The sequence below is a fragment of the Actinophytocola sediminis genome, assembly GCF_054779715.1.
Window position 1 is genome coordinate 1 of sequence record NZ_BAAGXS010000110.1, and the last position, 49,610, is coordinate 49,610.

Here is a 49,610-nt window from a genome sequence, read left to right on the forward strand (position 1 = left end):
GGCCGACACCCTCTCCGCGCTGGCCGGCATGCCGCCGGTCGGGCTCACGCCGCTGCGCCGCGCCGCCGGGGTGGCCGCCGGCCCGGTGCCGGCCGACCCGGACCGGCTGCTGGTCGCCGACGCAGCGGACCGGTTCTACTTCCGCCCGGAGGGCAGCCGGGTCCTGGTCTCCCCGGCCGACGAGACGCCGAGCGAGCCCGGCGACGCCAAGCCGGACGAGCTCGACGTCGCGCTGGCCGTCGACCGGGTCAACGCGGTGACCACGCTGGGTCTGCGCTCGGTGCACACCGCGTGGGCCGGGTTGCGGTCCTTCGTCGCCGACCGGGAACCGGTGGTCGGCGCGTGGCCGGCACACCCCGGGTTCGTGTTCTTCGCCGGCCAGGGCGGCTACGGGATCCAGCTGGCGCCCGCGCTGGCCGTGCTCGGCGCCGAGGTGGTGCTCGGTGCCGCCCCGCCGCCGGCCGTGTCGCCGAGGTGATCGGAACACTATTGTTGGGCGCGTCTTCACGTTGCGGAGGAAGCCAATGGCGGACGGTACGAGCACCGGTACGAGACTCAGTGAGATCGTCGGCGCGGCCAACGTGCTGTCCGGCGAGGCGATCAGCGAGGACTACACCCACGACGAGACCCTGACCGCGACGCCGACCCGGCCCGCGTTCGTGGTGCGCCCGGCCGACACCGAGCAGGTCGCGGCCGTGCTGGCGCTGGCGGCCGAGACCGGCACCCCGGTCACCGCGCGCGGCAGCGGCACCGGCCTGAGCGGCTCGGCCAACCCCAGCGCGGACGGCATCCTGGTCTCCTTCGAGCGGATGAACGCGATCCTGGAGATCGACACCGACAACCACGTCGCGGTCGTCCAGCCAGGCGTGACCCTCACCGAGCTGGAGGAGCGCACCAGCGAGGTCGGCCTGGTCTACCCGGTGTACCCGGGCGAGCTGTCGGCCAGCCTCGGCGGCAACGTCGGCACCAACGCCGGCGGCATGCGCGCGGTCAAGTACGGCGTCACCCGCCACCACGTGCTCGGCTTACAGGCCGTGCTGGCCACCGGTGAGGTCATCCGCACCGGCGGCAAGTACGTCAAGGCCAGCACCGGCTACGACCTCACCCAGCTGATCGTCGGCTCCGAGGGCACGCTCGCGCTGGTCACCGAGGCCGTGCTGAAACTGCAGCCCCGGATGACCAGCCAGGCCACCGTGCTCGCGCCCTTCCCCGACCTGGCGACGGTGATGCGCGCGGTGCCCAGGGTCGTCGGCAGCGGCGTCGGCCCGCTGATCCTGGAGTACATCGACGCGCTGACCATGGGCGCCATCACCCACACCGCCGAGCTGAAGCTCGGCGTCCCCGACGAGGTGCGCGACGTCGCGCAGGCCTATCTCGTGGTGATGCTGGAGGAGAACGCCAAGGAGCGCCTCGACCAGGACGTGGAGGCGGTGGCCACGCTGCTGGGCGACCTGGGCGCGCTGGAGACCTACGTGCTGCCAGGACCGGCCGCGCGCAAGCTGATCGAGGCCAGGGAGCGGGCGTTCTTCACCGCGAAGGGCGCCGGCGCGGACGACATCATCGACACCGTGCTGCCGCGCTCGGCGCTGCCGGACTACTTCGCGAAGGTGCTGGAGATCGCGCAGGGCAACCAGACGCTGGTGGTCGGCTGCGGGCACGCCGGCGATGGCAACGTGCACCTCGCGGTGTTCCAGAAGGACCCCGAGGTGCGGCACCGGGTGCTGCACGAGCTGCTGGCCAGCGGTATGCGCCTCGGCGGTGCGATCTCCGGCGAGCACGGCGTCGGACATGAGAAGAAACGGCACTTCCTCGAGCTGGAGGACCCGAACAAGGTCGCGCTGATGCGCCGGATCAAGCAGGCGTTCGACCCGAGCGGGATCCTCAACCCCGGTGTGCTCCTCGACTGAAGAAAGCGGTGACGATGAACGGCGCCCACGCTCTGCTGCGCACTCTGGTCGACGGCGGGGTTGACGTCTGCTTCGCCAATCCCGGCACGTCCGAGATGCATTTCGTGGCCGCGCTGGACGCGGTGCCCGAGATGCGTGGGGTGCTGAGCCTGTTCGAGGGGGTGGTGACCGGCGCGGCCGACGGCTACGGCCGGATGGCCGACCGCCCGGCGGCGACCCTGCTGCACCTCGGCCCCGGCATGGCCAACGGGCTGGCGAACCTGCACAACGCGCGCCGCGCGCACACCCCGATGGTCAACGTCATCGGTGACCACGCGCGGTACCACAAGGGCTTCGACGCCCCGCTGGAGTCCGACATCGACGCGCTGACCGGCTGGCTGGACGGCTGGTCGCGCACGGTGAAGTCGGCCGACGAGGTCGGCGCGGACGCGGTCGCCGCCATCACCGCCGCGCTGACCGCGCCCGGCCAGGCGGCGAACCTGGTGCTGCCGGCGGACGTGTCGTGGGCCGACGGCGGTCAGCCGGCCGCGCTGGACACGCCGCCGCCCCCGGTGCCGGTGCACAGCGAGCGGGTGGCCGAGATCGCCGCGGTCGTGCGCGGCGACGAGCCGGTGGTGCTGCTGCTCGGCCACGGCACCACCCGTGAGCGCGGGCTGGTCGCCGCGAGCCGGATCGCGGCGGCGACCGGGGTGAAGGTGTTCGCGGAGACGTTCCCGGCGCGGATGGAACGCGGTGCCGGCCTGCCGAACGTGGAGCGCCTCGGCTACCTGGCCGAGCAGGTGCAGTGGCAGCTGACCGACGTCAAGCACCTGGTCCTGGTCGGGTCGAAGGCGCCGGTCTCGTTCTTCGCCTACCCGGGCAAGGCCAGCGAGCTGGTGCCCGACGGCTGCCAGGTGCACGTGCTGTCGGTGCTCGGCGAGGACGGCACCGGGGCGCTGGAGCACCTGGCCGACGAGGTGGCCGCCGGGGTGGCGCCGGTGCTGCAGGAGGCCAGCCGGCCCGCGTTGCCGAGCGGTCCGCTGACCCCGCAGAACTGGACCGAGGTGATCGGCGCGCTGCTGCCGGAGGGTGCGATCGTGTCCGACGAGGCGAACACCTCCGGCCTGATGATCCCGATGACCACCGCGGGCGCCCCCCGCCACGACGTGCTCACCATCACCGGGGGCGCGATCGGGCAGGGCCTGCCGGTGGCGGTCGGGGCGGCGGTGGCCGAGCCGGACCGTCCGGTGGTGGTGCTGCAGTCCGACGGCAGCGCGATGTACACGGTGTCCGCGCTGTGGACGATGGCCAGGGAGAACCTGGACGTGACCACGGTGGTGCTGAACAACCGGGCCTACGCGATCCTGCGGATGGAGCTGTCCAGGGTCGGTGCCGAGGCGACCGGTCCGCGCGCGGCTCAGCTGCTCGACCTGGCCAACCCGGACCTGGACTTCGTGGCGCTGTCGACGGGCATGGGCGTGCCGGCCACGCGGGCACACACCGCCGAGGAGCTGGCCGAGCAGTTCGCCAAGGCCCTCGCCGAGCCCGGCCCGCACCTGATCGAGGCGATGGTGCCGCCATTGCTGTGACCGTTGGCGCGGGGCCGGACGCCGGTCTGTTCGGCCCCGACTCGGTGAGTTGGCAGCTACACGCGCAGCCGGCGATGTGGCTGGCCGGCGTGCGCAGTCTGTACCTGCAGGCGCTGCACCCCAGGACGGTCGCCGGGGTGGTGCAGAACAGCGACTTCCGCCGGGACCCGCTCGGCCGGCTGATCCGTACGGCGAACTTCGTCGGCGCCACCACCTACTGCGCCACCGAGGAGGTCCACCGGCACGCGGCGCGGGTGCGGCAGGTTCACCGGGAGCTGCGGGCGGTGGACCAGGACACCGGCGAGCGGTTCCGGGTGGACGACCCGGAGCTGCTGCTGTGGGTGCACTGCGCGGAGGTGTCGTCGTTCCTCACGGTGGTGCGCCGGGCGGGGTTCCCGCTGACCGCCGCGCACGCCGACCGCTACCTCGACGAGCAGCGCCGCGCCGCCGAACTGGTCGGCCTCGACCGGGACGAGGTCCCCGGCGACGTGGCCGCGATGCGCGCCTACCTGGCCGCCCGGCTGCCGTCGCTGCGGCACACCGACGACGCCGAGGTCATCTACGACTTCCTGCACCGTCCGCCGGTCACCGGCAGGCTGGCTCTTGGCCTGCGGCTGTACGAGCCGCTGGTCGGCCACCTCGCGTACTCCCTGCTGCCTGGCTGGGCGACGCGGATGTACGGCAGGCGGCCCTATCCGGTGCCGGTCGCCACGACGATGCTGCGCACCCTGTCGGGTGCGTTGCGGGGTGCGCAGTGGACGGCGCGGACGCTGGTCCACGAGCCGAGACTCGGCCCGTTGCAGCCACACCCGGTGCTGGCGGTGAACCGCCTCGGCACCTGGGCGCGGCCCTCGGCGAGCCGGCTGCCTGGCTAGGCGTGCGCCTCCTGGAACTTGATCAGCAGTGCCTGGGGCACCCGGCCGCGCTCGGCGACCGTCTCGCCCTGGCTGCGGGCCCACTCGCGCACGGCCTGGGTGTCCGGCTTGCCGTTGGTGGCCGGCGCCGGTGCGACGGCCACGGCCACGGCTGCTGCTGCGGGGGCGGGCGCGGCGGCCTTGGCCCTGGCCGTCCGGCGGCCGCCGGTGCGGCGGCTGTTGCCGACGAACTCGGCGAGCACGTCGCGTAGCCGGGCGGCGTTGTCGGCGGAGAGATCGATCACGAACTCCACTCCGTCGATGGCGAAGGCCACGGTCTCGTCGGCCGGCCCGCCGTCGAGGTCGTCGACCAGTTCGAGGACGGTCTTCTGCGCCACTGGATCCTCCGGGTGGATGCTGAATCGCGAGACAAGCGCGTTGAGAATAACGGCCGGTAAGTCGGCTTACCGGCAGGACTCCCGGTGTGGCGAGGTGTGGGTGGTACTCGTCACTGGTCGGGAGCGGGAATGTCGAGGGCAAGCGTAGCCAGCCGGCTGAGGTCCGCGTCGTCCGGTGTGGACGCCGCACCGATCCAGACGGCCTGTACCAGGGTGAGGGTGTCGCCCTCCAGGCCGCTGGCGTAGGCGGCCGACTCGAAGAACGGTTTGCTGCCACCCGGCCATGGCTCGCCCTCGGTCGACGGGTCGGTGATCGCGCCGGCACCCGGCTGGTCGGCGACCGCGCGCAGGTCAGCGGCCAGCGCGTCCTCCGGGAAGTGCAGCACGGCGACCAGGACCGCCGCCTTCTTGTCGTCCGATGTGGACTCGTAGCGGACCCGGACCAGCTCGCCGCAGCGATTGCGTTCCAGCCAGGCCTGCACGTCGCCGTAGGCGTGCGCGGCGCAGTCGGTGTCGGCGACCGAGCCCTTGGGGACGAAGGCCTGCCCGTCGACCTCGACATCGCTCGCGGCGGCCGTGGTGGTGGTCGAGTTGTTCGGTGGCTGCTCGTCGTCGCCGGCCGACCCGACCGCGTAGACGATCCCGGTGAGCAGCAGCAACGCGACCAGCACCGCCGCGCTGACCGGCAGCCAGCGCAACTGCCCGCCCCGCGCGGCGGCCGGCTTCGCCTGCGCGGCCCTGGCCGGCAGCTTCGGGATGATCGTGGTGGAGGCGGCGCCAAGGTCGCGGGTGACGGTGTCGGCGAAGCCCTCCGCGGCCAGGTCGATCGCGTCGAGCGTGGTGTTGTTGGGCGCGAGGGTCTGCAGGATCGCGCGGGCCTGCGCGACCGTGCACGGCCGGGGGTGGGTCGCGAGCTCGCGCGCGGCGGTGAGCATGGTGCCGGGTTCGGGGTGCAGCACCCGGACGCCGCGCAGCAGGTCGGAGACCGGCTGGTGGACCTGGGAGACGTAGGGGCCGACGGCGATCACCGTGCCGACCGGCACCGGCTCGACCTTGGCCGCTTCCAGGTACTGGGTGAACGCGTCGATGGTGGTGAGCACCTCGGCGGCCGGGTTGATCACGCCGTCTGGCCGGGTGAGTGGCCAGCCGTCGGTCTTCCACTGGCCGGCCAGCGGGGCGTCCAGGCGCATGGCGGGGTCGGGCAGGTCGACCCCGGCGATCACCAGGACGCCGCGGGGGAGCAGCACCACCGCGTCCACCCGGTGCGGGGAGTCGCCTGGCTGGGGGCCGATGAGGGCGACGCCGCCGACCACGCCTTTGCCGCGTCCCCAGGAGGCCAGCGCGGCGCGGACGTCGGCACCGACCTTTGAGGACTCCTCGCCGAGTCGGACCACGCGCACGGATTACACCTCCTTGACTCCGTTCACCGTATCGGGGTGGCTACCCAGTGGTGGGCCCGGTCACGGGAACTGTGACCGGTGTGGCGCAAGTGGCGTGCGCCGTGCAGAATGAGCCCAACAAACAGGAGTGCGTGTTTGCCGCCGTGACGAGGCGTAGGGGAAGACGGTTCCTCGTCGAGCAGCGGAGGTCAGCAGTGAGCACTCGTGGCGTGGTGTACGTCCACTCGTCGCCGTCTGCGGTATGTCCGCACGTCGAGTGGGCTATTTCGGGCACCCTTGGAGTCCGAGCGAGCCTGCAGTGGACCGCGCAGCCGGCGTCGCAGGGCCAGTTGCGGTCGGAATGCTCCTGGACTGGTGAGCCGGGGACCGGCGGGAAGCTGGTGGCCGCGCTGAAGGCGTGGCCGATGACCCGCTTCGAGGTCACCGAGGAGCCGAGCGAGGGCGTTGACGGCGAGCGGTTCTGCTTCGTGCCGACGCTTGGCCTGTGGCGGGCGCGGACGTCGGCCAACGGCGACATCGTGGTCGGCGAGGACCAGTTGCGGGCGATGGCGACGGCGAGCCGGGCCGGTGAGGCGTTCGCCCACAAGATCGACGAGCTGTTGGGGGCGTCCTGGGACGCGGCCTTGGAGCCCTACCGGCGGGCCGGTGACGGGGCCCCAGTGACCTGGTTGCACCGCGTGGGCTAGGTGGTCTGTGGCACCCTTCACGTGTGTCACCTGATCGTGGTCGCCAGCTGTGGCTGGTACCGGTTCTCCTCGTCACGGTGATCGCAACCGCGATCGGTGGTCTGCTCGCGCGCCAGTGGTACGAGGACCCCGGGCCAGGGGCGCCGGACGCGGTGCTCCCGTCGGAGTCGTCGGTGCCGATCGAGGAGCAGCCCGGTTCGCGGCTCGTGCAGGGGACCTCGGACGCGATCGCGCACCCGCTGTACGAGACCCTGCGCGAGGTGCTGCAGGCGCACTTCGACGCGATCAACACCCGCGACTACGAGAGCTGGGCGGGGACTGTCGCCGAGCATCGGGTCACCAGTCAGCCGAAGGACACCTGGCTGGAGAACTACCGCTCCACTCAGGACGGCAACATCGTGGTGTACCGGATCGAACTGGCCGTAGCCGAGGACGAAACCGAAGCCGAGGGCGAGGACACGGTAGCGGCACGAGTGCTGATGAACTTCACCAGCGTCCAGGACCTGGCGGACGCGCCGCCGGAACTGCGGGAGGAATGCATCCACTGGAACGTGGTCCTCCCCATGGTGCGCGAGGACGACACCTGGAAGATCGACAGCGGCATCGCGGCGTCCAGCCCACAACACGAGGCCTGCGCCTAGCCGAGTTGTCCACAGCCCACGCCGTCAGCGCCCTGTTTCGTCGGTGCCCACCGGTAAACTGGTGATCGGGGGCCGGAGGCCGCCCCGGCGCAGCCGCCGGGGCGAACCCGTCAGGCCGCGGTGAACGCGAGCGCCACGTTGTGCCCGCCGAAACCGAAGGAGTCGTTGACCGCCGCGGTGAGCAGCAGCTTGCGCGGCTCACCGGCCACGATGTCCAGGTTGACCCGAGGATCCTGGTTGTCCAGGTTCCGCGTCGCCGGGATGATCCCGTGGTAGATCGACAGCAGCGTCGAGATGCTCTCCACCGCCCCCGCCCCGCCGACCAGGTGGCCGAGCGAGCTCTTCGGCGCGGTCAGCACCACGTGGTCCCCGAGCGCCTTCTCGATCGCCACCGCCTCGCCGAGGTCACCGACCACGGTCGACGTGGCGTGCGCGTTGACGTGCCCGATGTCCACTTGCGACAGTCCGGCGGCCCGGATCGCCTGGGTGATCGCGTTGATCTGGCCGATGCCCTCCGGGTGGTTGCCCGTGATGTGGTACGCGTCGGAGGTGATGCCGGCGCCGGCCAACCGCCCGTAGATGCGCGCGCCGCGCGCCCGGGCGTAGTCCTCGCGCTCCAGCACGAGCACCCCGGCGCCCTCGCCGAGCACGAACCCGTCGCGGTCGACGTCGAACGGCCGCGACGCGCGGTCGGGCGCGTCGTTGCGCATGCTGAGCGTGCGCGACTGGGCGAAGCCGGCCACGGTGATCTGGTGGATGCACGCCTCGGCACCACCGGCGACCACGACATCCGCCCGGCCGGACTTGATCATCTGCCAGCCGGTGGCCAGGCCTTCGGCCCCGGACGCGCAGGCCGACGCCGGGGAGTGCACCCCGGCCCTGGCCATCAGCTCGATGCTCACGTGCGCGGCCGGGCCGTTGGGCATGAGCATCGGCACGGTCAGCGGCGAGACCTTCCGCAGACCGTGGGCCTCCAGCAGGTCATCCTGGTCGAGCAGGGTGACCGGCCCGCCGATGCCGGTGCCGATCGCGACCCCGAGCCGGTCGGGATCGACCGACTGGCTCTCCTCGGTCGGCGCCACGAACCCGGCATCCGCCCAGGCCTCGCGCGCCGCGATGATCGCGATCTGCTCACAGCGGTCCAGCCTGCGCAGTTGTACGCGCGGCAGCACCTCGGACGGTTCGACGGCAAGCGGTGCGGCCAGCTTCGCCGGCAGGTCGAACCGCGACACCCAGTCGGCTTCGTTGAGCCGGATGCCGTTACGTCCAGCGATCAACCCGTCCCAGGTGGACGGGACGTCGCCGCCGAGTGGTGTCGTCGCACCCATACCGGTTACGACCACATCGACAGTGCTCATGTCCCTCTCCGTCCGTGGGGTCGGGTCGATCAGTTGGCGCGTTTGTCAGACATTCTTGGCGACGTAGCTCACCGCGTCGCCGACCGTCTTCAGGTTCGCGAGCTCCGCGTCCGGGATCTTGACCTCGAAGCGGTCCTCCGCCTGGACGGCGATCTCGACCATGGACAGCGAGTCGATGTCCAGATCGTCCACAAAGGACTTGTCGGCGGTGACCTCATCGGCCTCCACGCCGGCGACCTCTTCGACGATCTCGGCGAGCCCGGCGAGAATGTCCTCGTCGGTGGGCTTCTCAGCCATGTGGTTCTCTCTTTCTCGTGTGGTACTGCGTGGTGGTGGAACAGTGGGGAAATCAGGGGGAAATCAGGGGAAGCGCACGACCTGGCCGGCATAGGACAGTCCGGCGCCGAACCCGATCAGCAACGCGATGTCGCCGGAGTGCACCCGGCCGGCCGCGCGCATGTGGTCCATCGCCAACGGGATGGACGCGGAGGAGGTGTTGCCGGAGGTGATGACGTCGTCGGCGACGATCATGTCCTCCCGGGCGCCCTTCTGCCGCAGCTTCTTGGCGATCGCCTCGACGATCCGCAGGTTCGCCTGGTGTGGGATGAGTACGTCCACATCGGACGGCTGCAGGCCGGCGAGCTCCAGCGCGCGCAGCGCGATCGGCGCGATCTTGGTGGTCGCCCAGCGGAAGACCGACTGACCCTCCTGGAAGATGTACTTGCCGTCGGGCATGGTGATGGTCTCGACCAGGTCGCCGGCCGTGCCCCAGGCGACCGGTCCGATGCCGGCCTCGTCGCTCGGACCGACCACGGCCGCCCCCGCGCCGTCGGCGAAGATGATCGCGGTGGAGCGGTCGAGCGGGTCGACGATGTCGGTGAGCTTCTCCGAGCCGATCACCAGCACGCGGGTGGCCGTGCCGGCGCGGACCATGTCCGACGCGGCGGCGAGCGCGTAGCAGAACCCGGCGCACGCGGCGTTGAGGTCGAACCCGCCCGCGCCCTTCATGCCGACCAGCTCGGCGACCTGCGCGGCGGCGTTGGGTATCGGCACGGTGGTGGTGCAGTTGGCCACGATCACCGTGTCCACATCGGACGGACTGAGCCCGGACGCGGCGATGGCCTTCGCGCCGGCCTCGACGGCCATCGAGACGACGGTTTCCTTCGGTCCGGCGAACCGGCGCTCGGCGATGCCGACGCGTTCGCGGATCCACTGGTCGTTGGTGTCCATCCGGGTGGACAGCTCGTCGTTGGTGACCACCCGTTCCGGCTGGGCGCTGCCGATGCCGAGAATCCGGGTGGCGCTGGCGCCCTTGGCGAGGTGGAGCTGGGTCATGCCGACGCCTCTCCGGCGTTGAGGAGGTTGGCTACCTTGTCGAGATCGGCCGGTGTCTTCAACGCGACCGGGGTGTTGCCGGTGAGTTCGCGTTTGGCCAGGCCGGTGAGCGTACCGGCGGGCGGCAGCTCGACCGTGGCGTGTACGCCACGCTCGCTCATCGTGGCCATGCACAGGTCCCAGCGCACCGGTCGGGTGACTTGGGCGACCAGCCGTTCGAGTACGGTCCCGCCGTCGGTTACCGCGGTGCCGTCCGCGTTGGACAGTAGCGTGCGGGTCGGGTCGGCGACGGTGACCTTCTTCGCCCGTTCGCCGAGCGCGTCCTGGGCCGGCGCCATGAACCGGGTGTGGAACGCGCCGGCGACCTTGAGCTTGATGACCTTCTTCACCCATTCGGGTTTGGCGGCGATCAGCTGGTCCACGTTGTCGATGTGCCCGGCGGCGACGATCTGGCCGGCACCGTTGCGGTTGGCCGGGGAGAGGTCGAACTCGGCGAGCCAGTCGACGACCTGCTCCGGCTCGCCGCCCATGACCGCGGCCATGCCGGTCGGCGCCAGCGAGCAGGCCTTGGCCATCTCCCGGCCGCGGACCGCGGCGAGCGCGACGGCGTCGTCGGCGCTGAGCGCGCCGGCCATGGCCGCGGCGGCGAGCTCGCCGACGGAGTGGCCGGCGACCAGGGCGTCGGCCGGCAGCTCGTGCCGGCGCTCGAGCTCCTCGAAGGCCAGCAGCGTGAGCGCGACGACCAGCGGCTGGGTGACCGAGGTGTCCTGGATGGCGGCGGCGTCGGCGACCGTGCCGAGCTCGATGAGGTCGAGCCCGGTCAGCTCGGACCAGCCGGCGACCCGTTCCCGGGTGCCGTCCAGCTCGAGCCACGGCGCGAACATGCCTGGAGTCTGGGAGCCCTGGCCTGGGGCGAGCAGTACGAGCACGGTTCTACTGAACACGGTGGAGGCCCGTGGCAGTGATGCCGCGAGCCACGAAAGTGACGGCACCAGTTTTGTAGAGATCCTACAAAGCTTTCCCGGCGGGGAACGATCCAGCACGGTTTGCGTTGTCTATTCCGCTACCACAGTCCCCGCGACCGCGACAACCTTCCGACCGCGAGTGCGATGCGGAGCACAAGCGCGTCCCGAGGTGACGTGGCGTTGTGCCCGGTGAGCTCGGCGGCCTTGCGCAGCCGGTACCGAACGGTGTTCGGATGCACGAACAACAGCCGAGCACACGTCTCGAGCACCCCCCCGGCCTCGAGAAAGGTCTCGACGGTCTCCAGCAGGGCACCCCCCGCGTCCTCCAGCGGCTTGGCGATCTGGTCGATGAGCTGCCATTCGGCCTCCGGATCCCCAGCCAGCGCCCGCTCGGGCAGCAGATCAGTTGACCGCACCGGCCGAGGCGCCGCCGGCCAGGCGACAACCGCCCGCAACCCCGACAACGCGTCCGCCGAACTGCGATGCGCGTCCGCGATGTTGTCCACCGTCGGCCCCGCCACCACCGGCCCGTCCCCGAACGACGCGGACATCCGCACCAGCACATCACTGGGCACATCAGTCTCCCCAGCAAGCACCACGACCAGCCGCGACCCCTGCACCCCCAGCAACACCGGCCGATTCGCCCGAGCCGCCCGACTACGCACCTCATACAGGACGGTAGGCGGATCATCCGACGGTGAGTTGCCAACCAACACCGTCGCCGGCGCGTCCGGATCCCACCCCAACGCCGCCGCCCGACTCAGCAACGACTCCTCGGCGTCCCCCCGCACAATCCCATCAACAACAGAAGCCTCCAGCCGAGCATCCCAAGCCCCCCGAGTCTCCGCCGCAGAGGCATAGGACATCGCCGAGGTAAAGGCAACCTCCCGCCCATACCGCAGCACCGCCTCGACCAGCACCTGCCGCTCATCCTCGTCAGCCGCGAGATCCGGCACTTCCTGCTCGATCACATGCAACGCGACCCGCACCAACTCCACCGTCTGCCGAAGACTGATCCACCGCGACAGATCCCGAGGCGCCTGCCGAAACGCGTCGGTAGTGAGCCGAATAGCCGCCCCCTGATCCCGCAGATAAGCGGTGAACCCCGCAGCCCCCGTCTGCGCGATCAACTGCACACTGGCCCGCTGATCAGCCGGCATCCGCCCAAACCACGGAAACTGCTCATCCATAGAAGCCAACGCCGCAGAGGCCAACTTCCCCGAAGCCCTCTCCAGGGCCCCCAAAGTAACCTCCGAAACCCGAACCATGCCCCCGACCCTAAGCCCCCCAACCCCCCAACCCCCAGTCACCCAACAACCCCACCCCCCACCCACAGAACGCGCAGCAGACCACACACAAACTCACAACTCCGCAACGCCGAACCCACGCCTCACCAACATCGAACTCGCAGGTCAGAAACGTCGAACTCGCGCGTCAGGAACGTCGAACTCGCAGGTCAGAAACGTCGAACTCGCACGTCAGGAACGTCGAACTCGCGCGTCAGGAACGTTGGACCCGCGATCACAAGGAAGCCCAAAACCAGGCGCTGGTGATGCAGGAACGGTCAACGCCGGGTCTGGAGAAGCTCGCACCGTGGGGTCTGGGGCTCGGCCCCAGGATTGATGAAGGCAAGGGGAAGGCGCACCAGCGCCGAACACTGGGTAGGCAGGGACCGCCCGGCGTGGCGGTGCGCACGCCGCCGGGCGGTCCCTCTCCCCGGTCCCCACCGGTAGTTCCACTATGGACGGTTCGGGGAGAGGCCGCCAGTTCTGTCCCCCTATCGTGCTACCTGTTCATCACCGCAGGTCAGATGGGCTACGGAGAGTCAGGCGACACCGGAGTCGGACGTCTGTGGCCCAGCCGCCGACACATCGTCGATCCGGTATTTGCGGGCCGCCTCCACCACGACGGACTTCTCCACCTCACCGCGCTTGGCCAGCGCCGCCAGCACCCCGACGGTGATCGACTCCGCGTCGACGAGGAAGTGCCGCCGGGCCGCCGGCCGGGTGTCGGAGAAGCCGAACCCATCGGTGCCCAGCGTGAGCATGTCGGTCGGCACCCACGGCCGGATCAGGTCCGGCACGGCCCGCATCCAGTCGGTCGCGGCGACCACCGGCCCGGCGCCCTCCGACAACACCCTGGTCACGTACGGGCGCCTCGGCTCGGCCTCCGGGTGCAGGAAGTTGTGCCGGTCGATCTCCACCGCGTCCCGGCGCAGCTCGGCCCACGACGTGGCCGACCAGACCTCGGCCCGCACGTTCCACTCCTTGGCCAGCAGGTCCCGTGCCCGCAGTGCCCACGGCATGGCCACCCCGGAGGTCAGGATCCGTGCCCTCGGCCCGGTCCCCTCCGGCGCGTCCTGGTAGCGGTAGAGCCCACGCAGCAGGCCCTCGACGTCCAGGTCGGCCGGTTCTGGCGCCTGCACGTACGGGTCGTTGTAGACGGTCAGGTAGTAGTAGATGTCCTCGGCCTGCTCGCCGTACATCCGCCGCAGGCCGTCGCGCACGATGTGGGCGATCTCGTAGGACCACGCCGGGTCGTAGGCCAGCACCGCCGGGTTGGTCGCGGCCAGCAGCAGCGAGTGGCCGTCGTTGTGCTGCAGGCCCTCACCGGTCAGCGTGGTGCGCCCGGCGGTGGCGCCGAGGATGAAGCCGCGGGCCATCTGGTCGGCTGCGGCCCACAGGCCGTCGCCGGTGCGCTGGAAGCCGAACATCGAGTAGAAGATGTAGATCGGGATCATCGGCTCGCCGTGGGTGGCGTAGGAGGTGCCGGCGGCGGTGAACGACGCCGTCGACCCCGCCTCGTTGATCCCCTCGTGCAGGATCTGGCCCTGCTCGCTCTCCTTGTAGCTGAGCATCAGCGAGGCGTCCACCGACGTGTACAGCTGCCCGTGCGGGTTGTAGATCTTCTGCGTCGGGAACATCGAGTCCATGCCGAACGTGCGCGCCTCGTCCGGGATGATCGGGACCAGCCGGGGGCCGATCTCCGGGTCCTTGGCCAGGTCGCGGACCAGCCGGACGAACGCCATCGTGGTGGCGACCTCCTGCTTGCCGGAGCCGCGCCGGACCACGTCGTAGACCTTGTCGCCGGGCAGCACCAGCGCCTTGGCCTTGCCCCGCCGCTCGGGCAGGAAGCCGCCGAGCTGGCGGCGCCGCTCCAGCAGGTACTGGATCTCCGGCGCGTCCGGGCCGGGGTGGAAGTACGGCGGCAGGTACGGGTCGGCCTCCAGCTGCGCGTCGGTGATGGGCACGCGCAGCGAGTCCCGGAACAACTTGAGGTCGTCCAGGGTCATCTTCTTCATCTGGTGGGTCGCGTTGCGGCCCTCGAAGTGCGGGCCGAGCCCGTAGCCCTTGATCGTCTTGGCGAGGATGACCGTCGGCTGGCCGTGGTGCTCGGTGGCCGCCTGGTAGGCCGCGTAGACCTTGCGGTAGTCGTGCCCGCCGCGCTTGAGGTTCCAGATCTCCTGGTCGTTCATCGGCGCGACGAGTTCCTTGGTGCGCGGGTCGCGGCCGAAGAAGTGCTCGCGGACGAAGGCGCCGTCGTTGGCCTTGTAGGTCTGGTAGTCGCCGTCGGGGGTGGTGTTCATCAGGTTGATGAGCGCGCCGTCCCGGTCGGCGTGCAGCAGGGCGTCCCACTCCCGGCCCCAGATGACCTTGATCACGTTCCAGCCCGCGCCCCGGAAGAAGGACTCCAGCTCCTGGACGATCTTGCCGTTGCCCCGGACCGGGCCGTCGAGCCGCTGCAGGTTGCAGTTGATCACGAACGTGAGGTTGTCCAGGCCCTCGTTGGCCGCGACGTGGATCAGCCCGCGCGACTCCGGCTCGTCCATCTCGCCGTCGCCGAGGAAGGCCCACACGTGCTGGTCGTTGGTCTGCTTGATGCCGCGGTCGTGCAGGTAGCGGTTGAACCGCGCCTGGTAGATCGCGTTCATCGGGCCGAGGCCCATGGAGACCGTCGGGTACTCCCAGAAGTCCGGCATCAGGCGCGGGTGGGGGTAGGAGGGCAGCCCGGCGCCCGGGCCGCCGCGGGAGAGCTCCTGGCGGAAGCCGTCGAGCTGCTCGGCCGACAGCCTGCCCTCGAGGAACGCTCGAGCGTACATCCCGGGGGAGGCGTGGCCCTGGAAGAACACCTGGTCGCCGCCGCCGGGGTGGTCCTTGCCGCGGAAGAACCAGTTGAAGCCGACCTCGTAGAGGGTCGCCGAGGACGCGTAGGTCGAGATGTGACCGCCGACGCCGACGCCGGGGCGCTGCGCGCGGTGCACGGTCATCGCCGCGTTCCAGCGGATCCAGGCGCGGTAGCGACGCTCGACCTCCTCGTCGCCGGGGAACCAGGGCTCCCGGTCGGTCGGGATCGAGTTGACGTAGTCGGTGCTGGTCAGCGACGGGACGCCGACGCGGCTCTCCCGCGCGCGCTCCAGCAGGCGCAGCATCAGGTAACGAGCCCGCTGCTGGCCGCCGGAGGAAAGCATCTCGTCGAACGACTCCAGCCACTCGGAGGTCTCGTCCGGGTCGATGTCGGGGAGGTGGGCCGCGAGCCCGTCCCGAATCACCCGTACGCGCTCGGGTGTCCTGCCGTTTCCGCTGTTCTGCGTAGCCAAGGGGTCTCCAGTGCCTGCGCTGGTGGGCCAGACTCAGCCCGGTATCAGCTCCTACTTTGCCATCGTCGTCTCGACGACCGCTCACGTCATCGTTACTGGTGGGTAGGCTGCGGTTTCGGGATCGGTTTCCGCATGGAGCCGAGCGGGAAACCCGGCGTGGGTGGTTGCGCAGGTGGGCACGCTCAGTGTTCGCTATCCCAATACCGTTTCGCGGTGGCTGGTCGTGCCGCCGCGATGGGCGTCGAGGAGGAGTGAAGCCGTGGTCGCCGCGGGAGACGCTGGCAAGGCCGGCGTCGCCGAGAGGCTCGGGATCGAGCCGGGCATGGTCGTCCAGGAGATCGGCTGGGACGAGGACGTTGACGACGGCGTACGCGCCGACATCGAGGAGCGGATCGGAGGCGATCTGCTCGACGAGGATGCCGATGACGTCGTTGACGTGGTCCTGCTGTGGTGGCGCGAGGAGGACGGCGACCTGGTCGACGCCCTGATGGACGCCATCAGTCCACTAGCCGACGAAGGGGTGATCTGGGTGCTCACCCCGAAGACGGGGCGGGACGGTCATGTCGAGCCGAGCGAGATCGCCGAGGCGGTGCCGACCGCTGGGCTGTCCCAGACGTCGAACATCGCCGTCGGACCTGACTGGTCGGCTACCCGGCTGGTGTCGCCGAAGTCGGTGAAGTCCAAGCGCTGAGAGGAGTTCATCCGCGTGGCCTAGGCTTGCCCGGCACGCGGACGACAGATCAGCAGGAGGAAACCCGCATGGCGGTCGAGGTCGGTTCGAAGGCGCCTGAGTTCACGCTCAAGGACTTCAACAGGCAGGACGTGTCGTTGGCGTCCTACCAGGGGTCGAAGAACGTGTTGCTGGTGTTCTACCCCTTCGCGTTCAGCGGCATCTGCAAGGGCGAGCTGTGCCAGCTGCGCGATGAGCTGGCGACGTACTCGTCCGCCGATGTGCAGGTGCTCGGTGTGTCGGTGGACACACCGTTCAGCCTGAAGGTGTGGGCGGAGGAGCAGGGCTACCAGTTCCCGCTGCTCTCGGACTTCTGGCCGCACGGCGCGGTGGCCACCGAGTACGGCGTGTTCAACGAGGGTGGGGGAATGGCCAACCGCGGCACGTTCCTGATCGACAAGACGGGCGTCGTGCGCTTCGTCGAGATCAACCAGCCGGGTGAGGCGCGGGACCAGGACGCGTGGAAGAAGGCGGTAGCCGACCTGTCGGCATGATCTCGCCGGCGTCCCCGGATCTCCGGGACGCCGGACGAGGGCACATAGCTCAGCGGAAGAGCACTCGGTTTACACCCGAGCGGTCGCAGGTTCGATCCCTGCTGTGCCCACCCATTCGTGGACTCGTGGGAACCGCATCATGACAACGCTCTCGCCGCGCCTCGCCGCGATGGTCGACGCCCTGCCCCTCAGGGCGGGAATTCGTGTGCTGGAGATCGGCGGGGCGCCGGGTGCCGCCGCGAAGGCGGTATGCGAGCGGATCGCTCCCGGCGGACACATTCTGGTGATCGATCGCTCCGCCACGGGCATCGCGCGCACCGAGCGCAACGCGTCGGCGGAGATCGCGGGCGGTCTGCTGAGCGTTCGCCAGGTGGCTGTCGAGGACTTCACGCTGCTGCCTGGCGAGGCACCGTTCGACCTCGCGTTCGCCATCCGCGTCGGCGCGTTCGACGGCCGTCATCCGCGAGCGGGCATCCGCGCCAGAGAACGCCTGCGGCAGGCGTTGGCACCGGACGGCCTGTTCGTCATCGATGGTGGTACGCCGTTGCGCGGCATCGATCTGGCTTCGGGATAGCAGCGGGTCGTCGTAGGTCATCGTCCAGGTCGCCGATGCCCTCGCCCGGCCGCTCAACGAGTTGGTATGGCAGGTCCTGTTCCTCGCTCCACTGGACGACATAGGGCGTGTACGGCGCGAATGCGGCCGTTGTTGAGGCGCGTTTCGTGGTTCGCCGCTGCCGCCTCGCCAAGCCGTAGCACGCCACTCATCATCGGCTCTCGTTCGCGGTCCGCGCAATGAAGATCAGCTCGATGCTGTGCTTCTCACCGCCGATGATGACGTTGGCCAGGTCGCTGCTTTCGACGTTGCAGCGCAGCGGGCAGCCGCCGTCGACGCTGGCCCAGGTGCCGGTCGACAGGTTGTTCGTGGTCATGTGATGCCAATCTGTGGTTGGAGTCGGCGAGACAGGAGGTTGAGCCTCCTGACGTGCTGTTCCTTCGTCGCTACCCCGATGGGGTGAATGCTGATCGCTTCCCTTGGCAGGCTTCGGATTGGCACACTTCGGCGGGCCGGATGCCAAGGAGATGTGGATGGTCAACGCGCGTCCGACGGTGGAGCGTCGCCAATTGGGGCTGACGCTGAAACGGTGCCGCGAACAGGCCGGCCGGTCGCAGCTGGACGCTGGCAGGCATCTCGGTCACGACGACTCGAAGATCAGCAAGATGGAGGACGGCTTTGCCACGCTGTCGACGGACAAGCTCGAACGTCTGATCGACTTCTATCAGGTGACTGGTGACGAACGCGAAACGATCTTGGCGCTGGGTGCGGAAGCTCGGAAGCGAGCCCCACGGCAGGCATACACCGACGTCTTGCCGGGTTCTTTCCAACGCTTCGCGGACCTGGAGGCCGACGCCAGCCGGATCTACAGCTACGAGTCGGGAGTCGTGCCGGGGTTGTTGCAGAGTCCGAGCTACATCAACGCGATCTTTGACGCGGCGGAGAGTGTCTGGTGGGGACTGTCCGCCGCGGTTCGTCAGCAGCGCACGTCGTTTCGATTCCAGCGGCAACAGAACACGTGGCAGAGCCACAAATCCAATCAGCTGCACTTCGTGATTGGTGAAGCGGCCGTCACGGAGGTCGCCGGCAGTTCGTCCGTTATGCGTGAGCAGTTGGAGCACCTACTGACCATCATGGATACGCGAGGTGACGCCACGATCCAGTTGCTGCCGTTCTCGGTGCCGAACAATCCTGCCCGTGGGGGCGGGTTGACCGTACTGGAATTTGGCCTGGCGGTACCTCGCGTGGGCTTTGCTTCGGTGGTGCATGGCCCATCGACGTACTACGACGAGGGTGAACGCACATCCGCGATGCTCCGAACCTTTCAGCGTCTCACCGAGTTGGCGCTCGGCCCGGACGAGACGCGCAAGGCAATCGCCCGGAAGAAAGAGGAATGTAAGTGATGCCGGAAAATATCCATGCCACCGGGTGGCGCAAGAGCAGCTTCAGCTCGGCGGATAGCGACAATTGTGTTGAAGTGCGCATCGCCGGCCACAGTGTTGGGGTACGGGACTCAAAGAACGCTGACGGCTTGAACTTCTGGGTGAACACAGCCACGTGGAACAATTTTCTCGTCGCTGTCAGGGACGACGCCGCGTTAACAGCATCTGACAGGCGCTCGGACGCCTGAGGACGTGCACGCCATTGCTGCTGAAGGGCGGAGCCCGCCATGTCCACCCCTGAGCACTACGACGTGTGGACGAAGTCGTCGTACTCCAGCTGCGTCGAGGTGTTCCGCACGCATGGTGCGGGACTGGCGGGCCGGAGCTGACGGGGGACGCACGGGGTTGGTAGCGATGGTCAAGGACTTGCGGCTGAGCGCGTAAAGCTACGCAGTCGGAGGTGAAGTGCGCCCGTCCGATTTCCTCATGTCGAGAGACGTGGTCGTGCCGCGGGCCTGATTGCGGGCATCCGCCCCAACATGCTGGAGACCGAACACTCCTTATCCCTGGGGACGTTCGTGCGACGCCTCGGTGACGCTGTGCTGCGATGCTGGGCAGGCTACGTCGTTGCGGGAGGTGCCGAGTCCGCATGCCGCCGCCGATTGCCCGCGCGAAGCGACCCGCGACGACATCCCCGGCCCCCACGCCTGCGCGGGAGCGGCCGTCCCAGCGCAAAGCGCCGCCGCCGTTGTCGGCGTCGAACGCGGCTGTGTTGGCCGCCGCGCGGGCGGGTGAGCGGAAGCCGGGTGCCGATCCGGCGCCGAGGGAACTACAGGACAAGGTCGGCAACGCCGCGGTGGCCGCTGGTCTGCGACGAGGTCCGGCGAGAGATCCCAAGTTCGCCACGCTGAAGCGGGATGTGCAGCAGAAGAAGCGAGCGGTGGCGTCGTCACATCCCCCGCCGCGCAAGGAGGCCACCTCCGCGCAGGACGCCGCCGTGCCGCCGAGGGACGACGAGGTCGCGCAGGGCAAGACGGCCAACGCCGAGAAGATGCACGAGGCCAAGCCCAAGGAGTTCGACAAAGCCGCGTTCATCCAGGCGGTGGAGAAGGCCATCGCCGACAGAGCCCCGAAGAACCTCAAGGACGCCGAGAAGTTCCCCGACTCCGAGAAGCCCGCCGAGATCAAGACCGAGGTGCAGGGCAGGGTCGGCGAGGGCAGGACTGAGTCCGCGGCGCAGATCGCCACCACCACGGCCGCCCCGCCCGACACCTCCGCCGCCGTGCCGAAGAAGGTCGTGTCCATGGCGGCCGACCGCCCACCCGGCCGGCCCGCCACTCCCGACCCGAAGAAGGCGGTGCCGGACACGCTGCCGCGGTCGGCGACCGACATGTCCGCCGGCCCGGCCGCGATCAACCGGCGGATGGCCGACGCGCAGGTCACCGAGACGCAGCTGAAGAAGTCCAACGAGCCGACGTTCACCAAGGCCCTCTCCAACAAGAAGGCCGCCGAACGGCATTCCGAGACCGCGCCAGGACAGCTCCGCAAACACGAGGCCGCCAAGCTACGACGGACGACCGCACAGGCCAAACAGGTCGGCACCGCGGCGATGTCCACGATGGCCACGCAGCGGGTGCGCACCGGCCAGCAGGTCGGCACCGGCAAGGCCGGCACCAAGACCCGTGACGAGGACAAACGCGCCCAGGTCACGGCACTGCTGCAGAAGGTCTTCGACAAGCTGAAAGCCGACGTCGAGGGCATCCTCAGCGGTCTGGACAAGCTGGTGGACGAGCAGTTCACCCGCGAGGAGAAACAAGCGCGTGACGCGTTCACCGCCGAGCACAGACGCAAGCTGGCGGACTACAAGGAGAAGCGGTACTCCGGCTGGCGCAAACCGCTGTGGGTCAAGGACTGGCTGCTGGGCCTGCCGGACGAGGTCAACGTCTTCCTGGAGGAGGCCCGGGCCAACTACGTCCGCCGGATGCGCGGGGTTGTCTCGAACATCGCGGACATCATCGCCCGAGAGCTGACCCGGGCGAAGCAGCGCATCGCCAAGGGTCGGGAGGAACTGAACGCCGAGGTAACGAAACTCCCGGCGGATCTGCGGGCCATCGGCCGCGAGGCGGTGTCGGAGTTCGCCGACAAGTTCGACGAGCTGACCCAGTCGGTGGACGACAAGGGCACCGAGCTGGTCGACACCCTGGCCACGAAGTACACCGACGCGGTGAAAGCCGTCGACCAGGAGATCGCCGAGCAGAAGGAGAAGAACAAGGGAGCGGTCGACAAGGCCAAGGACGCGATCAAGGGCGCCATCGACGCGATCATGGAGCTCAAGCGGCTGCTGCTCGGCGTGCTCCGCAACGCGGCGACGGCGATCGGCGCGATCCTCAAGGACCCGATCGGGTTCCTGGGCAGGCTGGTCACCGCTGTTGGCGGCGGGTTGAAGCTGTTCATGCGCAACGCCGGCCGGCACCTGCAGCAAGGCGTGTTGGCGTGGTTGCTGGGAACCGCTGGCACCGCCGGTATCCAGCTGCCGACGAAGTTCGACGTGCTCGGCATCCTCGTGATGATCGCCGGGTTGCTGGGGTTGTCCTGGCCGAACATCCGGGTGCGGCTCACCCGGCGGGTGCCCGAGCAGGCGGTCGCGGCCGCCGAGACCGCGGTTCCGTTGGTGGCCGAGACCAGGAAACGCGGCGTGGCGGGGATGTGGGCCGACCTCAAGACCCGTGTCGGGGACCTGAAGAAGACCCTCATCAAGGATCTGGTGTCCTACCTGCTGCCGACGATCATCATCGCCGGTATCACCTGGATCGTCTCCCTGCTCAACCCCGCGTCCGCGTTCATCCGCGCCTGCAAGATGATCATCGACATCATCCGGTTCATCGTGACCCAGGGCCGCCAGATCATCGAGTTCGTCAACGCGGTCCTGGACGCGGTCATCGCGATCGCACGCGGCGGTGCGGGCGGTGTGCCGGCTTTGGTCGAACGCGCACTCGCACGCTCGATCCCGGTCCTGATCGGCGCGCTCGCGGCGATCCTGGGTATCGGCGGCATCGCCGGCAGGGTCAAGGCGATCTTCCAGAAGCTCGCGAAACCGGTCAACCGCGCCGTCGACTGGGTCATCGACAAGATCGTCGGCCTGGTCAAGAAACTCTGGTCGAAGCTGAAGGCCTTGCGGGACAAGCGGCAGCCGAGGGACAGGCGCAGACGCGACAAGCGCGGACCTGAGGACGCCCGGAGACCCACGGCCAGGCGGCGACAGGACAGGCGGCGACCCAGGCCGAACAGGCTCGGCGAGGCCATGGCGGCTGCCAGGCGCGTCATGGCCCGCCACGCCCGCAAGCCCGTCGGTCGAGACGAGGTCACCGGACCGCTGTCGGCCATCCGCAGGAAGTTCCGTGTCCGTCGGGTCGACCTGGTCGACGCCGGCCAGGTGTGGGCGGTCGAAGCCGAGGTCAACCCGAAGAAGAAGGAGAAGACCGACGCGCTCGTCCCCGGGCCGAAGCGTGGTGATCACCTCTTCGCCCTGGCCTTCGGAAAGCAGCTCGGCGAAGCGCACGCGAAGTCCGCCGCCGCTGTCCAGGCGCTTGACCTGAATCGCTCACCGGCGGCACGAACACTGGTCGACGGTCTCGCGATCGCTCGTGCCAAGGCCGCGATCATCCCCGAACTGGTCGTGCGCAAGCCACGGCAGGCGAGTGGGTCGGACGCCCATTCCACGCTCTACGGCAACGCGTCGCGCGACGCGCTGCTGGCCATCAACACCGTGGCCGTCACCGTGGCCCGGTACTACCAGCACCGGGACGAGTCGGACCTGCTGGCACGGCATCTGGCCGTCAGCGCCATGCAGGCAGGTCTTGCCGTCAACCGCTGGATCGACGCGGTGATCGACAGGGAATCGTTGCCGTTCGTCCAGGACAAACGCCGCGAACTGGCGTTGGGGCAACAAGTTCTCGACCAGCTCCGCGCCGAGCTCAGCGCCATGTTCGCCCAGTTGTCGGGCCGCGGCACCGAGAAGGACCGCAGCGCCGGAACGGACCCGGACCTGAAACGCCTCGACGCCGCGCTCCGCGAGGCCAACGCCCTGGTCCGTACCGGTATGCCGGTCGACGAGATCAAGACTCGCCTGCCCGCTGTCCAACGCCGCCACCGGTTGACCGCGCTGTCCCTCGTCGTGGAACGCCTCGCCGGTGACCACTACGTGATCCACTTCGTCGCGACCATCAACCCGTCGAAGACGAGCCGGGCGGAGAACTCACCGCTGAGCAGGAAGAAGGCGCAGGCCGACTACGGGGTTCTCATCAAGAACAGCAGGAAGTTCCAACAGTTCGCCGACGCCAACAACCTGATCATCGAGGTGCGGCCAACCAACCCGGATTCGGTGCGCCACCTCATGCGCGGCGCCTGGTACAAGCCGGTGGACATCAAGGCCAAGACCATCAACAACGCCGACACCTTGCTGAGCATCGAGCCGGAGAAGAAGGGCCTGGTCGGATTCTTCGTCAACTCGGTGCCCCAGCCGAAGCGCGGGAACCTCGGGAAGGAAGACCTCGAAGCGGGTCGGAGGCGGTACCGCATGCGAGTAGATGAGCGCCGCGAATACGGTCAGAAGATGCAGCGGCTCGCGCGCAAACCCCTTGGCCCCGGCCGGTTCGAGGTGATCGGCTACGTCGTCCACGGCTACGACGAGAACAAGGTCCGTCATCCCATCGCGGGCGATCACGACCTGTACGACATCCGGCGGCCGGATGGCACCGAGATCCCACTGGACGAGTACGACCTGCTCATCCAGGATATGCGGGACGGCAAGTTCGGCGTGATGCACGGGGCCGTCGTGCGGTGGGACCCGGACGACTCGCACGAGAAGGAGATGCGCGACAAGCTCGTGAGACAACACCAGCGTGGCGGCGGCGAGGGCCTGGTGCGGTTCACACCCGGTCAACCCATGCGGTTCGTGGTGGCGGAGACACCACTGTGGACAGACCGCCGGCCGTGGGTTCCGCCTGCGGGAAGGCCGGACTAGCGATGCCGGGTGACCCCGCCGCCGAGCGGGCACGGCTGATGGCCGAGAGCTTCCGGCTGCGCGCGCGGGACTCGCCGGACCCCAACCGCGTCCGCGACGTCAACCACCGGTACCGGGCACTGCTGCCCGAGGTCGTCGTGGCGCGTTGTCCGGACAGCGGCGAGCTGGTCCGCTGGCCGATCGACGTGTTCGGTCTCGACGGTCGTTTCTGGGACTACCTGAACTCGATCCGCCGCCCGCCGCGGACGCTGCCTCCGGGCTGGTTGGCGATGACCGGTGCGTTGCGGCCGGCCGACGACCTGGAGCACCCGCCGTTCGCGGTCGTCCCAGGGCCGGACGTGCCGTTCGTGGTGCCCCGGATCCTTGACAACCCGGGCGTACGGGCAGTGATCGCCCAGGTGCGCGTTGGTGGGCACACCGGTTGGACGATCAGCTACTTCGGCCCCAAGCCCGAAGGCGTCACGCTGGTGAACCTCTGGGGTGCCAACACATATCCGGTGTACCGAGATGGGGTCAACCGTGGCTGGGCCTGGGATCGGCCGAGGGTGTCGCAGTACGACTTCGGGCTCGCGCCGTGGATCCGCGCGGGCAAGGTGCTGTGGCTCGAGCCCGGCGACGAGTCGGCGACCTTGCGGGAGGGGCCCGCGGACTGTCCGTTCGTCGGACTGGCTGGTCGCCGACTGATCACGGTCATCGCGAACGGCACGGTTCAGCGTGTGGGGGCCTTCGCCGGGCACGGAGCCGGGTGAGGACCTTCAGTGGGTGAGGAGTTCCGCCGTCGTGGTCGGACAGCTGCTCGGTTAGTTGACCGGCGCGATCTTGCACGGCAGGCCCGGCGCCGTGCTGAGTTTGGCGTCGCCGGTCAGCAACGGCAGCTCGAGACGTGCCGCGAGGGCGACGTACAGACCGTCGTAGAAGGTGATCGTGTGCCGTAGCCGCCATGCGTCGGCAGCCAGCCAGCCGGTGTGCGGATACCGCTCGTCAACCAGATTCGACAGTGCGTACAGTCCGGTCGCCGCGCTCTCCTCGGTGATCTGCCCGAGGCGCTCGATGCGCCTCAGCACGTGCCCCACCTCCGCGTCGATCAGGTGCGGAGCGTGGCAGGTCGACTCGGCGATGCGCCTGGCGAGGGGCGATGCCGACGGCGTCCTTGCGGGTCAGAGCATCGGCCATGGCCGAGGCGTCGACCACGAACTCCTCATTCACCCCGTAGCTCCCGAAGAGCGCCGGCGATGGTGTCCTCGTCAGCCCCTGGCTCGGGGTCGCGCGCGAGGGTTTCGCGGACCGTCGCCATCGTGGCGGCCTTGGGGTGCCGACGGGCCAGCATGATCAACTGCTGTCGCATGTACTCCTGGAGGGACATGCCGGCGGCCGCTGCCCTGCTGCGCAGTACCTCGGCATCCTCGTCAGGGACGTCGCGGATCTGAATAGTCGCCATAGCGCTATTTTTAGCGCTACGGCATGCGGCTGGCTTGGTGACTGGCTGACTACGGAGTGTCGTCGATCGCGGCGAGCAGGTCGCGTGCTTCCGCTGTTTCGGGTAGACCGCGTTCCTCGCAGAGCTCCAGTGCCTGCACGCAGGTGGCGCGGGCTTCCTGGTCATGGGTGGCATGGAGGCATCGGGCGACCTCGAGGCTGGCGATCGCCGTGCCGCGGGCGCTGTTCAGGCTTCGGTAGAGCGACAGCGAGTGCCTGCTGGTGTTGAGGGCGCCGGCCGCGTCGCCTTCCGCTCGTCGTGACCTGGAAAGCTCGAGCAGCGCGTTCGCCTCCCCGCTGCGACTGGACATCTTCCTCGACAACAGCAGCGCCCGATGCAGATGCCTGCGCGACTCGGGAAAGGAGTGCGTCGCCCGGCAGGCGCGTCCCATCACCACCGAGGCGTCTGCTTCGCCGCTGTAGTTCCCGATTTCCCGGAAGATGGCGAGGGCTTCCTCGGCCTGGGTGCGTGCCTCTTCCGGTTCGTTGAGCAGCAGCAGCGAGGAGGCGGTGTTGTTCAGGGCGTGCGCGACGCCTCGGCGGTCGTGGTTTCGTTGGTAGAGCGCCAGCGCCGTGTCGAAACACCTGATGGCGGCCCGGTAGTCACCCGACAACCGATGGAGCATGCCGATCGCCGCGACGCTTCTCCCCTCGCCGATCTCGCTCGGCAGCTGTCGGTACAGCTCGACCGCCTTCTCCTGGTTCGTCATGGCGGAGTCGTACGAGCCGGTGACCCGATCGAGCATGCCGAGGTAGAGGTGTGACTCCGCCTGCCCGTAGCGATCACCGATCTCGGTGAGCGTGTCCAGTGCCTGTTGATGATGGTGTCGCGCCTCGTCGGCGCTGCCCAACGCCCGAAGCGAGCGGCCCATCCGGTTCAGGACATCGCCGGCCGCCACCCGGTCGCCCTGTCCGAGGTGACCCTCGTAGGCCGAGGTGAGTTCGGACAGTGCCTGCTGGTTGTCGCCCTGCGCGTAGTGCACGTCGGCCAGGCCGATGTTCATGTCGGCCAGGCCCGTCGGGTCGCCGGCGGCCCGCGCGGCCTCGAGTCCCAGACCGAAGGCGATGCTCGCGTCCTCGACATTGGCACGGAGTCCGAGGTAGTGACCCATGGCTCGCGGGATTCGCCACCCGTAGCCGGGTAGCGCGTGTTCCCTGGCCAGCTTGGGACAGGCGAGCAGATTGGTGTGTTCCCGCGCGAACCAGGCTCGCGCGGAGTCGGACGTGCCGAGGTCGGGCAGCGTGGTGGCGTGCCGGTCCCCCTCGTCTGCCAATGCGCGGAACGGCAGCAGGGTGGTGTGCGCGACGACCGAACAGCGGAGGTAGTGATCGAGGACGCGTTCGACGGCCTGGTGGCGTTGCTCCGGTGTCTCCGTCGCCATCGCCAACTCGTGTGCGTACTCGCGAACGAGGTCGTGCAGCCGGAATCGGTCCCGGCTCAACTCGGCGAGCAGGCTGTAGTTGACGAGTCGGGCCAGCACCCGGCGACTCACGCGTAGGTCGGTGCCGTCCAGTGCGGCGGCGGCATGCGTGCCGAACTCGGCCGTGGGATGCAGGCTGAGCCTGCGGAACTGGCGCTTCTCCTCGTCGCTGAGCTGACCGTAGGAGAGGTCGAAGGTCGCGCGAACCGAGAGGCCTCCGGCGCGGACGTCGTCACTGTCGTCGGACAGTTCCGCCAAGCGGCTGTGTTCGTTGTCCAAGTCGGTCAGCACGTCGGCCAGTGACCAGGTCGGGTGGCCTCGTAGTCGAGCGGCGACCAGGCGAACCGCCAGCGGCAGTCTCCCGGTCAGCACGACGATCCTGTCCACGGCCGCCGGGGCCTTGGTGATCCGTTCCGCGCCGACGATCCGGGTCAGCATGAGACGGGTGTCCTGGTGTGGCAGGACATCCAGGTAGTGCTCGGTCGCCTGTTCCAGGCCGGCCAGCCGGACTCGGCTTGTGATCAACACCAGGGAACGGTGGGTACCCGGGATCATGGGGCGGACCTGCGCCGCGGACGCGGCGTTGTCCAACAAGACGACGACCCGTCGACGGGAGAGTTCGCCACGCCACAGTTCCGTCCATTCGGCGGTGCTGTGCGGGAGCGGGTTGGGCACCACGCCCAGTGTCCGGAGCAGCCGCGCTATCGCGACGTCGGGCGCGAGTTCCTGACCGGCGGTGGTCGCCTGCAGGTCGATGAACAACTGCGCATCGGGGTAGTGGCCAGTCAGTTCGTGGGCGAACCGCACGGCCAAGGCGGTCTTCCCCGCGCCGCCCATGCCGAAAATATAGGGAACGAGCACTGTCTCGCCGTTGCCGGAGATCGCTCGACGTAGTTTTTCGAGTTCCGTTTCGCGACCGGCGAAGTCAGGTACGGCGGGTGGCAACGTGTTGACCGCTGTTCGTTTTGACGTCGTTTCGGAAACGAGGCGCAGATCGATGGAAGTATCGAAAAAGTATTCCCCTATGCGGGCCAGGGGGACCATCCAGGCGATCTTCGCGGATGCGTCCTTTTCTTCCAGGATCAGTACGCCGATGACCGCGCCGGTGTTCGAGTCGACCACGCCGGCGCCGCTGAAGCCCTGCTGAATTCGGTACCCGGTGGCACGTTCGGCATCCAGTTGAACCCATTCGCCGCCAGGTCCGCCGCTTCCGGAGACGACCGCCTGGGCCTCTATTCCGTGGTCGTGGTGGCGGGGATAACCGAGTACATGCACCGGTGTGCCACGGATTGTCTCGCGCGCCAGCCTTGCCGGGCGAACGCCGTTCGGGCCGGGCTGGGTCAGGGTGAGGACCGCGATATCGCCGCGTCCGTCCTCGTCGATCGGGATCCAGGCGTCGACAGCCACCCGCGCTGTTCTGCGGCTGTCGCCACGGGCAGCGGGGAAGTCCACGTCGATGGGTTCGTTCGGCGGTTCGCGTTCGCCGTCGGGACGACCGAGAGCCTGGTTGACAACGTGGGCGCAGGTCAGGATGTGTCGATCGCCGACCAGGGTGCCCGCACCGTGGATGAAGTCGCCGCTCCGGACGCGAACGTGCCAGCTAGTCATCGGTATTCTGTTTGGGTCGCCGCCACACGAGCTTGATTCGGAGGTGTCCCTCGGCTCCGGTCTTGGCGATCACCACGCCGGCTTCGGCATTCAACCGCATGCCGAACTCAAGCTCCACCTCGTCCAGTTCGACCTTGCGCAACTCGTTGATCGCCGCGCTGACCGTCCTGCTGATCGAGCCCAAGGATTTTTCCAGTGACTCCACGGCCGTGTCGATGATGTCGCCGGCGCGCGATGCCCGGCGCACCCCCGGTTCATCGTCTGCCAGTTCGACGTAGACGTCGGTGCCTCCCTCGAGGGGAATGCGCATCAACTGGTTCATGTTCTTTTACCCCAGTGTGTTATTCGATTATAGTCGGCTACTTCCCGCGGTCGCGTGCAGCGCGCGTAGTGCGCGTACCGTCGATCGGACCTCCAGCAAATACTTCGTCGGGGAGTACTGCTGCTTCGGCGCGCCGGCGACGGTCGGCTCGGTGCCGACGGTGTGCACCTCCACCCCGTAGGGCAGTTGGAGCATGCGCACGGCGCCCGCGTGCTGGGCGGGGACGTAGATCTGGGTCGTGACAACGAGAACGCGCTGGCCAGGTCGCAGATCGGCGAGATAGTCGGCGAACCAGGCATAGGAGTCCGGAGTGTTCGCCCGGCGCTCGCGCGGTGCGCTCGAGGGAGCGGCCGCGACCATGACCGACAGTTCGGTGTCCGTCCGGTAGTGCCGCACTCCCCACGTGCCGCCCACCAGCTCCGATGTCTCGCCCTCGACCTTCTCCGGTTCTGTCAGCCCGAAGGCCAGCCGGGTGCCGGCGTCCATCGCCTCGTACTCTTCGGTGACCTCGGGGATTCCCAACACCTTGGCGAACTCGAACTCGTCGCCGACGAACGGGCGGTGGCCGCCGAGGGCGACAACGGCCCGCGCGGTCACCTGTCGACTGTTGATCAGCTGGGCGGCGTAGGCGGGACGAGCCACGCAGGCACGCACCAAGCCGCCCAGCATGAGGACGTAGTCGTAGGTGTCGTACGGCGGCGGGCTGGTCGCGGAGAAACCGAACGCGTCCGCCGCGTCCAGGACCAGTTGGGCCTGATTGTCGGTCAGATCGAGCTCGCCGGCCTGGTTTCGCTCAAGACCCTTGCGGGTGTCCCACCTGTCGGTGAACTCGTCAAGCTTGGCCAACCTGCTCGCGAGGTCGGTCACCGTCGACGAGACAAGTTCCGCGCCACCACCGAACTCTTCGACCAGGGAACGCAACGGCGACGAGGTGACCCAGGAGGCGATGTCGCCTTCGACATCGTGACCGGTGCCGATGAGTGGCACTCGGTCGAAACGCGAACTCATGGTGGGGTCCCTACGTCGAGCGGGTGACGGACGGCGTGGCGAGCCTACGACACGAACGGTGGCCCGCGCCGGATGCGGGTTCAGCCGTTCAGCTCTGGCATGGCCGTCCGGGCGCGGTCCTGCCAGAGCTTGGCTTCCACTGGATCGCCTCGCTGCTCGAGGAGGATGGCCAACGCGGCCATGCCCTCGCCCTGGCCGGCCTTGGCGGAGGCGCGGCACACGCGTTCGGCTTCCTCCCAGTCGCCTCGGGGGATGAGGAGTTTCACCATGGCGAGCACACCTCCGCCGGAGCCGGCGGTGATTCCTCGGCGGTACCAGTTCTCCGCGGTGGCGGCCTCGCCGGCCTTCTCGTACAGCGTGCCCAACGCGACCATGCCATTGCCGTCACCTTCCTTGGCCGCCTGGTGGAACCAGCGGGCGGCCTCGGTGGCGTCGTCGAGTTCCTTCCCGAGGCGGACCATTCCGCTGGTACTTCCGGCTTCCGCGGCTTCGCGGAACCAGCGGATCGCCTCGGTCCGCTGGTTCTGTTTGAGATACCGGACACCGAAGTTGATCATCGCGTCGGGTTCGCGGGCGGTGATGGCCTTGGCGAGCCAGGCTTCGGCCTCGGCGTGCCGGCCCTGGTCGGCGTACATCCTGCTGAGACAGGTCCAGCCGGCCGCGTCGCCTTCGGCCGCCGCGCGTTGGTACCAGGAGTCGGCGTTGGTCAGGTCTCCGCGTCGCTCCAGCAGCGCGCCGAGTCTGATCATGGAACTCACCTGGCCGGCGTCGATCGCGGCGCGGTACCACCGCTCGGCGTCGTCGGTCTCGCCGCGTCGTTCAACCAGGCCACCGAGGAGTTCGGCTGCCCTCGACTGGCCGGCCTCGGCCGCTTTGCGCCACCACGACTCGGCTTTGTCCATGGCGCCCTGGTTGTGGTGGAACGTGCCCAACATGGCCATTCCGTTGGGTAGTCCGGCTTCGGCCGCCTCGTGGTACCAGCGTTCGGCGCGTTGGGCGTTTCCTCGTTCCATGTGGTGGGTGCCCAGCATGATCATCGCGTCGGTGTTGCCGGCGGACACCGCCAGCTTGTAGAGGAGCTCGGCGGTGGTCAGGTCGCCTCGGGTCTCCAGTTGGCGGCCCAGGTCGTAGACCTCGGCGAAGTTCGTGACGTCGACCGGGACGGTCGCGGTCCGCGTTCGCCAGGACGCGTTGTACACCAACGAAAGCTGGCCGATGGTGTCACTGCCGCTGATTCTCGGCTCCGGCAGGCCGGCGCTGTGCAACCGGTAGCGCAACTGCTCGTGCAGGGTCGTGACGTTGATCAACTGGGGGCCGTCGGTGACGCCGTTGCGGAGGATGTCGACCAACTGGCCGGTGTACGCGGTGAAGACCGCGCCGGTCGGTGCCTTCGCCAGCTGGTTGTTCCTGGTGGCGGTCAGCACGCAGCTGCCCCGGATGTCGAGCTGGCCGGCGACCTGCGCCGCGGCCCCGGCCATCGTCCCGTGGGCCAGTCCGCTGAAACAGCAGTCGAGCACCACCACCTTGTTCCGCGCGTTCGAGGACTGCATGGCCCGCCGCAGGTCGTCGTAGGCAAGCGAGGTGAAGTGGGGCTTGTCCTGCAACGCGTTCGACGTCGCCAGATAGAGGCGACCGTCAACATAGGGATCGATGAGCCCGTGTCCGGCGAAGTAGACCAGGAGCATGTCGGTCGCCCGGGTGGCCACGGCCTCCACCTGGAGTGCCAGTTCCTGCACGTTCGTCGGGTTCTGGATGAGCACGCAGTGGTCGGTCGGTAAGCGCGCGATGAACGGGTCGGTGAGGATCTCGTGGAGTGCGTCGAGGTTGTTCGGCACCGCGGGGAGATCCTCGAGGCCGGCGTCGGCGGGGTAGGTGCTCACCCCGATGAGGCACGCGAAGCTCCGGGCGGGGTCTGGCATGACCATCGCTATTCTCCCGACGCCTCCCGCAGTGCCTCGATCACGGCGACCGGATCCTTGATCCGCTTTCCGTCCAGCTGGACGGTGCCTTTCTTCCCCCGGAAGGTGACCTTCAGGTCCGTGGTGCGGTTGCGCACCCACACGCTCAACGAGTTGGCCAGCACCGCGCCCGTGCCACTCAACGCCACCACCAACACGTCGCTCACCGCCCCCATGTCCTCCTGGCCGGTCGCCCGCGGCGTCAGGCTCGGGTTCGGTAGGTCCTCCTCGCGCTGTAGCCAGCGGAGCAACGACCGGATCTCGGCGTCGGCGTCGGGAATTCCGGAAACACTGATGGCGATGGACACGGATTCCACGTTACCGGGCCGGGATTCCGTGGTGCACGCGCAACGCGTGGTACACGGTGTATCTGGCCGACGGACCGACCAGCAGTGCTCGGCCGAGGAGTTCTTCGGCCCTGGCGAGGCGTTTTCGCAGGCCCTGCGCGGAAATCCCCAGCGCGGCGGCGACGGGGGTGGTCCGCAGGTCGTTGGCGAACCAGGTGTGCACGGTGGTCAGCAGCGTGCGCCGGTTGTCGGGCAGCAGTGGGGACAACTGGGTCTCGGCCCAGTCCCGGATCTCCTGCCGGTCGAACAGGGTGTCGAACTCGATCATCTCGGCCGTCGGGTCGGGGTGTGGTCGCTCGTCGATCAGTTGCAGCGCCAGGTAGAGCTCGGCCTGCGTGGCGAACCGGGTGAGATCGCACCGTAGCTCGGCGCCGATGCGGCGCAGGCGCGCGGACAGCGTGTTGCGGTGGATCTTCAACTGGGATGCCGCGCCGGCACCGAAATCGAGCCACGACAACAGGGTCGCCAGCAGTTCGAAGGCGTCCGGGTCCTGTAGCCTGGCCGGCCGGTAGGCCAGCAGCGGCGCGAGCGTGCTCGCCGCCCACGCCCGCCCGGCCCGGCCAAGCAGCTCACCCAGCTCACCGCGGGGCGAGAACTGGGCATACCGCGCGGACCGGGTCCTGGCCACCGTCAACGCGTGGAACGCCTGCTTGTAGCCGATCGGGATGTCCCGCAGCGCCACCTGCAGCCCGACTCCCATCCGGGTTTCCGGGGCGGTCTCGGTCAGTTGCCTGATCAGGCCGACCGGGTCGGGTGCGGCGGGGGCGATCACGATGACGTGTCCACTGTAGACCGGACACGGCACCACCCAGGCGGTGTCGCCGAACACCTCCTTACACCGCAGGGAAAGCATGCCACGGGAGTCCGGGCCGCCCGCGACGAGGTAGATCCTGGCCAGATCGGGCAGCGCTGGGCGGAGGGTCGCCGCTGTTCGGCGGGCGCCGGACAGCTGGCCGACCATCAGCAGGTGCAGCACCGCCTCGCGCATCGTCGCGTCCGCGGCGTCGAGGCGCTCGGTGCGCTGCTCGGCGACAGTCGAGCGCCAGCACAGCCAGAGCAGGTCCACCGCGGCGGCGAGCAGGCGCCGGTGCGCCGCGGTCAGCCGGCCCCGGCGGGCGACCACGAGCACCGGCCGGGTCGGCGCCGGACCGACGGGCAGTATCGCGATGTCGTGCCCGCCCGCGTGCACCGCGACGGCGTCGACGTGTCCGGAACGCACCCGGGCGAGGTCATCGGCGAGGTCCTCGCCGACCAGCCGGCCAAGATGCCCGGCGGGCGACCCGACCTCGACCGTCGGCGGCCCCGCGAGCACGATCTCCGCGGTGAGCCGCCGGGCGAGCAGCTCGAGCACGCGCCGTAGGCCGTCCTGGCCGGCCGCCGCCTGGCACAACAGCCGCAGTTGACCGTCGTCGGTGTCGCGGCTCGGCATCGCGGGCGGCTCCCTGTAGGTGGCCCTCTCCGCCCGGCTGGCGCAGCCGAGAGCGACTGAATGCCAGGCGCACTGTGCACACCGACACTGGGGGCGATTCGCCTCCGCAGTCTAGCGTTGCTGGTGACCGTGAGTGATCCGTGCGGGTTGCTTCGGGCGTTACGGGGAAGGTTTCCCGGATGCTGGAGGGGAGTGTCCGGGAAACGTCCCGTCACAGCAGCCAGATCAACACCGCGGTCACGACAACCGCGGCGACCGCGGCGATGGCGCTGACGAAGACGACGAGCTGCAGCCAACCCTTGCGGTCGATGTCCTTGGTCATACCCCGTTAACGGACCTTGGTCGCGCGGGGTTGCATGCGGCCGTGGTGACGCGGTCGGTGTGGGTGTAGATGTTCATGCTGCCCCCGCGCACGAACCCGACGAGCGTGAGACCGGTCTCGTCGGCCAGCTCGACCGCGAGCGACGAGGGCGCCGACACCGCGGCCAGCATCGGCACGCCGGCCATCACCGCCTTCTGCACCAGCTCGAAGGACGCCCGCCCGGACACCACCAGCACACACCCGGTGGCCGGGATCCGCCCCGCCAGCAACGCCCAGCCGAGCACCTTGTCCACGGCGTTGTGCCGGCCGACGTCCTCGCGCACCACGAGCGCCTCGCCGTCGGCGGTGAACAGGCCGGCCGCGTGCAGGCCGCCGGTCCGGTCGAACACCCGCTGGTGGCCGCGCAGCACGTCGGGCAACGTGCCGAGCACGGCGGCGGCCACGCGCAGCGGGTCCGCGCTCGGCGAGTGGCGGGTGGCCAGGCGCACCGCGTCCAGCGACGCCTTGCCGCACACGCCGCACGACGACGTGGTGTAGAAGTTGCGCTCCACCCCGGTCGCCGGCGCCGGCACGCCGGGCGAGAGGCTGACGTCCAGCACGTTGTAGGTGTTGGGGGTGTCCTGGTCGCGCGGGCCGCAGAAGCGCGCGGTGCGCACGTCGGCCGCCGACCCGAGCACGCCCTCGGTGAGCAGGAAGCCGTGTGCCAGCTCCACGTCGTGCCCCGGCGTGCGCATGGTCACGGCCAGCGCCCGCCCACCGACCCGCAGCTCCAGCGGCTCCTCGACGGCCAGCGAGTCCGGGCGCCGGACCTGCCCGTCGGGGGTGAGCCGCAGGATCGGCTTCCTGGCGATCAGCCTGCCCATGGCCGCAGGCGTTCCGTTGCCAGCACGGCCAGCTTGTCCAGCCCGTCGCCGCCCGCGTCCACGTGCGCCAGCAGCGCCGCGCGCATCCTCGGGTCCCAGAACGAGCGCAGGTGGGTGGCGATCTCGGTGGCCGCCTGGTCCGGGGCGTGGTGCTGGAACTGGTCGGCGATCTCGTTGGCCAGCCGCACGTGCGGGGGCACCCCGGTCACGGTCGGGCGCTCTCGGCCGCGACCGGGCGCCTGGCCAGATCGTCGCGCACCGCGGCCTGTTCGGCGGTCAGCGCCACCTGCACGGCGGTCACCTTGTACTCCGGGCAGTTGGTCGCCCAGTCCGAGTTCTCGGTGGTGATCACGTTGGCTCCGGTCACCGGGTGGTGGAAGGTCGTGTAGCAGACGCCGACCGGCATCCGGTCGGACAACACCGCCCGCAGCGTGGTCCGGCCGACCCGGCTGGACAGCGCGACCAGGTCGCCGTCGGCGATGCCACGCACCTCGGCGTCGTGCGGGTGCAGCTCCAGCAGGTCCTCCGGGTGCCAGGACACGTTCGCCGTGCGCCGGGTCTGCGCGCCGACGTTGTACTGGCTCAGGATGCGCCCGGTGGTCAGGATCAGCGGGAACTTGCGGGTGCTGCGCTCGCGGGTGGGCACGTAGACCGTCTCGACGAACCGGCCCTTGCCGCGCACGAAACCGTCCTTGTGCATGATCGGCGTGCCGTCCGGGGCCGCCTCGTTGCACGGCCACTGCACGCTGCCGACCCGGTCGAGGTGGGCGAAGGACACCCCGGCGAAGGTCGGCGTGGTGAGCGCGATCTCGTCCATGATCTGGGCGGACGACTCGTAGTGCATCGGGTAGCCCATCGCCTGGGACAGCTCGCAGATGATCTGCCACTCGTGCTTGCCGGTGCGCGGCGCCATCACCGGACGCACCCGATTGATCCGCCGCTCGGCGTTGGTGAACGTGCCGTCCTTCTCCAGGAACGAGGTGCCGGGCAGCAGCACGTGCGCGAACTTCGCCGTCTCGTTGACGAACAGGTCCTGCACCACGAGCAGGTCCAGCGCGGCCAGCGCGGTGTGCACGTGCTGGGTGTTGGGGTCGGACTGGGCGATGTCCTCGCCCTGCACCACCAGCGCCCGGAACGAGCCGTCGACCGCGGCGTCGAACATGTTCGGGATGCGCAGCCCCGGCTCGTCCTGCAGGTCAACGCCCCACAGGTGCTCGTAGATGCCGCGCACGTCGTCGTCGCCGACGTGGCGGTAGCCGGGCAGCTCGTGCGGGAACGAGCCCATGTCACACGAGCCCTGCACGTTGTTCTGGCCGCGCAGCGGGTTCACCCCGACACCGTCGCGGCCGATGTTGCCGGTGACCATCGCGAGGTTGGCCATGCCCATGACCATGGTGGAGCCCTGGCTGTGCTCGGTGACGCCGAGGCCGTAGTAGATGGCGCCGTTGCCGCCGGTCGCGTAGAGCCGGGCGGCCGCGCGCAGCTCCCGCGCCGGGACGCCGGTGATCTCCTCGACCTGCTCCGGGCTGTGCTCGGGGCGGGCGATGAACTCCGCCCACTCCGCGAACCCCTCGCAGCGCTGCGCGACGAACTCCTCGTCCACCAGCCCTTCGGTGACCACCACGTGGGAGAAGGCGTTCACCACCGCGACGTTGGTGCCCGGCGCGAGCTGGAGGTGGTGGGCGGCCTCGACGTGCGGGGAGCGCACCAGGCCGATCCGCCGGGGGTCGATGACGATCAGCTTGGCGCCCTCGCGCAGCCTGCGCTTCATCCGCGAGGCGAACACCGGGTGCGCGTCGGTCGGGTTCGCGCCGATCACCAGGATCACGTCGGCCTTGGCCACCGACTTGAAGTCCTGCGTGCCGGCCGAGGTGCCGAAGGTCTGCTTGAGCCCGTAGCCGGTCGGCGAGTGGCAGACCCTGGCGCAGGTGTCGACGTTGTTGTTGCCGAAGACGGCGCGCACCATCTTCTGGACGACGTAGACCTCCTCGTTCGTGGTGCGCGACGAGGTGATCGCGCCGATCGAGCCGGTGCCGTGCGCGGCCTGGATCTCGCGCAGCCTGCGCGCGGTGAACCCGATCGCCTCCTCCCAGGAGACCTCGCGCCACTCGTCGGCGATCGAGTCCCGGACCATCGGGGCGAGCACCCGGTCGGGGTGGCTGGTGTAGCCGAACGCGAACCGGCCCTTGACGCAGGAGTGGCCCTCGTTGGCGCCGCCGTCCTTGTACGGGACCATCCGGACCAGCTCGGTGCCGCGCAGCTCGGCCTTGAACGAGCAGCCGACCCCGCAGTAGGCGCACGTGGTCAGCACGCTGCGGGTCGGCATGCCCAGCTCGACGACCGACTTCTCCTGCAGGGTCGCCGTCGGGCAGGCCTGTACGCACGCGCCGCAGGACACGCAGTCCGACTCCATGAACGGCACCCCGGCGCCCGCGGCGACCTTCGAGTCGAAGCCACGGCCGTCGATGGTCAGCGCGAACGTGCCCTGCACCTCGTCACAGGCCCGCACGCAGCGGGAGCACACGATGCACTTGGACGCGTCGAAGTCGAAGTACGGGTTGGAGGTGTCCTTTGGCGCGTCCAGGTGGTTGGCGCCGGCGTCCACACCGGAGCCGTAGCGCACCTCCCGCAGGCCGGTGACCCCCGCCATGTCCTGCAGCTCGCAGTCGCCGTTGGCCGAGCAGGTCAGACAGTCCAGCGGGTGGTCGGAGATGTAGAGCTCCATCACCCCCCGGCGCAGCCGGCCGAGCCTCTCGGTCTGGGTGGTCACGGCCATGCCGGGGGCGACCGGGGTCGTACAGGACGCCGGCGTGCCCCTTGCTCCGTCGATCTCCACGACACACAGCCGGCACGAGCCGAAGGCCTCCAGGCTGTCGGTGGCGCACAGCTTCGGCACGTCCACGCCGGCCTGCTTGGCCGCCCGCATCACCGACGTGCCGGGTGGCACGGTCACCGGGATGCCGTCGATGGTCAGCTCGACGGTGGCCGCGCCGTCGCGCGCGGGGGTGCCGAAATCGGGTTCCTTGAGCAGACTCATGGTGTTTCCCCGTTGGTGGTGGTGGACGCCTGGAAGTCCTCGGCGAAGTGGCGGACCGCGCTGCGCACGGGCATGGGGGTGAGCCCGCCCATGGCGCACAGCGACCCGTCGGTCATCAGCTCACACAGGTCGTCGAGCAGGACGAGGTTGCGCTCGCGGTCCTGGCCGGTGCGGATGCGGTCGATCGTCTCGACGCCGCGCACGGCGCCGACGCGGCAGGGCGTGCACTTGCCGCACGACTCCTCCGCGCAGAAGGAGAACGCGAACCTGGCCATCGCGGCCATGTCCACGGTGTCGTCGAAGACGACCACGCCGCCGTGGCCGAGCATCGCGCCCGCCTCGGCGAAGGACTCGTAGTCCATCGACAGGTCCAGTTGGCTGGCCGGGACGTAGGCCCCGAGCGGCCCGCCGACCTGCATGGCGCGCACCGGGCGGCCAGAGGCCGTGCCGCCGCCGAGGTCGTTGACCAACTCGCCGAGCGTGATGCCGAACGGCGTCTCCACGATCCCGCCGCGGGCGACGTTGCCGCCGAGCTGGAAGACGCTGGTGCCCCGGGACCGGCCGGTGCCCATGGCGGCGTAGGCGGCCGCGCCGCCGGCCAGGATCGCGGGCACCGAGGCCAGCGAGAGCACGTTGTTCACCACGGTCGGGCGGCCGAACAGGCCCTCGAGCGCGGGGATCGGCGGCTTGGCGCGCACCACGCCGCGCTTGCCCTCGAGGCTCTCCAGCATGGAGGTTTCCTCGCCGCAGATGTAGGCGCCGGCGCCCACCCGCACGTGCAGGTCGAAGGACAGCGCGGAGCCGAGGACGTGTTCGCCGAGCCAGCCGCGCTCCCTGGCGGCGGCGATGGCCGCCTCGAGCGCCTCGACCGCGTCCGGGTACTCCGACCGCAGGTAGACGTAGCCCTCGCGGGCGCCGACCGCGTAGGCGGCGATCGTCATGCCCTCGATGAGGGTGAACGGGTCGCCCTCCAGCAGCATCCGGTCGGCGAACGTGCCGGAGTCGCCCTCGTCGGCGTTGCAGCAGACGAACTTCAGGTCCGCCTTGGCGCCGGCCACGGTGCGCCACTTGATGCCGGTCGGGAAGCCGGCGCCGCCCCGGCCGCGCAGCCCGGACTCGACGACCTCCTCGACCACCTCGGCCGGCGACTTCGCGAGGGCGGCCCGCAGCCCGGCGATGCCGCCGTTGGCCTCGTAGTCGGCCGCCGAGCGCGGGTCGACGACCCCGACGCGGGCGAAGGTCACCCGGTGCTGGCGGCGCAGCCACGGCAGGTCCTCGACCAGCCCGAGGCTCTCGCCGCGCCCGTCGATCAGGCCGGCCGCGACCAGGCCGTCGACGTCCTCCGGCGCGACCGGGCCGTAGCCCACCCGGCCGGCCGGGGTCTGGACCTCGACCAGCGGCTCCAGCCAGAGCATGCCCCGCGAGCCGGTGCGCACGACCTCGACGTCCGGTCCGGTCGCGGCCCGGACGCGCTCGGCGACCTCGTCCGCGCCCACCGACCTGGCCGCCGTGTCCCGTGGGACAAACACCTGGACGGTCATGGCGTGACCTCCGCGAGGAGGGCGTCGAAGCGGGGGTGGCTGACGCGGCCGTGTACCCGGTCGCCCACCTGTACGGCGGGGCCGAGGGCGCAGTTGCCGAGGCAGAAGACCTCGTCGAGGGTGACCGCGCCGTCGGCGGTGGTCTCGCCGAAGCCGACGCGCAGCCGCCGGGTGGCGTGGTCGGCGAGGGCGTCCGCGCCGACCGACTGACACGCCTCGGCACGACAGATCCGCACGGTGACCCGGCCGGCGGGGGATCGTCGGAAGTCGCGGTAGAACGTGACCACGCCGTGCACCTCGGCCACCGACAGGTTGAGCACGTCGGCGATCACCGGCAGGTCCAGGGTGTCGATGTGCCCGAGGTCGGCCTGCACCGCGTGCAGGATCGGCAACAGCGCACCACGCAGGTCCCGCATCCGGGAGGCGATGGCACGCACCCGCTCGACCCGCACCGTTGCCAGGTCAGAGACATCCGTCGTCATCCAACAACTGTCTCGTTCTGTGGTACCACAGGTCAAAGCAAAGTTCGTGATGTGCTGATAGATCCCGCTTATCGCATACAGTATTGACTTCTGGGTTGCGCCGGCTGTCAGGCCTTGTTGGCCGGTTCCAGGTCGTCCGGGGAGTCGGGGGAGATGCTGCGCTCGGCCGGGACCACCACCACCGGGACCTCCTTGGCCTTGCGGCGCTTGCGGACGATCACGGTGATCACCAGCGCCAACGCCAGCCCGCCGACCACGATCATGCCGCCGGTGCTGATCACGCCCTCGATCCGCTTCGCGGCCTCACCGAGCGCGGCCCCGATCGCGATGTGCGTCGCCGACCAGAGCATGGCCCCGGCGACCACCGCGGGCAGGAACTTGCGGTACGGCAGCCCGGACGTGCCGGCCGCCGCGGGGGTCAGCGTGCGGACCACCGGCAGGAACCTGGCGAAGAACACCGCCCACGCGCCCCGGCGGCGCAGGATGTCGGTCGCCTTGTCCCAGCCATCGACGCCGTACTTCTGGATGAGCTTGGTCTCCCGCAGCTGCGGGCCGAACCGTTTGCCGATGTAGTAGCCGATCGAGTCGCCGAGGCCGGCGCACACCGTGACCACCAGCCACAGCACGACGAACCGGGACACCGAGTCGACCGTGGTGGCCGCGATCAGCAGGCCACCCTCGCCGGGGGCGATGAAGCCGAGGCCGATCGTGCACTCGGCGAAGACCAGCGCGCCGGTCGCGCCGACCAGTGCCGGTTGCGGCAGCGCCTGCAACCACTCCAGAACGTCAGTCAGCAACGCCACGAACGGACTCCCCTCGAACCACTACCCCGGATGCCACGCAGTCTGGCAGTTGGACCAACCGTGACACATCAGGGTTCCCCCGGACGTCCACCCAGGAGTTGATTCGCGGGATCCTACTGACGGCTGAGAAGTGAGCTGATCTCCTGGCTCGCCGGGCCCGCCTCCGCCAGGTGGCGCAGCGCCTCGGGCACCTGCTCGCCGCGATGCGCGATCGCCTGCGCGTACAGCCGGCCCGCGCGGTAGGAGGAGCGCACCAGCGGTCCGGCCATCACGCCGGCGAAGCCGATCCGCTCGGCGGTCTCCTTGTGCCGCAGGAACTCCTCGGGCTTGGCCCACCGGTCGACCGGGTGGTGGCGCGGCGACGGCCGCAGGTACTGGGTGATCGTGATGATGTCGCAGCCCGCCTCGTGCAGGTCGCCGAGCGCCCCGGTGACCTCGTCCTCGGTCTCGCCCATGCCCAGGATCAGGTTGGACTTCGTGACCAGGCCGAACTTCCGCGCCTCGGTGATCACCTCGAGCGAGCGCTCGTAGCGGAACGCCGGGCGGATGCTCTTGAACAGCCGAGGCACGGTCTCCACGTTGTGCGCCAACACCTGCGGCCGGGTGCCGAACACCTCGGCCAGCTGGTCGGGGTCGGCGTTGAAGTCCGGGATCAGCAGCTCGACCCCGGTGCCCGGGTTGAGCGTGTGGATCTGGCGCACCGTCTCGGCGTAGAGCCACGCGCCGCCGTCGGCGAGGTCGTCGCGGGCAACGCCGGTGACCGTCGCGTACCGCAGGCCCATCGCCTGCACCGACTCGGCGACCTTGCGCGGCTCGGTGCGGTCGAGCTCGGCCGGCTTGCCGGTGTCGATCAGGCAGAAGTCACACCGACGCGTGCACTGCTCGCCACCGATGAGGAAGGTGGCCTCGCGGTCCTCCCAGCACTCGTAGATGTTGGGACAGCCCGCCTCCTCACAGACGGTGTGCAGGCCCTCCCGCCGGACCAGACCCTTCAGCTCCCGGTACTCGGGACCCATCTTCGCCCGGGTCTTGATCCACGACGGCTTCTTCTCGATCGGGGTCTGGCTGTTGCGTACCTCGAGACGCAGCAGCTTTCGTCCCTCCGGAGCAATGGTCACGTGGTCAGGCTACGCCGCTCTTGACGCGCGCTGGCAGGCCCGATAGGCAGCACCTGCCCCGCGAGGAGTGGAGGGAATCCCGTGCGTAACCATCCCCGAAGACGTCTCCGGCTCGCCGCCATGACCGCAGGCCTGGCGGCTGTGACCACGATCACCGGACTGACCACTGGACTGTCCCCGGCGCTGGCCGCCCCCGACGAACCCGACCAGGGGCCCCGCGTCCCCCGGGAGGCGCCGGCCAACGGCGCCGACCGCAACACCGTCGCCGCGCTCGACCAGGCCCCACGGGCCATGCGCGCCCCGACCGGGGAGAACATCGCCGGGGTCGCGCACGGCTACCCGCGCCAGACCCGATTACGGGTCTACCCCGACGACCCGTCGGACAAGTCGATCAAGCTCGGGCTCACGCCGTACCACGCGATCGCGCCCCGGCTCAACGAGTTGCAGACGGTCAGCGACCGGGTCTCGGTCGAGGTGGTCGGCCAGTCCGGTCTCGGCCGCGACCTCTACCAGGTCACCCTCACCGCGCCCGAGCGCGCCGCGCAGACCCGCCAGCAGGACCGGTGGCGGGAGCTGATCGAGAACGACCCGGTGCGCGCCGCCCGCGACCGGGACCTGGCCCGCGACTACAAGGCGCCGGTGTGGATCAACAACAACATCCACGGCAACGAGTGGGAGGGCACCGACGCGGCGCTGCGCCTGATCGAGCACCTGGCGACCTCGCGGGACCCGGCGGTGCGCCGGCTGCTCGCCGAGCACCGGATCTACTTCAACGTCACCGCGAACCCCGACGGCCGGGTGGCCGGCACCCGCGCCAACGCCAACGGCTTCGACATGAACCGCGACTTCGTCACCAACTCCCAGCCGGAGAACCAGGCGATGCGCGACATGATCATCGACACCCAGCCGGTGATGATGCTCGACGAGCACGGCTACGTCGACGGCACGCTGATCGAGCCGACCACCCCGCCGCACGGGCAGAACTACGACTTCGACCTGTACATCGAGCACGGCCTGGCCAACGGTCTTGGCATGGAGCAGGCGGTCCAGGCACTGGGCTACCCGGAGGCGCAGGACGTCGTGGTGCCCTTCCGCGACCTGCCGCCGGGCGAGTGGGACGGCTGGCCGCCGATCTTCACCGCGCAGTACGCGATGTACCACGGCGCGGTCTCCTACACCGTGGAGATCCCGCTGCGGGTCAACAACGACGCCTACGACACCGAGCCGGTCGAGGAGCTGCGCAGGCGCGCGGCGATCAACACCGACGTGTCCGAGGCGTCCATGACGGCCACCCTGGACTACGTGGCCCGTCACCGGGACGACCTGGTGGACAACCAGATCGAGCTGTTCCGGCGCGGTGCGGCCGGTGAGCCGCTGCGCGAGCTGCCGGACGACTTCGTGCCGGGCTTCGGCCCAGAGGACCGCTACACCACGGAGTTCCCCAGGGCCTACGTGATCCCGGCGGGTGCGAGCCAGCGCTCGGCGGTCGCGGCGGCACGACTGGTCGACCTGCTGGTGGCCCACGACGTGCGGGTGCGGCAGGCCACGAAGGGCTTCGCGCTCGCCGGGCGGCACTACCCGGCCGGCTCGTACCTGGTCGACCTGCGTCAACCCAAGCGCGGGCTGGCGAACGCGATGCTGGAGGCCGGCAAGGACCTGTCCGCCGACGTGCCGGTGATGTACGACATCGCCGGCTGGAGCCACCGGCTGCTGTGGGGCGCGTCGGTCGACATCGTGCGCGACGGTGCGCTGCGCGTGCCGACCAGGCCGGTCACAGTCGCCGCGCCGACCGGCGGGGTGGACGTCGCGCCGGGGCTGGACCTCGCGATCAGCGTCCGCGACGGCAAGGACGCCGGCGCGGTCAACGATCTGCTCGGCCGGGGTATCGAGCTGCGCCGCCTGGCCGACGGCTCGGTGGTCGTGCCGGCGTCGGCGCGCGTGGCCGCCAGCCAGGTCGCCGACCGCTACGGCGCGCGGTTCACGCCGGCGCCGGCGGGCGAGCGGGGCGCGGTGCTGCACCGGCTGACGGTGGCCGCCGCGGTCGCCGCCGACGAGCTGTTCGTGTTGCGGGAGATGGGTTTCGACGTGCGACCGGTGTCCACCTCGGTGCTCAACGACGGGTTCGACCTGTCCAGGGTGGACGTGCTGGTGGTGTCGTCCGGTCTGCGGTTCGACCAGCTTGTGCCGGCGGCCCGCGCCGAGGTCGAGGAGCTGTTCGGCCGCGGCGGCGTGATCACCAGAGGCACCACGGGGTCGCGGTTCAACGCCGACGCCGGTCTGCTGCCGGTGACCTCGGTGCCCGGCCGAGGCGACGCGAACGGCATCGTGCGGGTGTCGAACGGGCCGGTGCTCGCCGGGGCGCCGTCGACGTCGTTCGTGTACGCGCCGCAGTGGTTCACCGGTCTTGGCTCCTCGGTCACCGTCGAGCAGCGCTACGCCACCGGCAACCCGCTGGTCGCCGGCCACTGGATCCCCACCGGGGAGGGCACCGGTGGGCCGGCCGACGCCGCTGGTCAACCGGCGGTGGTGTCCGGGACCGCGCAGCGCGGGGCGCGGGTGCTGATGTTCGGCACCGAGCCGATGTTCCGCGCGCATCCGAAGGGACTGTTCGCCCAGGTGGCCAACGGCATCTTCTGGAGTGCGACCGGGTAATGGCACAGAGCGCGGCGGGGGCACTGTTCCTCGACGGCACCGGCCGGGTGCTGATCGTGGAGCCGACCTACAAGGACCACTGGGAGATCCCCGGTGGGATGTTGGAGGCCGGGGAGACCCCGAGCCAGGCGTGCGTGCGCGAGATCGCGGAGGAGCTTGGGCTGACCGTCAGGTTGGGACGGCTGCTGGTGGCCGACTGGGCACCGGATCCGACCCTGGGCGACCGGGTGCTGTTCGTCTTCGACGGCGGCACCCTCAGCCCGGCCCAGCTCGCCGGGATCTCGTTGCCGGCGGCGGAGCTGGCCTCCTATGCGCTGATCGCGCAGGCGGAGGTCGAGTCGCGGCTCATCCCTCGGCTGGCCCGCCGGGTGCGCGCGGCGCTGACCGCACGCGCGGAGGGCACCACGTCCTACCTCGAACACGGCATCCCGTTCTGACGCCGCGTTCCGGCACGCCCTGAATGGGTCATTCGGGACGCTCAACGTCCCCAATGACCCATTCAGGGCATCAGGCGGAGGAGGCCAGGCGGCGGGGTGAGGTGCGGACCAGGGCGAGGAAGGCCGCGCCGATGGCGGCCTGGGTGCCGGTGTCGTCGGCCGGGCCGGTGAGGCCGGCGGCCCGCGCGAGCATCGCCTGCTGGGCGGCGTTGGCCTGCCGGAGCGCGGGGTGGTCGGCGTGCTCGTCGAGCAGCCCGCGCAGCGCCGGGTCGTGGTCGACGGTGGCCTGCCAGGCGTCGCGCAGCGCGTCGACCGGGTCGAGGTCCTGGTCGCGGGCGATGGTCTCGATGGCCAGTTCGACCCGGCCGGCCAGGCGCAGCGTCCAGCGGTGGTGCAGTGCGCGGAGGACCTCGTGTTCGTCGGTGAACCCGGCGGGCACGCCGAGGCCGTCGGCGATGACCCGGTCGAGGGCGTCTCTGCGCCGGTAGTAGTCCTGCCAACTCATCCCGAACCCCCTTGATGTACCGGCAGTTTTCTACATACCAGTGGTATGTCTTCCGAGTTCAACATACCACCGGTATGTCGCCGGGATTTGTCGTACGGTGTGACCGTGGTGACAATGAGGTCCAGACGAGTCGACTACACCGAGTCCACCCGGCACGCGCTGGTCGAATCCGGGCTGGAGCTGTTCACCAAGCGCGGTTACGCCGGCACCTCGCTGGACGCGATCGTGAAACGCGCGCGGGTCACGAAGGGCGCCCTGTATCACCATTTCAACGGCAAACAGGCGTTGTTCGAGGCGGTTTTCGACCTCGTGGAGACCGCCGCCATGGACCGGCTGACCGCGGTCGTGGTCGGCGACGGGAGCGCGTGGGAGCGGGCCATGGCCGGCGTGCAGGCCTATGTCCGGGTCTGCCTCGAACCGTCCTACCAGCGGGTCGTGATCCACGAGGGTCCGGTCGTGATGGGCTGGGAGCGGTGGCGCGAGGCCGAGGAGCACTTCAGCTACGGCCTGGTGCGGGCCAGCGTGGACGCCCTGGTCACCGCGGGTGAGTTCGAGCCGCTGCCGGTGGAGGTGACCGCGCGGATACTGTTCGGCGCGCTGTCGGCCGGCGCGGTGACGATCGCCGGCTCAGCCGATCCGAAGGCCACCGCGGCCGAGGTGACCAGGACCATCGTCGCGGTGATGAACGGCATGCGCCGCAACGCCGCCAGCAGCACCGCCGGACCATGATCGGGGCTTGACGCCCGGCGACTCGGCGATAGCGTGCCGTGCATGAGCCCAACGCGCCGCCTCACCGCCGCCATCACCGCCGTCGTCACCGCCGTCGTCGCCGCCGTCATCGGGGTCACGCCCGTGGTCGCCCCCGTGGCCGCCGCCGCGCCCGGTGGCGGCGACCGGCCGAGCGCGCGCTGCGAGTTCATCCCCACCCCGGACAAGCCGGCGGCCAAGCCGGTCGACCCACCGAGCCCCCGGGCGTCCACGCGGGGCACGGCGACCTCGGTGCTGGCGACCAACTACGGGGTCGTGGTCGTCGAGCTGGACCGGGCGAACGCGCCGTGCGCCGTGCACAACTTCACCCACCTGGTGCGCAACCAGTTCTACAACCACACGCAGTGCTGGCGGCTGACCAACAGCGAGCGCCTCGGCGTACTGCAGTGCGGCGACATCGTCGAGGTGGAGGTCGGCGGGCCGGGGTACCGGTTCGCCGACGAGGTGACCGGGCAGGAGACCTACCCGCGCGGCACCGTGGCCATGGGCAACCAGGGGCCCGACACCAACGGAAGTCAGTTCTTCTTCGTGCACTCCCACGCCAACATCGCGCCCGCCTACACCGTGCTCGGCGAGGTCGTGCACGGCATGGACACCCTGGACCGGATCGTGGCCGCCGGCATCAAGGACGGCGCGACCGACGGCCTGCCCGCGCACCCGGTCCGGATCCACGCGGCCATCACCTGGTAGCGCTCAGCGGTGCTGGGCCAGCTGGAAGTCGACGCCCGCGCTGGCCGGGGTCCAGCGCGGCAGCCAGCGGTCGGCCACCGGCAGCGTGCCGTCGAGGGCGGCCAGCACGTGGCGTCGCGCCAATGGCCGCACCTCGTCGACGGTGACCTGCCGGCCGAGCTCGAGTGACAGCGACGTCACGCCCGCGTCGCTGATGCCGCACGGGATGATCCGCTCGAACGCGGCCAGGTCGGTGTCGCAGTTGAGCTCGAAGCCGTGCATGGTGACCCCGCCCTGCACCCGGATGCCGATGGCGGCGATCTTGCGTTCCTGGCGATGGTCGGCCGGCAGCCAGACCCCGCTGCGGCCCTCGACCCGGCCGGTGGTCAGGCCAAGGTCGTCGCACACCGCGATCAGTGCCTGCTCCAGCCTGCGCACGAACGCGACCACGTCCACCGGGTCGGCCAGCTTGACGATCGGGTAGCCGACCAGTTGGCCCGGCCCGTGCCAGGTGATCTTGCCGCCGCGGTCGACGTCGATCACCGGGGTGCCGTCGTCCGGGCGCTCGGCGGGGTCGGTGCGCTTGCCGGCGGTGTACACCGAGGGGTGCTCCAGCAGCAGCAGGGTGTCCGCGGCCGTGGTCGACGACGCGCGGGTGTTGGCCAGGTCGCGTTGCAGGTCCCACGCTTCCTGGTAGTCGATCGTGCCGAGATCACGGACGGCTACGGGGGCGCTGGACGCGCGGCAGGAGGGTTGAGCCACAGTTCCCGACCCTACGCCGTGGGCGTCGATTTGGTCTTGAGCCAGGGGCCCGCGGTGTCAGTCCCGCAGGGCGGCCGCCAGCGCGTTGTCGATCCGGGGGTGGCCGAAGACGAACCCGGCGTCGGTCAGCGCCCTTGGCACGGTCCGCTGGCTGTAGAGGATCTCCCCGTCGTCGTCGCCGACGGCCAGCCGCAGCGCGGTGCGCGGCACGAACCACGGCGCCGGCCGGCCGACCGCCTGGCCGAGCGCGCGGGTGAACTCGGTGTTGGTGACCGGGTGCGGGGAGCAGGAGTTGACCGAGCCGGACAGGTCCGCGTGTGTCAGCGCGAAGCGGATCACCGCGATGTGGTCGGTCAGGGTGAGCCAGGGCATGTACTGGCGGCCGTCGCCGAGCCGCCCGCCCAGCGCCAGCCAGAACAGCGGCCGGAGCATGCCGAGCAGCCCGCCGTGGCGCGACAGCACGTGCCCGGTGCGCAGCCGGACCACGCGCGCGCCGCCGTCCTCGGCCCGCTGGGTCGCGGCCTCCCAGTCGGTGCACAGGCCGGCCAGGAAGCCATGGCCGCTGGCGGCCGACTCGTCGAGCACCCGGTCGCCGCCGTCGCCGTAGTAGCCGACCGCCGAGGCGTTGACCATGACCGGGACGCCGTGCTCGGCGACCGCCGCGGCCAGCACCTCGGTCGGCTCCACCCGGCTGTTGAGCAGCACCTGCTTGCGGGCGTGGCTCCAGCGGCGGCCGCCGATGGGGGCGCCGCACAGGTTGACCACCGCGCCCGCCCCCACCAGCGCGCCGGCGTCGACCGTGCCGGCCGGCGGGTCCCAGGTCCGCTCGTCCGGCGCCGTCGCGCGGCGCCGGACGAGCCTGATCACCTCGTGGCCCGCCGTGCCGAGCGCGGCGACCAGCGCCGTCCCGATGAGGCCGGACGAGCCGGCGACCACGACACGCATCTACAGACCCAGGTCGCCCTCGAAGTTGCCCTCCTGCAGGCGGGTCTTGATCGTGGTGAGGAACCGGCCGGCGTCGGCCCCGTCCACCAGGCGGTGGTCGTAGGTCAGCGCGAGGTAGGCCATCGACCGCACGGCGATCGTGTCGTTGCCGTCGGCGTCGGTCACCACGACCGGGCGCTTGACGATCAGCCCGATGCCCAGGATGCCGACCTGGGGCTGCGGGATGATCGGGGTGTCGAACAGCGCGCCCTGGCTGCCGAGGTTGGTCAGCGTGAACGTGGCGCCGAACAGCTCGTCCGGGGTGACCTTGTTCGCCCGCGTCCGCTCGGCCAGGTCGGCGATCTTGTGGGCCAGGCCGGCGACGTTCAGGTCACCGGAGTTGTGGATGGCCGGCGAGAGCAGCCCACGGCTGGTGTCCACCGCGATGCCGAGGTGCTCGGCGGCGTGGTAGGTCACCTCCTTGGTCTCGTCGTTGATCGACGCGTTCAGCTTCGGGTGCACCTTGAGTGCCTCGACCGTCGCCTTGGCGAAGAACGGCAGGAACGTCAGCTTCACGCCCTCGCGCTGTTCGAACGTCGCCTTCGCCCGCGTGCGCAGCTTGGCGATCCTGGTCACGTCGACCTCGACCACCTGGGTGAGCTGTGCGGCGGTCTGCAGCGACTCGACCATCCGGCGGGAGACCGTCTGGCGCAGCCTGCTCATCTTCTCGGTCTTGCCGCGCAGGTCGGCCTGCGGCGCCTGCGCGCTCTGCGCCCGGGGGGCGGCCGGCGCGGGGGCGGCCTTGGCTGGCGGCGCGGCGGCCTGCTTGGCGGCCTCGGCCGCGGCGAGCACGTCCTGCTTGCGGATCCGGCCACCGACACCGGAACCCTTGATCGTGGACAGGTCCACGCCGTGTTCGGTGGCCAGCTTGCGCACCAGCGGGGTGACGTACGGGGTGTCGCCGCTGGGGGCGGGCGCGGCCGGCTTCGGCGCTTCCTGCCTGGGCGCTGACTTGGGCGCTGGCTGGGGCTTGGCTGGCTCCTGCTTCGGCGCGGGCGCGGCGGCCTTCGGCTCCGGTGCCGGTTCTGGCGCGGGGGCCGGCTTGGGTTCTGGCTTTGGCTCCTGCTTGGCCGGGGCGGGCGAACCGGAACCGACGACCGCGAGCTGGCCGCCGACCTCGACGGTGTCGTCCTCGGCGGCGGTGATCTCCAGCACGGTGCCGGCCACCGGCGACGGGATCTCGGTGTCGACCTTGTCGGTGGACACC

44 protein-coding genes, 1 tRNA gene and 1 pseudogene are annotated in these 49,610 nt (G+C 69.9%); 18 read left to right on the plus strand and 28 right to left on the minus strand.

The features are described from left to right. The 4 genes from ACYVIP_RS44300 to ACYVIP_RS44315 form a co-directional block, all read left to right on the plus strand. A partial coding sequence (locus ACYVIP_RS44300) for an FAD-dependent oxidoreductase (RefSeq protein WP_460407215.1) occupies positions 1-478 on the plus strand: 478 nt, incomplete at its 5' end. Between the two features lie 46 nt (positions 479-524). Beyond that, positions 525-1,907 (plus strand): FAD-binding oxidoreductase, encoded by a 1,383-nt coding sequence (locus ACYVIP_RS44305; RefSeq protein ID WP_460407216.1) that lies wholly within the window; start codon positions 525-527, stop codon positions 1,905-1,907. Between the two features lie 14 nt (positions 1,908-1,921). Then, complete coding sequence (locus ACYVIP_RS44310) at positions 1,922-3,475, plus strand: acetolactate synthase large subunit (RefSeq protein ID WP_460407217.1); 1,554 nt, start codon at positions 1,922-1,924, stop codon at positions 3,473-3,475. Further along, positions 3,472-4,350: an oxygenase MpaB family protein gene (locus ACYVIP_RS44315; RefSeq protein WP_460407219.1), complete on the plus strand. Its 879-nt coding sequence runs from the start codon at positions 3,472-3,474 to the stop codon at positions 4,348-4,350. The genes ACYVIP_RS44310 and ACYVIP_RS44315 overlap by 4 nt, the downstream gene beginning before the upstream one ends. Here the strand turns inward: ACYVIP_RS44315 and ACYVIP_RS44320 are convergent. Together ACYVIP_RS44320 and ACYVIP_RS44325 are read right to left on the minus strand one after the other, a co-directional pair. After that, the gene (locus ACYVIP_RS44320; protein ID WP_460407221.1) at positions 4,347-4,727 is read right to left on the minus strand and encodes a histone-like nucleoid-structuring protein Lsr2; all 381 of its coding nucleotides are present in this window, start codon (positions 4,725-4,727) and stop codon (positions 4,347-4,349) included. The genes ACYVIP_RS44315 and ACYVIP_RS44320 overlap by 4 nt on opposite strands. A gap of 110 nt (positions 4,728-4,837) precedes the next feature. Then, positions 4,838-6,127, minus strand: a complete 1,290-nt coding sequence (locus ACYVIP_RS44325; RefSeq protein WP_460407223.1) for a hypothetical protein — start codon at positions 6,125-6,127, stop codon at positions 4,838-4,840. Between the two features lie 194 nt (positions 6,128-6,321). Here ACYVIP_RS44325 and ACYVIP_RS44330 point away from each other — a divergent pair, with 194 nt between their 5' ends. Both ACYVIP_RS44330 and ACYVIP_RS44335 read left to right on the plus strand, forming a co-directional pair. Further along, the gene (locus ACYVIP_RS44330) at positions 6,322-6,813 is read left to right on the plus strand and encodes a DUF3145 domain-containing protein (RefSeq protein ID WP_460407224.1); all 492 of its coding nucleotides are present in this window, start codon (positions 6,322-6,324) and stop codon (positions 6,811-6,813) included. A gap of 77 nt (positions 6,814-6,890) precedes the next feature. Then, positions 6,891-7,454 carry a hypothetical protein gene (locus ACYVIP_RS44335; protein ID WP_460407226.1) on the plus strand — a complete coding sequence of 188 codons (564 nt, stop codon included), beginning with the start codon at positions 6,891-6,893 and terminating at the stop codon, positions 7,452-7,454. A gap of 110 nt (positions 7,455-7,564) precedes the next feature. On the opposite strand, the gene ACYVIP_RS44340 is transcribed toward ACYVIP_RS44335, so the two are convergent. The 6 genes from ACYVIP_RS44340 to aceE all read right to left on the minus strand — a co-directional run bounded on the left by ACYVIP_RS44340 (position 7,565) and on the right by aceE (position 15,709). Continuing rightward, positions 7,565-8,812: a beta-ketoacyl-[acyl-carrier-protein] synthase family protein gene (locus tag ACYVIP_RS44340; RefSeq protein ID WP_460407227.1), complete on the minus strand. Its 1,248-nt coding sequence runs from the start codon at positions 8,810-8,812 to the stop codon at positions 7,565-7,567. Between the two features lie 45 nt (positions 8,813-8,857). Continuing rightward, positions 8,858-9,109, minus strand: coding sequence for an acyl carrier protein (locus ACYVIP_RS44345; RefSeq protein WP_460407229.1), 252 nt, complete (start codon positions 9,107-9,109; stop codon positions 8,858-8,860). A 63-nt stretch (positions 9,110-9,172) separates the two neighbouring features. Continuing rightward, positions 9,173-10,147 (minus strand): beta-ketoacyl-ACP synthase III, encoded by a 975-nt coding sequence (locus tag ACYVIP_RS44350; RefSeq protein ID WP_460407231.1) that lies wholly within the window; start codon positions 10,145-10,147, stop codon positions 9,173-9,175. After that, positions 10,144-11,091, minus strand: coding sequence for an ACP S-malonyltransferase (locus ACYVIP_RS44355; protein ID WP_460407233.1), 948 nt, complete (start codon positions 11,089-11,091; stop codon positions 10,144-10,146). Before ACYVIP_RS44355 ends, ACYVIP_RS44350 begins: the two co-directional genes overlap by 4 nt. A 119-nt stretch (positions 11,092-11,210) precedes the next feature. After that, positions 11,211-12,380, minus strand: a complete 1,170-nt coding sequence (locus ACYVIP_RS44360) for a PucR family transcriptional regulator (protein ID WP_460407234.1) — start codon at positions 12,378-12,380, stop codon at positions 11,211-11,213. A gap of 557 nt (positions 12,381-12,937) precedes the next feature. Then, a complete protein-coding gene (aceE, locus tag ACYVIP_RS44365; RefSeq protein ID WP_460407236.1) occupies positions 12,938-15,709 on the minus strand; it encodes a pyruvate dehydrogenase (acetyl-transferring), homodimeric type in 2,772 nt (923 codons plus the stop codon). A 259-nt stretch (positions 15,710-15,968) separates the two neighbouring features. Here aceE and ACYVIP_RS44370 point away from each other — a divergent pair, with 259 nt between their 5' ends. From ACYVIP_RS44370 to ACYVIP_RS44385, 4 genes are all read left to right on the plus strand, one after another. Further along, positions 15,969-16,400, plus strand: a complete 432-nt coding sequence (locus ACYVIP_RS44370) for a DUF3052 domain-containing protein (protein WP_460407238.1) — start codon at positions 15,969-15,971, stop codon at positions 16,398-16,400. 68 nt (positions 16,401-16,468) lie between these two features. Continuing rightward, positions 16,469-16,933, plus strand: coding sequence for a peroxiredoxin (locus tag ACYVIP_RS44375; protein ID WP_460407240.1), 465 nt, complete (start codon positions 16,469-16,471; stop codon positions 16,931-16,933). 38 nt (positions 16,934-16,971) lie between these two features. After that, positions 16,972-17,043: transfer RNA gene (locus tag ACYVIP_RS44380), tRNA-Val, on the plus strand. A 29-nt stretch (positions 17,044-17,072) separates the two neighbouring features. After that, complete coding sequence (locus tag ACYVIP_RS44385; RefSeq protein WP_460407241.1) at positions 17,073-17,507, plus strand: SAM-dependent methyltransferase; 435 nt, start codon at positions 17,073-17,075, stop codon at positions 17,505-17,507. A gap of 190 nt (positions 17,508-17,697) precedes the next feature. Here the strand turns inward: ACYVIP_RS44385 and ACYVIP_RS44390 are convergent, their stop codons facing one another. Next, on the minus strand, positions 17,698-17,862 hold the full coding sequence (locus tag ACYVIP_RS44390) for a hypothetical protein (RefSeq protein ID WP_460407243.1): 165 nt from the start codon (positions 17,860-17,862) through the stop codon (positions 17,698-17,700). 157 nt (positions 17,863-18,019) lie between these two features. On the opposite strand from ACYVIP_RS44390, the gene ACYVIP_RS44395 reads away from it, so the two are divergent. The 4 genes from ACYVIP_RS44395 to ACYVIP_RS44410 all read left to right on the plus strand — a co-directional run bounded on the left by ACYVIP_RS44395 (position 18,020) and on the right by ACYVIP_RS44410 (position 24,640). Continuing rightward, on the plus strand, positions 18,020-18,889 hold the full coding sequence (locus tag ACYVIP_RS44395) for a helix-turn-helix domain-containing protein (RefSeq protein WP_460407244.1): 870 nt from the start codon (positions 18,020-18,022) through the stop codon (positions 18,887-18,889). Then, a complete protein-coding gene (locus tag ACYVIP_RS44400) occupies positions 18,889-19,116 on the plus strand; it encodes a DUF397 domain-containing protein (RefSeq protein WP_460407246.1) in 228 nt (75 codons plus the stop codon). Before ACYVIP_RS44395 ends, ACYVIP_RS44400 begins: the two co-directional genes overlap by 1 nt. A 401-nt stretch (positions 19,117-19,517) precedes the next feature. After that, positions 19,518-23,891: a phage tail protein gene (locus ACYVIP_RS44405; RefSeq protein ID WP_460407248.1), complete on the plus strand. Its 4,374-nt coding sequence runs from the start codon at positions 19,518-19,520 to the stop codon at positions 23,889-23,891. A 2-nt stretch (positions 23,892-23,893) separates the two neighbouring features. Continuing rightward, on the plus strand, positions 23,894-24,640 hold the full coding sequence (locus ACYVIP_RS44410) for a hypothetical protein (protein ID WP_460407250.1): 747 nt from the start codon (positions 23,894-23,896) through the stop codon (positions 24,638-24,640). A 51-nt stretch (positions 24,641-24,691) separates the two neighbouring features. Here the strand turns inward: ACYVIP_RS44410 and ACYVIP_RS44415 are convergent. The 15 genes and pseudogenes from ACYVIP_RS44415 to lipA form a co-directional block, all read right to left on the minus strand. After that, positions 24,692-25,015, minus strand: a pseudogene (locus ACYVIP_RS44415) (type II toxin-antitoxin system VapC family toxin); the annotation flags it as partial. Between the two features lie 74 nt (positions 25,016-25,089). Next, positions 25,090-25,329: a FitA-like ribbon-helix-helix domain-containing protein gene (locus ACYVIP_RS44420; RefSeq protein WP_460407251.1), complete on the minus strand. Its 240-nt coding sequence runs from the start codon at positions 25,327-25,329 to the stop codon at positions 25,090-25,092. 49 nt (positions 25,330-25,378) lie between these two features. Beyond that, the gene (locus ACYVIP_RS44425) at positions 25,379-28,396 is read right to left on the minus strand and encodes a tetratricopeptide repeat protein (RefSeq protein ID WP_460407253.1); all 3,018 of its coding nucleotides are present in this window, start codon (positions 28,394-28,396) and stop codon (positions 25,379-25,381) included. Next, the gene (locus ACYVIP_RS44430) at positions 28,389-28,718 is read right to left on the minus strand and encodes a CU044_2847 family protein (protein ID WP_460407255.1); all 330 of its coding nucleotides are present in this window, start codon (positions 28,716-28,718) and stop codon (positions 28,389-28,391) included. Before ACYVIP_RS44430 ends, ACYVIP_RS44425 begins: the two co-directional genes overlap by 8 nt. A 27-nt stretch (positions 28,719-28,745) precedes the next feature. Then, on the minus strand, positions 28,746-29,726 hold the full coding sequence (locus tag ACYVIP_RS44435; protein ID WP_460407257.1) for a hypothetical protein: 981 nt from the start codon (positions 29,724-29,726) through the stop codon (positions 28,746-28,748). An 80-nt stretch (positions 29,727-29,806) separates the two neighbouring features. Next, positions 29,807-31,651: a caspase, EACC1-associated type gene (locus ACYVIP_RS44440; RefSeq protein WP_460407259.1), complete on the minus strand. Its 1,845-nt coding sequence runs from the start codon at positions 31,649-31,651 to the stop codon at positions 29,807-29,809. A gap of 2 nt (positions 31,652-31,653) precedes the next feature. Further along, positions 31,654-31,992, minus strand: coding sequence for an effector-associated constant component EACC1 (locus tag ACYVIP_RS44445; RefSeq protein WP_460407260.1), 339 nt, complete (start codon positions 31,990-31,992; stop codon positions 31,654-31,656). 10 nt (positions 31,993-32,002) lie between these two features. Then, a complete protein-coding gene (locus ACYVIP_RS44450; RefSeq protein WP_460407262.1) occupies positions 32,003-33,460 on the minus strand; it encodes a PucR family transcriptional regulator in 1,458 nt (485 codons plus the stop codon). 318 nt (positions 33,461-33,778) lie between these two features. Continuing rightward, positions 33,779-34,645, minus strand: coding sequence for a formate dehydrogenase accessory sulfurtransferase FdhD (gene fdhD / locus ACYVIP_RS44455; RefSeq protein WP_460407263.1), 867 nt, complete (start codon positions 34,643-34,645; stop codon positions 33,779-33,781). Further along, positions 34,633-34,854, minus strand: a complete 222-nt coding sequence (locus ACYVIP_RS44460; RefSeq protein ID WP_460407266.1) for a formate dehydrogenase subunit delta — start codon at positions 34,852-34,854, stop codon at positions 34,633-34,635. The genes fdhD and ACYVIP_RS44460 overlap by 13 nt, the downstream gene beginning before the upstream one ends. Then, a complete protein-coding gene (fdhF, locus tag ACYVIP_RS44465) occupies positions 34,851-37,682 on the minus strand; it encodes a formate dehydrogenase subunit alpha (protein WP_460407268.1) in 2,832 nt (943 codons plus the stop codon). Before fdhF ends, ACYVIP_RS44460 begins: the two co-directional genes overlap by 4 nt. After that, complete coding sequence (locus tag ACYVIP_RS44470) at positions 37,679-39,223, minus strand: formate dehydrogenase beta subunit (protein ID WP_460407270.1); 1,545 nt, start codon at positions 39,221-39,223, stop codon at positions 37,679-37,681. The genes fdhF and ACYVIP_RS44470 overlap by 4 nt, the downstream gene beginning before the upstream one ends. Then, positions 39,220-39,705 (minus strand): formate dehydrogenase subunit gamma, encoded by a 486-nt coding sequence (locus ACYVIP_RS44475; RefSeq protein WP_460407271.1) that lies wholly within the window; start codon positions 39,703-39,705, stop codon positions 39,220-39,222. The genes ACYVIP_RS44470 and ACYVIP_RS44475 overlap by 4 nt, the downstream gene beginning before the upstream one ends. A 107-nt stretch (positions 39,706-39,812) precedes the next feature. Continuing rightward, positions 39,813-40,508 carry a DedA family protein gene (locus ACYVIP_RS44480; RefSeq protein ID WP_460407273.1) on the minus strand — a complete coding sequence of 232 codons (696 nt, stop codon included), beginning with the start codon at positions 40,506-40,508 and terminating at the stop codon, positions 39,813-39,815. Positions 40,509-40,621: 113 nt separating this feature from the next. Beyond that, positions 40,622-41,626, minus strand: a complete 1,005-nt coding sequence (gene lipA, locus ACYVIP_RS44485; RefSeq protein WP_460407275.1) for a lipoyl synthase — start codon at positions 41,624-41,626, stop codon at positions 40,622-40,624. A 120-nt stretch (positions 41,627-41,746) separates the two neighbouring features. Between lipA and ACYVIP_RS44490 the strand changes: the two genes are divergently transcribed. Then, a complete protein-coding gene (locus tag ACYVIP_RS44490; RefSeq protein WP_460407277.1) occupies positions 41,747-44,278 on the plus strand; it encodes a M14 family zinc carboxypeptidase in 2,532 nt (843 codons plus the stop codon). Further along, entirely contained in the window at positions 44,278-44,715 is a 438-nt protein-coding gene (locus tag ACYVIP_RS44495) for an NUDIX domain-containing protein (RefSeq protein ID WP_460407279.1), read from the plus strand. The genes ACYVIP_RS44490 and ACYVIP_RS44495 overlap by 1 nt, the downstream gene beginning before the upstream one ends. A gap of 70 nt (positions 44,716-44,785) precedes the next feature. Here the strand turns inward: ACYVIP_RS44495 and ACYVIP_RS44500 are convergent, their stop codons facing one another. Next, positions 44,786-45,220: a hypothetical protein gene (locus tag ACYVIP_RS44500; protein ID WP_460407280.1), complete on the minus strand. Its 435-nt coding sequence runs from the start codon at positions 45,218-45,220 to the stop codon at positions 44,786-44,788. Positions 45,221-45,334: 114 nt separating this feature from the next. Between ACYVIP_RS44500 and ACYVIP_RS44505 the strand changes: the two genes are divergently transcribed. Further along, the gene (locus ACYVIP_RS44505; RefSeq protein ID WP_460407281.1) at positions 45,335-45,949 is read left to right on the plus strand and encodes a TetR/AcrR family transcriptional regulator; all 615 of its coding nucleotides are present in this window, start codon (positions 45,335-45,337) and stop codon (positions 45,947-45,949) included. A gap of 42 nt (positions 45,950-45,991) precedes the next feature. Continuing rightward, positions 45,992-46,678 carry a peptidylprolyl isomerase gene (locus ACYVIP_RS44510; RefSeq protein WP_460407282.1) on the plus strand — a complete coding sequence of 229 codons (687 nt, stop codon included), beginning with the start codon at positions 45,992-45,994 and terminating at the stop codon, positions 46,676-46,678. Between the two features lie 3 nt (positions 46,679-46,681). On the opposite strand, the gene lipB is transcribed toward ACYVIP_RS44510, so the two are convergent. The 3 genes from lipB to sucB form a co-directional block, all read right to left on the minus strand. After that, positions 46,682-47,419 (minus strand): lipoyl(octanoyl) transferase LipB, encoded by a 738-nt coding sequence (gene lipB / locus ACYVIP_RS44515; protein ID WP_460407283.1) that lies wholly within the window; start codon positions 47,417-47,419, stop codon positions 46,682-46,684. Between the two features lie 57 nt (positions 47,420-47,476). Further along, positions 47,477-48,364 (minus strand): TIGR01777 family oxidoreductase, encoded by an 888-nt coding sequence (locus ACYVIP_RS44520; protein WP_460407284.1) that lies wholly within the window; start codon positions 48,362-48,364, stop codon positions 47,477-47,479. Continuing rightward, positions 48,365-49,610, minus strand: a 1,246-nt coding sequence (gene sucB, locus ACYVIP_RS44525) for a 2-oxoglutarate dehydrogenase, E2 component, dihydrolipoamide succinyltransferase (RefSeq protein ID WP_460407285.1), incomplete at its 5' end; no start/stop codon positions are given. It lies immediately after the preceding gene.

Bases quoted from the DNA above. Each gene is read 5' to 3' on its own strand.
- ACYVIP_RS44435 (WP_460407257.1), bottom strand. From the start codon at position 29,726: ATGAGTTCGCGTTTCGACCGAGTGCCACTCATCGGCACCGGTCACGAT.
- ACYVIP_RS44500 (WP_460407280.1), bottom strand. From the start codon at position 45,220: ATGAGTTGGCAGGACTACTACCGGCGCAGAGACGCCCTCGACCGGGTC.
- ACYVIP_RS44520 (WP_460407284.1), bottom strand. From the start codon at position 48,364: ATGCGTGTCGTGGTCGCCGGCTCGTCCGGCCTCATCGGGACGGCGCTG.
- ACYVIP_RS44360 (WP_460407234.1), bottom strand. From the start codon at position 12,380: ATGGTTCGGGTTTCGGAGGTTACTTTGGGGGCCCTGGAGAGGGCTTCG.
- ACYVIP_RS44310 (WP_460407217.1), top strand. From the start codon at position 1,922: ATGAACGGCGCCCACGCTCTGCTGCGCACTCTGGTCGACGGCGGGGTT.
- ACYVIP_RS44440 (WP_460407259.1), bottom strand. From the start codon at position 31,651: ATGGTCATGCCAGACCCCGCCCGGAGCTTCGCGTGCCTCATCGGGGTG.
- ACYVIP_RS44385 (WP_460407241.1), top strand. From the start codon at position 17,073: ATGACAACGCTCTCGCCGCGCCTCGCCGCGATGGTCGACGCCCTGCCC.
- ACYVIP_RS44400 (WP_460407246.1), top strand. From the start codon at position 18,889: ATGCCGGAAAATATCCATGCCACCGGGTGGCGCAAGAGCAGCTTCAGC.
- fdhF (WP_460407268.1), bottom strand. From the start codon at position 37,682: ATGAGTCTGCTCAAGGAACCCGATTTCGGCACCCCCGCGCGCGACGGC.
- ACYVIP_RS44405 (WP_460407248.1), top strand. From the start codon at position 19,518: ATGCCGCCGCCGATTGCCCGCGCGAAGCGACCCGCGACGACATCCCCG.
- ACYVIP_RS44375 (WP_460407240.1), top strand. From the start codon at position 16,469: ATGGCGGTCGAGGTCGGTTCGAAGGCGCCTGAGTTCACGCTCAAGGAC.
- ACYVIP_RS44425 (WP_460407253.1), bottom strand. From the start codon at position 28,396: ATGACTAGCTGGCACGTTCGCGTCCGGAGCGGCGACTTCATCCACGGT.
- fdhD (WP_460407263.1), bottom strand. From the start codon at position 34,645: ATGGGCAGGCTGATCGCCAGGAAGCCGATCCTGCGGCTCACCCCCGAC.
- ACYVIP_RS44470 (WP_460407270.1), bottom strand. From the start codon at position 39,223: ATGACCGTCCAGGTGTTTGTCCCACGGGACACGGCGGCCAGGTCGGTG.
- ACYVIP_RS44475 (WP_460407271.1), bottom strand. From the start codon at position 39,705: ATGACGACGGATGTCTCTGACCTGGCAACGGTGCGGGTCGAGCGGGTG.
- ACYVIP_RS44510 (WP_460407282.1), top strand. From the start codon at position 45,992: ATGAGCCCAACGCGCCGCCTCACCGCCGCCATCACCGCCGTCGTCACC.
- ACYVIP_RS44410 (WP_460407250.1), top strand. From the start codon at position 23,894: ATGCCGGGTGACCCCGCCGCCGAGCGGGCACGGCTGATGGCCGAGAGC.
- ACYVIP_RS44390 (WP_460407243.1), bottom strand. From the start codon at position 17,862: ATGACCACGAACAACCTGTCGACCGGCACCTGGGCCAGCGTCGACGGC.
- ACYVIP_RS44450 (WP_460407262.1), bottom strand. From the start codon at position 33,460: ATGCCGAGCCGCGACACCGACGACGGTCAACTGCGGCTGTTGTGCCAG.
- ACYVIP_RS44430 (WP_460407255.1), bottom strand. From the start codon at position 28,718: ATGAACCAGTTGATGCGCATTCCCCTCGAGGGAGGCACCGACGTCTAC.
- ACYVIP_RS44305 (WP_460407216.1), top strand. From the start codon at position 525: ATGGCGGACGGTACGAGCACCGGTACGAGACTCAGTGAGATCGTCGGC.
- ACYVIP_RS44345 (WP_460407229.1), bottom strand. From the start codon at position 9,109: ATGGCTGAGAAGCCCACCGACGAGGACATTCTCGCCGGGCTCGCCGAG.
- ACYVIP_RS44395 (WP_460407244.1), top strand. From the start codon at position 18,020: ATGGTCAACGCGCGTCCGACGGTGGAGCGTCGCCAATTGGGGCTGACG.
- ACYVIP_RS44420 (WP_460407251.1), bottom strand. From the start codon at position 25,329: ATGGCGACTATTCAGATCCGCGACGTCCCTGACGAGGATGCCGAGGTA.
- ACYVIP_RS44350 (WP_460407231.1), bottom strand. From the start codon at position 10,147: ATGACCCAGCTCCACCTCGCCAAGGGCGCCAGCGCCACCCGGATTCTC.
- ACYVIP_RS44495 (WP_460407279.1), top strand. From the start codon at position 44,278: ATGGCACAGAGCGCGGCGGGGGCACTGTTCCTCGACGGCACCGGCCGG.
- ACYVIP_RS44505 (WP_460407281.1), top strand. From the start codon at position 45,335: ATGAGGTCCAGACGAGTCGACTACACCGAGTCCACCCGGCACGCGCTG.
- ACYVIP_RS44340 (WP_460407227.1), bottom strand. From the start codon at position 8,812: ATGAGCACTGTCGATGTGGTCGTAACCGGTATGGGTGCGACGACACCA.
- ACYVIP_RS44490 (WP_460407277.1), top strand. From the start codon at position 41,747: ATGACCGCAGGCCTGGCGGCTGTGACCACGATCACCGGACTGACCACT.